The 57671-nt window shown below is 26.6% G+C and carries 67 protein-coding genes (2 of these 67 cut by a window edge); 45 read left to right on the top strand and 22 right to left on the bottom strand.

Features of this window, described 5'->3' with window-relative positions; genetic code table 11:
• The 3 genes in view from AELL_RS04095 to AELL_RS04085 are tightly spaced (at most 9 nt apart) and all read right to left on the bottom strand, a layout consistent with a single transcriptional unit that may run on beyond the window.
• A protein-coding gene (locus AELL_RS04095; RefSeq protein ID WP_118916728.1) for an LptF/LptG family permease crosses the window boundary here: on the bottom strand, window positions 1-361 show its 5' end (the start). Its footprint begins 707 nt before the window's first position; the window shows 361 of its 1068 coding nt (coding positions 1-361); its start codon is at window positions 359-361; the stop codon falls past the left edge of the window.
• A gap of 2 nt (window positions 362-363) precedes the next feature.
• Window positions 364-915 carry an aminoacyl-tRNA hydrolase gene (pth, locus tag AELL_RS04090; RefSeq protein WP_118916727.1) on the bottom strand — a complete coding sequence of 184 codons (552 nt, stop codon included), beginning with the start codon at window positions 913-915 and terminating at the stop codon, window positions 364-366.
• Window positions 916-924: 9 nt separating this feature from the next.
• Entirely contained in the window at window positions 925-1461 is a 537-nt protein-coding gene (locus AELL_RS04085; protein ID WP_118916726.1) for a 50S ribosomal protein L25/general stress protein Ctc, read from the bottom strand.
• A gap of 159 nt (window positions 1462-1620) precedes the next feature.
• Between AELL_RS04085 and folD the strand changes: the two genes are divergently transcribed.
• The 4 genes from folD to AELL_RS04065 all read left to right on the top strand — a co-directional run bounded on the left by folD (window position 1621) and on the right by AELL_RS04065 (window position 5068).
• Window positions 1621-2481, top strand: coding sequence for a bifunctional methylenetetrahydrofolate dehydrogenase/methenyltetrahydrofolate cyclohydrolase FolD (gene folD / locus AELL_RS04080; RefSeq protein WP_118916725.1), 861 nt, complete (start codon window positions 1621-1623; stop codon window positions 2479-2481).
• On the top strand, window positions 2482-3267 hold the full coding sequence (gene lepB / locus AELL_RS04075; RefSeq protein WP_118916724.1) for a signal peptidase I: 786 nt from the start codon (window positions 2482-2484) through the stop codon (window positions 3265-3267).
• Window position 3268: 1 nt separating this feature from the next.
• Entirely contained in the window at window positions 3269-3724 is a 456-nt protein-coding gene (gene rpiB, locus AELL_RS04070; protein ID WP_118916723.1) for a ribose 5-phosphate isomerase B, read from the top strand.
• Window positions 3725-3838: 114 nt separating this feature from the next.
• Window positions 3839-5068 (top strand): HD domain-containing protein, encoded by a 1230-nt coding sequence (locus AELL_RS04065; RefSeq protein WP_118916722.1) that lies wholly within the window; start codon window positions 3839-3841, stop codon window positions 5066-5068.
• A 21-nt stretch (window positions 5069-5089) separates the two neighbouring features.
• On the opposite strand, the gene AELL_RS04060 is transcribed toward AELL_RS04065, so the two are convergent.
• Both AELL_RS04060 and AELL_RS04055 read right to left on the bottom strand, forming a co-directional pair.
• Window positions 5090-7039 (bottom strand): TonB-dependent receptor plug domain-containing protein, encoded by a 1950-nt coding sequence (locus AELL_RS04060; RefSeq protein ID WP_118916721.1) that lies wholly within the window; start codon window positions 7037-7039, stop codon window positions 5090-5092.
• 66 nt (window positions 7040-7105) lie between these two features.
• Window positions 7106-8695: a glycerol-3-phosphate dehydrogenase/oxidase gene (locus AELL_RS04055; protein ID WP_118916720.1), complete on the bottom strand. Its 1590-nt coding sequence runs from the start codon at window positions 8693-8695 to the stop codon at window positions 7106-7108.
• Window positions 8696-8793: 98 nt separating this feature from the next.
• On the opposite strand from AELL_RS04055, the gene AELL_RS04050 reads away from it, so the two are divergent.
• A complete protein-coding gene (locus AELL_RS04050; RefSeq protein WP_118916719.1) occupies window positions 8794-9204 on the top strand; it encodes a hypothetical protein in 411 nt (136 codons plus the stop codon).
• Window positions 9205-9211: 7 nt separating this feature from the next.
• Here AELL_RS04050 and nth read toward each other — a convergent pair whose 3' ends face one another.
• Genes nth through greA form a run of 5 tightly spaced genes read right to left on the bottom strand, consistent with a single transcriptional unit; the run spans window position 9212 to window position 13613 of the window.
• Window positions 9212-9859 (bottom strand): endonuclease III, encoded by a 648-nt coding sequence (nth, locus tag AELL_RS04045; RefSeq protein WP_118916718.1) that lies wholly within the window; start codon window positions 9857-9859, stop codon window positions 9212-9214.
• A gap of 1 nt (window position 9860) precedes the next feature.
• Window positions 9861-11834, bottom strand: a complete 1974-nt coding sequence (gene uvrB, locus AELL_RS04040; protein WP_118916717.1) for an excinuclease ABC subunit UvrB — start codon at window positions 11832-11834, stop codon at window positions 9861-9863.
• Between the two features lie 10 nt (window positions 11835-11844).
• Window positions 11845-12381, bottom strand: coding sequence for a hypothetical protein (locus AELL_RS04035; protein WP_118916716.1), 537 nt, complete (start codon window positions 12379-12381; stop codon window positions 11845-11847).
• The gene (locus tag AELL_RS04030; protein ID WP_118916715.1) at window positions 12366-13076 is read right to left on the bottom strand and encodes a metallophosphoesterase; all 711 of its coding nucleotides are present in this window, start codon (window positions 13074-13076) and stop codon (window positions 12366-12368) included. The genes AELL_RS04035 and AELL_RS04030 overlap by 16 nt, the downstream gene beginning before the upstream one ends.
• A 48-nt stretch (window positions 13077-13124) precedes the next feature.
• Complete coding sequence (gene greA / locus AELL_RS04025; protein ID WP_118916714.1) at window positions 13125-13613, bottom strand: transcription elongation factor GreA; 489 nt, start codon at window positions 13611-13613, stop codon at window positions 13125-13127.
• Between the two features lie 61 nt (window positions 13614-13674).
• On the opposite strand from greA, the gene AELL_RS04020 reads away from it, so the two are divergent.
• Window positions 13675-14325: a tRNA threonylcarbamoyladenosine dehydratase gene (locus tag AELL_RS04020; protein ID WP_118916713.1), complete on the top strand. Its 651-nt coding sequence runs from the start codon at window positions 13675-13677 to the stop codon at window positions 14323-14325.
• A gap of 61 nt (window positions 14326-14386) precedes the next feature.
• Window positions 14387-15295 (top strand): chemotaxis protein CheV, encoded by a 909-nt coding sequence (locus AELL_RS04015; RefSeq protein ID WP_118916712.1) that lies wholly within the window; start codon window positions 14387-14389, stop codon window positions 15293-15295.
• Window positions 15296-15333: 38 nt separating this feature from the next.
• Here the strand turns inward: AELL_RS04015 and argH are convergent, their stop codons facing one another.
• From argH to AELL_RS03995, 4 genes are read right to left on the bottom strand one after another with little or no spacing between them, the layout of a single operon-like run.
• Entirely contained in the window at window positions 15334-16725 is a 1392-nt protein-coding gene (argH, locus tag AELL_RS04010) for an argininosuccinate lyase (RefSeq protein WP_118916711.1), read from the bottom strand.
• Window positions 16726-16783: 58 nt separating this feature from the next.
• Window positions 16784-18052, bottom strand: a complete 1269-nt coding sequence (locus AELL_RS04005) for a hypothetical protein (protein ID WP_118916710.1) — start codon at window positions 18050-18052, stop codon at window positions 16784-16786.
• A 2-nt stretch (window positions 18053-18054) separates the two neighbouring features.
• Window positions 18055-18489 (bottom strand): hemerythrin domain-containing protein, encoded by a 435-nt coding sequence (locus tag AELL_RS04000; protein WP_118916709.1) that lies wholly within the window; start codon window positions 18487-18489, stop codon window positions 18055-18057.
• A 60-nt stretch (window positions 18490-18549) separates the two neighbouring features.
• Window positions 18550-18741, bottom strand: a complete 192-nt coding sequence (locus AELL_RS03995; protein WP_118916708.1) for a hypothetical protein — start codon at window positions 18739-18741, stop codon at window positions 18550-18552.
• An 84-nt stretch (window positions 18742-18825) separates the two neighbouring features.
• Here AELL_RS03995 and AELL_RS03990 point away from each other — a divergent pair, with 84 nt between their 5' ends.
• Entirely contained in the window at window positions 18826-20073 is a 1248-nt protein-coding gene (locus tag AELL_RS03990; RefSeq protein WP_118916707.1) for a GGDEF domain-containing protein, read from the top strand.
• A gap of 11 nt (window positions 20074-20084) precedes the next feature.
• On the opposite strand, the gene AELL_RS03985 is transcribed toward AELL_RS03990, so the two are convergent.
• From AELL_RS03985 to AELL_RS03970, 4 genes are all read right to left on the bottom strand, one after another.
• Window positions 20085-20852 (bottom strand): sulfite exporter TauE/SafE family protein, encoded by a 768-nt coding sequence (locus AELL_RS03985; protein ID WP_118916706.1) that lies wholly within the window; start codon window positions 20850-20852, stop codon window positions 20085-20087.
• Between the two features lie 84 nt (window positions 20853-20936).
• Window positions 20937-21560, bottom strand: coding sequence for a CBS domain-containing protein (locus AELL_RS03980; RefSeq protein ID WP_118916705.1), 624 nt, complete (start codon window positions 21558-21560; stop codon window positions 20937-20939).
• A gap of 194 nt (window positions 21561-21754) precedes the next feature.
• A complete protein-coding gene (locus tag AELL_RS03975) occupies window positions 21755-22156 on the bottom strand; it encodes a TonB C-terminal domain-containing protein (protein ID WP_118916704.1) in 402 nt (133 codons plus the stop codon).
• Window positions 22153-22722, bottom strand: coding sequence for a helix-turn-helix domain-containing protein (locus AELL_RS03970; RefSeq protein WP_118916703.1), 570 nt, complete (start codon window positions 22720-22722; stop codon window positions 22153-22155). The genes AELL_RS03975 and AELL_RS03970 overlap by 4 nt, the downstream gene beginning before the upstream one ends.
• Window positions 22723-22800: 78 nt before the next feature.
• Between AELL_RS03970 and AELL_RS03965 the strand changes: the two genes are divergently transcribed.
• The 18 genes from AELL_RS03965 to AELL_RS03885 all read left to right on the top strand — a co-directional run bounded on the left by AELL_RS03965 (window position 22801) and on the right by AELL_RS03885 (window position 34963).
• Window positions 22801-23316 carry a phage regulatory CII family protein gene (locus AELL_RS03965; protein ID WP_118916702.1) on the top strand — a complete coding sequence of 172 codons (516 nt, stop codon included), beginning with the start codon at window positions 22801-22803 and terminating at the stop codon, window positions 23314-23316.
• Window positions 23317-23612: 296 nt separating this feature from the next.
• Window positions 23613-23864: a DNA gyrase inhibitor YacG gene (locus AELL_RS03960; protein WP_118916701.1), complete on the top strand. Its 252-nt coding sequence runs from the start codon at window positions 23613-23615 to the stop codon at window positions 23862-23864.
• A gap of 4 nt (window positions 23865-23868) precedes the next feature.
• Window positions 23869-24150 (top strand): hypothetical protein, encoded by a 282-nt coding sequence (locus AELL_RS03955; protein ID WP_118916700.1) that lies wholly within the window; start codon window positions 23869-23871, stop codon window positions 24148-24150.
• Window positions 24151-24712: 562 nt separating this feature from the next.
• Window positions 24713-25219: a hypothetical protein gene (locus AELL_RS03950; protein ID WP_118916699.1), complete on the top strand. Its 507-nt coding sequence runs from the start codon at window positions 24713-24715 to the stop codon at window positions 25217-25219.
• Window positions 25220-25373: 154 nt separating this feature from the next.
• A complete protein-coding gene (locus AELL_RS03945) occupies window positions 25374-26753 on the top strand; it encodes a hypothetical protein (RefSeq protein ID WP_118916698.1) in 1380 nt (459 codons plus the stop codon).
• Complete coding sequence (locus tag AELL_RS03940; RefSeq protein ID WP_118916697.1) at window positions 26754-26942, top strand: hypothetical protein; 189 nt, start codon at window positions 26754-26756, stop codon at window positions 26940-26942.
• A 3-nt stretch (window positions 26943-26945) separates the two neighbouring features.
• Complete coding sequence (locus AELL_RS03935) at window positions 26946-27404, top strand: glycoside hydrolase family protein (RefSeq protein ID WP_118916696.1); 459 nt, start codon at window positions 26946-26948, stop codon at window positions 27402-27404.
• 1 nt (window position 27405) lies between these two features.
• Window positions 27406-27642 carry a hypothetical protein gene (locus tag AELL_RS03930; protein WP_118916695.1) on the top strand — a complete coding sequence of 79 codons (237 nt, stop codon included), beginning with the start codon at window positions 27406-27408 and terminating at the stop codon, window positions 27640-27642.
• 8 nt (window positions 27643-27650) lie between these two features.
• Complete coding sequence (locus AELL_RS03925; protein WP_118916694.1) at window positions 27651-28592, top strand: hypothetical protein; 942 nt, start codon at window positions 27651-27653, stop codon at window positions 28590-28592.
• A gap of 106 nt (window positions 28593-28698) precedes the next feature.
• On the top strand, window positions 28699-29796 hold the full coding sequence (locus AELL_RS03920; RefSeq protein ID WP_118916693.1) for a hypothetical protein: 1098 nt from the start codon (window positions 28699-28701) through the stop codon (window positions 29794-29796).
• Window positions 29796-30596, top strand: coding sequence for a hypothetical protein (locus AELL_RS03915; RefSeq protein ID WP_118916692.1), 801 nt, complete (start codon window positions 29796-29798; stop codon window positions 30594-30596). Before AELL_RS03920 ends, AELL_RS03915 begins: the two co-directional genes overlap by 1 nt.
• Window positions 30596-30955, top strand: coding sequence for a hypothetical protein (locus tag AELL_RS03910; RefSeq protein ID WP_118916691.1), 360 nt, complete (start codon window positions 30596-30598; stop codon window positions 30953-30955). The genes AELL_RS03915 and AELL_RS03910 overlap by 1 nt, the downstream gene beginning before the upstream one ends.
• A gap of 27 nt (window positions 30956-30982) precedes the next feature.
• Complete coding sequence (locus AELL_RS03905; RefSeq protein WP_118916690.1) at window positions 30983-31339, top strand: hypothetical protein; 357 nt, start codon at window positions 30983-30985, stop codon at window positions 31337-31339.
• Window positions 31340-31501: 162 nt separating this feature from the next.
• Window positions 31502-31906 (top strand): hypothetical protein, encoded by a 405-nt coding sequence (locus tag AELL_RS03900; protein WP_118916689.1) that lies wholly within the window; start codon window positions 31502-31504, stop codon window positions 31904-31906.
• A gap of 90 nt (window positions 31907-31996) precedes the next feature.
• Window positions 31997-33415, top strand: coding sequence for a hypothetical protein (locus AELL_RS03895; RefSeq protein ID WP_118916688.1), 1419 nt, complete (start codon window positions 31997-31999; stop codon window positions 33413-33415).
• 11 nt (window positions 33416-33426) lie between these two features.
• Entirely contained in the window at window positions 33427-33567 is a 141-nt protein-coding gene (locus AELL_RS14225; RefSeq protein ID WP_164967224.1) for a hypothetical protein, read from the top strand.
• 92 nt (window positions 33568-33659) lie between these two features.
• A complete protein-coding gene (locus tag AELL_RS03890) occupies window positions 33660-33941 on the top strand; it encodes a MerR family transcriptional regulator (RefSeq protein ID WP_118916687.1) in 282 nt (93 codons plus the stop codon).
• Window positions 33938-34963: a tyrosine-type recombinase/integrase gene (locus AELL_RS03885; RefSeq protein WP_118916686.1), complete on the top strand. Its 1026-nt coding sequence runs from the start codon at window positions 33938-33940 to the stop codon at window positions 34961-34963. The genes AELL_RS03890 and AELL_RS03885 overlap by 4 nt, the downstream gene beginning before the upstream one ends.
• A gap of 79 nt (window positions 34964-35042) precedes the next feature.
• Here AELL_RS03885 and AELL_RS03880 read toward each other — a convergent pair whose 3' ends face one another.
• From AELL_RS03880 to AELL_RS03865, 4 genes are all read right to left on the bottom strand, one after another.
• Entirely contained in the window at window positions 35043-37421 is a 2379-nt protein-coding gene (locus tag AELL_RS03880; RefSeq protein ID WP_118916685.1) for an AAA domain-containing protein, read from the bottom strand.
• A 25-nt stretch (window positions 37422-37446) separates the two neighbouring features.
• On the bottom strand, window positions 37447-37881 hold the full coding sequence (locus AELL_RS03875; RefSeq protein WP_118916684.1) for an META domain-containing protein: 435 nt from the start codon (window positions 37879-37881) through the stop codon (window positions 37447-37449).
• A gap of 136 nt (window positions 37882-38017) precedes the next feature.
• Window positions 38018-38998, bottom strand: coding sequence for an iron-sulfur cluster assembly scaffold protein (locus AELL_RS03870; protein WP_118916683.1), 981 nt, complete (start codon window positions 38996-38998; stop codon window positions 38018-38020).
• Between the two features lie 33 nt (window positions 38999-39031).
• On the bottom strand, window positions 39032-40228 hold the full coding sequence (locus AELL_RS03865; RefSeq protein WP_118918609.1) for a NifS family cysteine desulfurase: 1197 nt from the start codon (window positions 40226-40228) through the stop codon (window positions 39032-39034).
• 414 nt (window positions 40229-40642) lie between these two features.
• Between AELL_RS03865 and sufB the strand changes: the two genes are divergently transcribed.
• The 19 genes from sufB to AELL_RS03770 form a co-directional block, all read left to right on the top strand.
• Window positions 40643-42079 (top strand): Fe-S cluster assembly protein SufB, encoded by a 1437-nt coding sequence (gene sufB, locus AELL_RS03860; protein ID WP_118916682.1) that lies wholly within the window; start codon window positions 40643-40645, stop codon window positions 42077-42079.
• Window positions 42080-42082: 3 nt separating this feature from the next.
• Entirely contained in the window at window positions 42083-42850 is a 768-nt protein-coding gene (gene sufC / locus AELL_RS03855; RefSeq protein ID WP_192941212.1) for a Fe-S cluster assembly ATPase SufC, read from the top strand.
• Window positions 42837-43868: a SufD family Fe-S cluster assembly protein gene (locus tag AELL_RS03850; RefSeq protein WP_118916680.1), complete on the top strand. Its 1032-nt coding sequence runs from the start codon at window positions 42837-42839 to the stop codon at window positions 43866-43868. The genes sufC and AELL_RS03850 overlap by 14 nt, the downstream gene beginning before the upstream one ends.
• Window positions 43861-45045 (top strand): aminotransferase class V-fold PLP-dependent enzyme, encoded by a 1185-nt coding sequence (locus AELL_RS03845; protein ID WP_118916679.1) that lies wholly within the window; start codon window positions 43861-43863, stop codon window positions 45043-45045. The genes AELL_RS03850 and AELL_RS03845 overlap by 8 nt, the downstream gene beginning before the upstream one ends.
• 1 nt (window position 45046) lies before the next feature.
• Window positions 45047-45457, top strand: coding sequence for a SufE family protein (locus tag AELL_RS03840; protein ID WP_118916678.1), 411 nt, complete (start codon window positions 45047-45049; stop codon window positions 45455-45457).
• Window positions 45458-45468: 11 nt separating this feature from the next.
• A complete protein-coding gene (locus AELL_RS03835) occupies window positions 45469-45822 on the top strand; it encodes a metal-sulfur cluster assembly factor (RefSeq protein ID WP_118916677.1) in 354 nt (117 codons plus the stop codon).
• A gap of 130 nt (window positions 45823-45952) precedes the next feature.
• Window positions 45953-46711, top strand: coding sequence for an SDR family NAD(P)-dependent oxidoreductase (locus AELL_RS03830; protein WP_118916676.1), 759 nt, complete (start codon window positions 45953-45955; stop codon window positions 46709-46711).
• 40 nt (window positions 46712-46751) lie between these two features.
• Window positions 46752-48014, top strand: a complete 1263-nt coding sequence (locus AELL_RS03825) for an MFS transporter (protein ID WP_118916675.1) — start codon at window positions 46752-46754, stop codon at window positions 48012-48014.
• Between the two features lie 58 nt (window positions 48015-48072).
• Window positions 48073-48561 (top strand): lipocalin family protein, encoded by a 489-nt coding sequence (locus AELL_RS03820; protein ID WP_118916674.1) that lies wholly within the window; start codon window positions 48073-48075, stop codon window positions 48559-48561.
• The gene (locus tag AELL_RS03815) at window positions 48558-49796 is read left to right on the top strand and encodes an NAD(P)/FAD-dependent oxidoreductase (RefSeq protein ID WP_118916673.1); all 1239 of its coding nucleotides are present in this window, start codon (window positions 48558-48560) and stop codon (window positions 49794-49796) included. The genes AELL_RS03820 and AELL_RS03815 overlap by 4 nt, the downstream gene beginning before the upstream one ends.
• A gap of 1 nt (window position 49797) precedes the next feature.
• Complete coding sequence (locus AELL_RS03810) at window positions 49798-50550, top strand: DUF1365 domain-containing protein (protein WP_118916672.1); 753 nt, start codon at window positions 49798-49800, stop codon at window positions 50548-50550.
• Between the two features lie 2 nt (window positions 50551-50552).
• Window positions 50553-51779: an SAM-dependent methyltransferase gene (locus tag AELL_RS03805; protein WP_118916671.1), complete on the top strand. Its 1227-nt coding sequence runs from the start codon at window positions 50553-50555 to the stop codon at window positions 51777-51779.
• Entirely contained in the window at window positions 51776-52303 is a 528-nt protein-coding gene (locus AELL_RS03800) for a DUF3833 domain-containing protein (protein WP_118916670.1), read from the top strand. The genes AELL_RS03805 and AELL_RS03800 overlap by 4 nt, the downstream gene beginning before the upstream one ends.
• A gap of 3 nt (window positions 52304-52306) precedes the next feature.
• Window positions 52307-53362 (top strand): EAL domain-containing protein, encoded by a 1056-nt coding sequence (locus tag AELL_RS03795; RefSeq protein WP_118916669.1) that lies wholly within the window; start codon window positions 52307-52309, stop codon window positions 53360-53362.
• A gap of 73 nt (window positions 53363-53435) precedes the next feature.
• The gene (locus AELL_RS03790) at window positions 53436-54830 is read left to right on the top strand and encodes a cryptochrome/photolyase family protein (RefSeq protein ID WP_118916668.1); all 1395 of its coding nucleotides are present in this window, start codon (window positions 53436-53438) and stop codon (window positions 54828-54830) included.
• Between the two features lie 43 nt (window positions 54831-54873).
• Window positions 54874-56109 carry a putative DNA modification/repair radical SAM protein gene (locus AELL_RS03785; RefSeq protein WP_118916667.1) on the top strand — a complete coding sequence of 412 codons (1236 nt, stop codon included), beginning with the start codon at window positions 54874-54876 and terminating at the stop codon, window positions 56107-56109.
• The gene (locus tag AELL_RS03780; RefSeq protein WP_118916666.1) at window positions 56106-56837 is read left to right on the top strand and encodes a TIGR03915 family putative DNA repair protein; all 732 of its coding nucleotides are present in this window, start codon (window positions 56106-56108) and stop codon (window positions 56835-56837) included. Before AELL_RS03785 ends, AELL_RS03780 begins: the two co-directional genes overlap by 4 nt.
• A gap of 63 nt (window positions 56838-56900) precedes the next feature.
• Complete coding sequence (locus tag AELL_RS03775; RefSeq protein WP_118916665.1) at window positions 56901-57422, top strand: lipocalin family protein; 522 nt, start codon at window positions 56901-56903, stop codon at window positions 57420-57422.
• A 3-nt stretch (window positions 57423-57425) separates the two neighbouring features.
• Window positions 57426-57671: the 5' portion of a TIGR03643 family protein gene (locus AELL_RS03770; RefSeq protein WP_118916664.1), read on the top strand. It continues 63 nt past the right edge of the window; the window shows 246 of its 309 coding nt (coding positions 1-246); its start codon is at window positions 57426-57428; its stop codon lies off the right edge, out of view.

Below are 57671 nucleotides of genomic sequence, written 5' to 3'. Positions count from 1 at the left end.
ATGCTAAAGGTGTCATTTGTAAAGCAATTAAAGAGATTAATAAAAATGTAGATATAAAAATTATTGGCATAAATATCTCATTTCGTGTAGCACCAAGTGCATTAAAGGCAACAAATTCATTGTTTTTAATAAAAATCACCAAAGTAATTACCCAACCAAAAACTATTGATAATGGTAAAGCAAGTGTTAAAGTAAAAAAACTATTATATAAAATATAAAGTAATTGTAAATTTGCAGATTCTGGTATATTTTTGAAATTTTGTAAATAATCTATTCCTACAAAAAATAGTTCTAATGATATTAAAACAATAAAAAAATTAAATATATATTTCTTTAGAATAAATTTTGTTAGTATGCTCATATCTACTTCAATGAAAATTTTGATTTTACTAAATCGATTTCTTCAGTTTTAAGTGCTTCAATCGCTTTTATAGTGTGAGGTATTATATCTTGCAATTTATTTAACTCTTCTTTTGAAAAGTTACTTAATACATAATTTGCAACATCACCTTTATCAGCTGGTTTCCCTATTCCAATTCTTACACGTATGTAATCTTTTCCAATATGAGAATCTAAAGATCTAAGACCATTATGTCCGCCATGACCACCACCTATTTTAAACTTTACTGTTCCAAATGGTAAATCTAAATCATCATGAATTACTATAATATTTTCTAAATCGATTTTATAATACTCTTTTATAGCATGAACGGCAACACCAGAATTATTCATATATGTTGTTGGTTTCGCAAAAAGATTGTAACCTGATTTTAAAAGTGTTGATTGAAAGTTTGTGTTATTCACATTTGAAGTTGATAGATTTTTAGTCATCTCATCGATAACTAAAAAACCTATATTATGTCTTGTTAATTGATATTTTTCACCAATGTTACCAAGACCTACTATTAAATACATAAATATTAATTATTTAGCTTTAATTACACCAACAACTGGTACTCTTGGATCTAAGAAACACTCTAAAGTTTCAGGTAAAGTTAAATCTCTAATTAAGATATTATCACCTGTATCTAAATTTGTTACATCTAAAGTAATGTTATTTGGTAAGTTTTCAAGTGTACATTTAACAGGTACTCTTTTAGTATGAATCATTAAAAGACCTTTATTTTTAAGACCTTTTGCAATTCCTGTAGTTTTAACTGGAATTTTATATGAAGTTTTAACACCTGGTTGTGCAACCATTAAATCAACATGTAATAACTCAGAAGTTAATGGACATTTTTGATATTCTTGAACTACAACTTTTACGATGTTTCCAGAAAGATTTACATCAAATGCTAATGTTTCTTTATTTCTTAAAAATTTGATAAATTCATTTTTTTTGAATGCCGCTGAAATGTTTTCTAAACCTTTACCATAGATATTTGCAATTAAATATCCTTCTCTTCTTAAAGTTTTAGTAGCTTGTTTTGTCATACTATCTCTAATGATACCCTCTAACATAACGATCCTTTGTGTTTAATTTTAATTTGAGTCGGGATTATATTCAAAGCTAACTAAATATTAGGTTAAGTTTTTATTAAAAATTTATTTAACTTTTATTAATAGAATTTTAGATAACATAATTGCCTCAATTAAAACAAATATATAAGGTTAAATCCAATGATATTATTAGATGGAAAAGCATTATCTGAAAAAATAAAAGAAGAAGTTAAAGTTGAAGTTGCTCAACTTGTAGAAGAGAAACAAATAACTCCAGGACTTGCAGTAATTTTAGTTGGAAATGATCCAGCAAGTGCAACATATGTAGCAAGTAAAGCAAAATCTTGTAAAAATGCTGGCATTTATTCTGTTGTCCATGAAATGCCTGAAACAATTACTCAAGATGAATTACTTGAAACTATCGCAAGAATGAATGAAAACCCAAAACTTGATGGTATTTTAGTTCAATTACCACTTCCTAAACATATAGATACAACAATTGTTCTTGAAGCAATTAATCCTTTAAAAGATGTTGATGGTTTCCATCCATACAACGTAGGAAGAATGGTTTCAAATCTTGATGCATTTTTACCAGCAACTCCTTTTGGTGTTATGAGAATGTTTGAAGAGTATGGTATTGAATTAAGTGGTAAAAATGTTGTAGTTATTGGAAGTAGTGATATTGTTGGAAAACCAATGGCTTCACTTTTAATCAATGCAAAAGCAACAGTTACAGTTTGTAATAGTAGAACTAAAGATTTAAAAGCTCATACACTTGCAGCTGATATTGTTGTTATTGCTGTTGGTGTTCCATATTTATTAAAAGAAGATATGGTAAAAGATGGTGCAATCGTAATTGATGTTGGTATAAATAGACTTGATACTGGAAAATTAGTTGGAGATGCTGATTTTGAAGGTTTAAAAAACAAATGTTCACACATAACTCCTGTTCCAGGTGGTGTTGGACCTATGACTATTGCAATGTTATTAAAAAATACAATTAAAGCTGCAAAGTTAAGAGAAAAAAGAGAAACTAAATAAATGATAAAAAAAATATATAATTGGTCTTCTTCTTGGACTGGAACAGTAGTAATTGTACTTACTATTATATTTTTTATTGCTCAAGCATTTGTAATTCCAAGTGGAAGTATGAAAAACACTCTATTAATTGGAGATATGTTATTTGTAAAAAAATTTGCATATGGAATTCCAACACCTAGAATTCCTTGGCTTGAAATAAAAGTTTTACCTGATTTTAATAACAATGGTCATTTAATCGAAGGTCCAAGACCAAAACGTGGAGATATCGTAGTTTTTAGATATCCAAAAAATGAAACTATCCATTATGTAAAAAGAGCTGTTGCAACTGGTGGAGATATGATTGCAATAAAAGATAAACATCTTTTATTACATCCAAAAGAGGGAAATGAATTTGTTAAAGCAAATTATCCAAAAGAAAATATTATCGAAGTAGAAGATAAACTTTGGGTAGTTGATCCATATAAAAAAGATCATCCTGGAATTCATAATGACCCAACAGTTGTAAATAATGGATTAAATCCAAGCGAATTATTTAATATGATGCCAATAATTGTTCCTGAAGATGAAACATTTATGATGGGTGATAATAGAGACCATTCAAATGATTCAAGATTTTGGGGAACTGTTCCTTATAAAGATATTGTAGGAACACCTTGGTTTGTATATTTTTCTTGGGATGAAAATTATGAAATCAGATGGGATAGAGTTTTAAAAAGCGTAAAATCTATTGAAGAAAATATGGATAAAGAAAAAATAGAAATTAATCATGAAAAAGGAATCTATTAAGATGAAATATTACATTGCAGCAGATCATGCAGGAATAGACATAAAATCTTATGTGAAAGAACTTTTTGAAGAGAGAGGTCACCAAGTTGAAGATTTGGGACCTTATAGTAAAGACAGGGTTGATTATCCTGATTATGCATCAAAAGTTTGTAAAAAAGTTCTTGAAAATGAAGGAACTATGGGAATATTAATTTGTGGTTCAGGACTTGGAATGAGCATGGCTGCAAATAAATTTGATGGAATAAGAGCAGCACTTTGTCACAACGAATATAGTGCTAGAATGGCTAGAAAACACAATGATGCAAATGTTATCTGTTTAGGTGAACGGGTTTCTGGTCATGGAATGATTGAAGCAATTGTTAAAGCGTGGGATAAAGCTGAATTTGAAGGTGGAAGACATGCAGGAAGAGTTGAAAAAATCAATGCATTAGGAAAAATGGGAAATTGTAGAGGTTAAAATTTTGAGTGATTGGCAAGTTTATTTAATGATGTTTATTGTTGTATCTTTGATGCTAATCGGTAAAAAAATGATGTTTTTTGATGATTCAAAAAAAGATAAATAAGGACTAATTTGATAAATCCAAGAATTATTGATTATATTTTTTCAAGTGCATCTATTCAAAGATGGAATGACTATCCAAGAATGGTTGAACTTGTAGAGCTTGATAAACAAGCTCATAAATTTATAATTGCTTATTTTATAGCAAAACTTGAAAAAGATATAAATTTTACACATCTAATTGAAGCTGGAATTTTTGAGTTTTTAAGACGTGTAGTTGTAACAGATATAAGACCTGATGTTTTTAGAAAAGCTTTACAAAAAAAATCAAAAGAGATTAATAGTTGGGTAATCTCAAAACTAGCTCCATCATTAGAATCAATAGACAATGGAACTTTTCTACAAAAATTTGAAGAGTTTTTAAATAATCCTGAAATGTATAAAAAAGAGAGATTTATTTTAAAAGCGGCTTCATATCTTGCAACAAAATGGGAATTTTCAATCGTTTACCAAACAAGTCAATTTTTAAATGATATTGAAGATGTAAAGAAAAGTGTTGATGAAGAACTTGAAGATTATTATGAGTTAATTGGCGTTCGAAAAATTGCTCTAAATAAAAAACTTGGAAAAATTGTAGATTTAAGTGGAAGATTAAGATTTCAAAAAAGATGGGCACAAACTCCAAGAATTCCTGAAACATCAGTTTTAGGACATATGTTAACGGTTGCAATTTTTGGATATTTTTTCTCACTAGAAGTAAACGCTTGTGATAAAAGATTACAAAACAACTTTTTTACAGCACTTTTCCATGATTTACCAGAAGCTCTTACAAGGGATATTATAACTCCTGTGAAATATTGTGTTGATGAGTTATCAGAAATAATTGCTGAATATGAAATTGAAAAAATTGAAGATGATATTTTGCCAAATATTCCTGAATCATTACACGAAGAATTCTCTTACATTTTAGGTCTTTATAATGGAATTAAAGAAGAGTTTACAAACAAAATCAAACATAATGGAAAAATTGAAGAAGTTGAAGATATTTCAAAATATAATATTGATAAATACGAAGCAATAGATGGTCTTGCTTTAAAACAATGTGATAAATTATCAGCATTTGTAGAAGCTAGTTTATCAATCTCTCATGGAATAAAATCAAAAGAGTTAATTGGTGGGAAAAAAGAGATTTTAAAAGGTTTAAAAGAGATTCAAGGAGTTGATTTTAAAGCAATTGCAACTCAAATTGACCATGAATTTGGAACAACAGGACAAACTCAAGCTAGAATGGATTTTGATTAAAATATAAAAAAATATAGCTTTTTAAAAGCTATATTTTAAATTTACATATCCATATCTTCCTGGGTCATTAAATAATATTGGAGAGCCACCCGTTTCAACATATCTAATATCTTGATAAGTATTTGTTGAAGCATATACTTTATCGAACACATTATCTAATCCAAGTGTTAAACCAATATTTTTATGTAGTTGGTTTGTATATTTTAAGTTAACGACAGCATAACCACCTAATTCTTGTTCTTTTGCACTACTATCAAAACTGTCCCATGAGTCAACAGCTAAGATTTCTGCAGTATATTTTGATTTATCCATTTCATAATTTAATGCTAAATTAGCTTTTAATGGTGGAATTTCTGCTAAATCTTTATCTGCAACATCTTCATCTTTTTTACCTCTTTGATAAGCCATTCCATAATCTAAAGAGAAATTATCAGTTATTACATATAATCCACTTATATCTAAACCATAAATTTTTGCATCAATATTTTCAAAAGTACCAGTATTATAAATATAATCTTTTAACACAGAATAAAATAGTTTCGGTCTAATATTAAAGTTATTAATAGTTTTATCAAATCCTAAATCAACTTCATAATTTTTTGTTTCTTTTAAATTTGAATTTCCAGCTGTTGTATCATAAAGTTCTCTTGCATCAGGAACTCTTGAAGATTTACCAACACCTGCAAAATATTTCATATCTTTATCAACATTATAAATACCAAATATATTTGCATTTAGTCCAGTGTATTTTTTGTCAGTTTTTGTACTATCAATTGAATCAACATCTGTATAATCATATCTAGCACCCATTTCTAAATCTAAGTTTCCAAATGATTTTTCAATTTTTGAAAAAATTGCTTTATTTGTTGTATCAGTAGAAGCTAAAGGAATAGAATTCATATCAACAGCACCTGTTGATACATTAGTTCTATACATTTCTCCTCTCCAATTTCTAACACTTGTATCTAAACCAACTGTTAATAAACTATCAGCAACTTCTACACTATTTTTGATTTTACTTCCCCAAATAGAAGTTTTATATTTTGCTGTCATATAATTTGATATACCACTGTTTCTAAGTTTTGTACTCATTGGATGATCAACATTTGAGTAATAATAGTCTAAATCTAATTGCTTAGAAAAATCTCCTAAATTTCTTGCAGTGTATCCAACTGTATAAATATTTGAATCATCATAATCTGCATCCATTGGCGTATTTGGATATAAAACATTATCACTTCTATTTGCTGTATATGAAAGTTTTATTTCTTGGTCATCATTTATGTTAAATTGACCTTTTGTTAAAAGTGTTTTTTTCTCAAAAGCATCTAAGTTATCTCTTGAATATCTGTTGATTGCTGGCATACCTTTATTTACTTGTTGTTCTAAGAAATTATCTCCATTTCCATCTTTATATTGGTCACCCTCTTCAGTTGAAGTTGAAACTAAAAGTTTAAATCTATCAGTTCCACCACTTACAGTAGCACTTGCTTTTCTATATCCGAAACTACCTGCATTTAAGTTAATTTCTCCATGAACATCTTTTGTAGGTTCTTTTGTTTCAACTTTTACTAAACCACTTAAAGTTCCAAAGTTCTCTACATCATAAGGCCCTTCAATAACTTTTACACTTTGAATGTTGTTTGATAAAACGTGAGAAGTTGCAGGGTCCATTCTATTTGGACAAGCTCCATATATTTTTGCATCATCAAGTAAAATATTTATATTGTCTTTTTTTTGCCCTCTTAAAATAATATCATTTGCAATTCCACTTCTTCTTACAATTGAAATTGATGGAACATTTTTCATTAGAGCTTCAGCTAAATCTGCACTTTTAATCTCTTCTGAACTTACATCTTTTACAATTGTTGAATTTGCAGTTTCAACTACACTGATAGTTTCTAATGTATTAGTTTCACTTGCAAATAAAACAGCAGTTGTTACAAGTGATAGAGAAATAATTCTATTCATAAATTTTACCTTGTATTAAAAAATTTACGAAAGTATTACAAAGAGCTGTTAATTTACTGTTAATTATCAAAAATAGTTTTGAATAAACTCTTTTGCTTCATTTTTTTCTATTTCTTTTTTTTCAATATCCCATTTTAAAATTTTTGCCATTTCTTCACAAACAATATCAACAAGTTCTAAAGAAGATTTTTTATCTATAAAACAAAGCCCTATTCTTCTTGCCAAATAATCTATTGGCTTTTGGATGAACTCATTTTTTATACAATACTCTATCTCTTTTTTTAAATAAGGAAATCTTTCATCTAATAAATCATAATCTTTATTTTCATCTGCAAGGGCTAAAATCTTTGTTGAATTATCTCCATAAAGTAAAATTAAAGACTTTTTTGTCTCTTTTGAAATTGGATAAAAAGAGAGTAATTTTTCTAAAATATTTTTCTTTTGCTTATTTCCTACAAGTTTATATTTTTTTGTTTTACACAGTTCTTTCTTTTCAATTTTATTTTGTTTTATCAAATAATCCATCATATCATTTGCCATTTTTCTATATGTAGTCCACTTCCCACCGCAAATTGAAACTAAACCACTTTTTGAACTAAAAATTGAATGTTCTCTATTTATTTGTTCTGTTTTTAATTTATCACTTTTCACAAGTGGTCGAATTCCACTCCATGAAGATAAAATATCCTCTTTTGTTAAAGTTTTTTCAAAATAATTATTTACCTCTTTTAATAAATAATCTATTTCTTCCTCTTTTACTTTTGAATTTTCCTCATAAAAAGTTTTATTATCTGTTGTTCCTATTAAACAATGTTCTAAAAATGGTAATACAAAAACAACTCTATTATCACTTGTATTTGGTATCAAAATTGCTTCATTTGAAGATAAAAAATCCTTTGAAACTACAATGTGAATTCCACTACTTAAAGTCAAAACTTTTTCAATTTCATTATCTAAAAATCTCATATTATCAACATTTGCACCTGTTGCATTTATTACAACTTTTGATTTAATTTCAAACTCTTTATTTTTTACTTTATCAAAATACTTCACACCTGAAATATTATGATTTTCATCATATAAAAAATTTCTAACTTCACAATAATTTTTAACAATTGCACCATTTTCAAAAGCTGATTGTAAAAGTGAGATTATCATTCTAAAATCTAAAAAAGTTCCATCATAAAATGAAATACATGCTTTTAAACTCTTTTTTCTCAAATTTGAAAAATAGTAACTACTAATAACTTTATTCAAAAAAGTGTTATTACCTAAACTATTTTTAGATGAAATCAATTTATAAATAAACAAACCAATATAATTTTTAATTAAACTAAAATAAGAGTAACATGGAATATTTATTTTTAATTTTTTTGATATATTTGAACTATTTTTTAGAAAAATAGCCCTTTCTTTTAAAGCTTCTTTTACTAAATTGTATTGAGATTTATCAAACTCTTTGATTGCCTTTTCAAGATACCTAACTCCACCATGAACTAATTTTGAACTTTTAGAACTAGCTCCACTTCCAAAATCATTTTTTTCTAAAAGTAAAACTTTATAACCTCTAAGTGTTGCATCAAGACATATTCCACTTCCAACAGCTCCGCCACCAATCACAACAATATCATAGTTTTCATCTCTTGAATTTAACATATTTTTCTCAATTAAAGGTATTTAAAAAAAGCTTTTTGCTAAGCTAGGATATAATAAAAATAAATAAAAATAAATAAAAATAAATAAAAAGGAATAAAATGCAAATAATTATAGCCATAGCAATTTTAATTATACTTATTACACTGATACTCTATAAAGTAAACGATAGATTTGAAAAAAAAGAGTTTATAATCCTTTTATTAATAATTATTATTTCAACAATAGCTTATATTTGGTATGAAAAATCTCAAGAAAACTTTTTCCCAAAAATGTTTAAAGAGAAATATGAAAAAGAAAAAAATGTTTTAATTGAAGGATTAGAATCTGAACTTTTAAATAACAAAGTTGTTAGTTCAAAAGATAAGTTTATTTATAAATTTACATATCTTGTAAAAAAAGATAATAAAGAGTTTTTATGTACAGCAAATGAAGTTGAAATCAATAAAATACAAAATAACTTTGTATTTAAAAATTTCTTGGATTTAAAAGAAGAGTGTATAGAAAAATAGACTCTTCTTATGCTGGTTTAAAACTACTTTTACTTTTACAAACCTGAGGAAATAAACAATTTTCACACTCAGGTTTTACAGCTTTACAAATATATCTTCCAAATAAAACCATTGCTTGATGAAAAATATGTAAATCATGCCCTTTTAGTTTTTTTACTAAATCAGCCTCTGTTATATCAACTGTTTTTCCATCACTAAGTCCCAGTCTATGAGAAACTCTAAAAACATGAGTATCAACAGCCATAAGATTTGCACCTTCAAACTCAATCATAAATACATTTGCAGTTTTATTTCCAACACCTGCAAGTTTCATAAGCTTTTTCTGGTCATGTGGAATTTCACCATCATAATTCATCAAAACACTTTGAGCCATTTTTATAATATTTTTTGCCTTATTATTAAAAAATGAACAAGATTTTAATAACTCTTTTACATCTTTAAGCTCAGCAACTGCTAATTCCCTTACACTTGGATATTTTTCAAAAAGAGCTGGAGTTATAATATTTACCCTTTTATCTGTACATTGAGCAGATAAAATAATAGCTATTAATAATTCATAATCATTTCTATAATTTAGCTCTGTAACTGCATCACTATATTTTTCAATAAATGCTTGTTTTATTATTTCAATATCTTGTTTTGTTGCTTTTTTCATCTTATATCTCTTTTATTTTAGCTATCTCATCTCTTAATCTAATAGCCTCTTCAAAGTTTAAATCTTGTGCTGCTTTTTTCATTTTATTATTTAGCTCAATTAAGATTTTTTTTCGCTCAGCTGCTGGCATTTTTTCTAGTTTTTGTTTTTTCCATGCTACATCATCATACTCTTCAAGTTTTAGATTTTCATCTAATTTTCTTTTTGTAGATTTTGGAGTTATATTGTTTTTGATATTGTGTTCTTCTTGGATTTTTCTTCTTCTATTTGTTTCATCTATGGCAAATTGCATTGAAGCTGTGATTTTTTTGGCAAATAAAATAACTCTTCCATTTTCATTTCTAGCAGCTCTTCCGATTGTTTGAATAAGTGAAGTTTTACTTCTTAAAAATCCTTCTTTATCTGCATCAAGAATTGCTACAAGTGAAGTTTCAGGAATATCCAAACCTTCTCTTAAAAGGTTAATTCCAATTAAAACATCAAAAGTTCCAAGTCTAAGTTCTCTTATTATTTGATTTCTTTCGATTGCATCAATTTCACTATGCATATATTTTACTTTTATTCCTAAATCTGCGTAATAACTTGCAAGTTCTTCTGCCATTTTTTTAGTTAAAACTGTAACTAAAACTCTTTCATCTTTTGCAATCGTTTTTTTGATTTCATCGTGTAATCTTTCAACTTGATATTCACTATCTATTATTTCAATAACAGGGTCAAGAAGTCCCGTTGGTCGAATTATTTGTTCTGCTACAACTGAACTCATTTCAAGTTCAAGTTCATTTGGAGTTGCACTTACAAATACATAATGTGGTGCTTTTCTTATAAATTCATCAAATTTTAGAGGTCTGTTATCAAGTGCAGAAGGAAGTCTAAATCCATACTCAACTAAAACTTCTTTTCTACTTCTATCAGCTGCATGCATTCCTCTAAATTGAGAAAGTGAAACATGAGATTCATCAACTACAAGTAAAAAATCTTTTCCCATTTGTTCAAAATAATCAAGTAAAGAATAAGGAGTTTCCCCTGGCTTTTGACCTGTTAAATGTCGTGCATAGTTTTCAATCCCTTTGCACATTCCAGTTCCTTCAATCATCTCCAAATCAAACTCAACTCTTTGTTTTAGTCTTTGATATTCAACTAACTTATTTTCATTTTGAAAATATTCAAGTCTTTCATCTAACTCTTCTTCAATCTCTTTTACAGCATTTGCAAGTTTATCATTTGAAACAACGAAAGGATTAACAGAATAGATAATTACTTCTTGTAAATCTTTTACTCTATTATTTGTAATATACTCATGTTTTGAAATTGATTCAACCTCATCACCAAAAAACTCAACCCGAATAAACTCATCTTCAAAGTAAGCAGGAAAAATATCTATAACATCACCATTTACTCTAAAATCTGCCCTATCAAAAAATTTATCGTTTCTTTTATATCCCATTTCTACAAGTTTTAATAAAAACTCTTTTTGTGAATATTCAAACCCAACTTCAACTCTTTGAACCATAGCTTTATATTCAGCAGGATTTCCTAAACCATAATTAGCTGAAACAGAAGCTATTACAATAACATCATCAAAAGATAAAAGTGAAGCTGTTGCACTAAGTCTTAATCTTTCTAACTCTTCATTGATTGATGAGTCTTTTTCAATAAATAAATCACTTCTAGGAATATAAGCTTCAGGTTGATAATAATCATAATAAGAGATAAAATATTCAACATGATTATTTGGAAAGAACTGTCGAAACTCTGAGTATAACTGAGCTGCTAAAGTTTTATTGTGAGTCATAATAAGAGTTGGTTTTTGAACTTTTTCAATAACTTTAGCTATTGTATAAGTTTTACCACTTCCAGTTACTCCTAAAAGCGTGTTGTATTGATTTCCAGCTTCTATACTTTCACTTAAAGCCTTTATTGCTTTTGGTTGGTCTCCACTTGGTTCATAATCACTTACTACTTTAAACTTTGCGATGATAAACTCCTTATTTCTCTTTCAAAATTTCATATAAAATAATAGATACATCTCTTGCTGTCCAAATAACATCTCTACTTAAAGTATCTCTATCTTTTTCTATATTTGCATTATTCCAATATTTATTTAAAATTCTTTGTATATCACGGTTTCTATGTTCTTCATTTAATTCTAAAATAGTTATATGGAAAAATCTATCACTATTATAAATTGATAATCTATTTTTTGTTTTCAAAAAATATAAAAGCAAAGAGACTTGCCAAGTATGCCACTCTATTTTATCCATTGCACTTGGAAGTTTATTTGCATAATCTAAAGCTCTATACGAATCTAATATCACTCTACAAGCTTGTGATAAAGCATTTATATTCATACTTTCTATATTTTTTGGAAATCTCATTTCATTTAATTTTATAATTTTTAAAGAAGGAGTGTTTACTTTTATATTTGGTTTTTCTATATTTTTTTTGTCATCCATTAATAGATATATCAAAACTATCAATAATAAAATTGCAACAATTATTATACCAATTATGGCAAAATGCATAAATCTACCTCTTCAAAATTAGAATTTTTAACTCTTGTATATTTCTTTTGACAACATAAAGATGGAATATTTATATATTTTTTATTATCAAAAGTATAATTTCCACCTTGATGATAATGCCCTTCAATCACAATATTTGTGTGATAATTTTTTAATCTTTTAAAAACTATTTCTTCAAAATTTATCATTTTGTGACAAATATTTTTTCCTAATAGTGCATTATTTATTTTTTTTGAAATGTAAAAATTTATATCAATAAAATTCATAAATTTCAAAAAGAATCTATTTCTAACAACTTTACAAAAAAGGTCATATTTCCAATTTATAAAATTATCTCCATGTGCTAAACTTATGGTTTTATCTTCAAATTTTCCAATAAGTGGTTGATTTTCTCTTTTTACAATTTTTATATTAGAAAAAAGTTCTTGTAGATTATAATCGTGGTTTCCTTCTAAATAAACTATCTGCATATTTTTTGATAACTTGTTCAAAAGAGTTATTACTTCACTATTTTGTTTTATAAAAAATTTACATTCACTTGAAATGAAATCTATAATATCACCCATTAAAAAGAGTTGGGAAGTTTGTATCTCTTGATTTTCTATTTTTTTTAGAAATTGTAAGAATTCTCTATTTTTTTCATTAAAATGAGAGTCAGCTACAAAAATAGCTCCCTCTTTAATATTAAGATTCATAAGCTATTTTTGTTTTTGTAGTAATTTTTTTCGCTATTTCAGCTACATTCATTGTAACTCTATTTCCTTGTAACACACATTTAAAACTTCAAAAGTTTTAACACCACCAGGAAGTGTTGCAGTTACTTCATCACCCTCTTCTTTTCCCATAAGTTGTTTTGCAAGTGGCGAATTAAAAGAAATTAATCCTTTATCTGCATTTGATTCAACTCCACCAACTATTGTATAAGTAAATTCTTCATCTGTATTTGTATCAACTAAACTTACTGTTGAACCAAAACTTACTTTATTATGTGGAAGAGTTGAAGGATCGATAATCACTGCTTTAGAAATAACTGCGTTTAATTCTGCAATTTGTGAGTCGATTAATGCTAATTTATCTTTTGCAGAGTGATATTCAGCATTCTCTTTTAAATCTCCTAATTGTCTAGCTTCATCCAATGCAATTACAGTTTCAGGTCTTTCTGTTTTTTTCAAAAACTCTAAATCTCCTGTAACTTTGTTGTAACCAGCTAGTGTCATTGGTTCTTTATCCATCAACATCTCCAATAAATTTATTTATGATATAATACCTAAAAATAGTAAAAGAGAAGTTTAGATGAAATATGATAGAACAAAAAAGTTATTTGGTGATGATGCATTTGAAAATTTCAAAAATGCTAAACTAATACTTTTAGGAGTTGGTGGTGTTGGAAGTTTTGCACTAGATGCACTTTATAACACTGGAATTACAAATATAACTATTGTAGATTTTGATACTTATGAAGAATCAAATATGAATAGACAAATGGGAAGTCATGGAAATATTGGACGAGTTAAAGTTGAAGCTTTAAAAGAAAAATATCCAGAAGTTACACCTATTCATATTAAAATCACACCTGAATGGATAGATAATTTTGATTTTTCATCTTATGATTATATTTTAGACGCGATTGATGATATAAAACCAAAAGTTCATCTTATTAAAAAATATTTTACAAAAGTAATTAGTACAAGTGGTGGAGCAAAAAGAATTGATCCAAGTAAAATAGAATATATTTCTATTTGGGACACTTACAATGACCCTTTTATAAAAAAAGTTAGAGAAGAGCTTAAAAAACAAGGATTTAAGAAAAAATTTAAAGTAATTTTTTCATCAGAAAATCCAAACTGTATAGAAAAAGGTAGCTTTGAAGGAGTTACTGGTTCATTTGGCCTAATGATGGCGTCTGTAACGATACAAAAACTGTTAAAAAAGATGCAAAAATAACTTAAAGTTACTCAAAGTTTAAAAGATATATAATAATTAACTTACATGAAAAAGGATTCACATGAGCGGTATTAGCGGTAGTGTAGAGCAAATGACGCAAGGGCATTTAAGAAATGTTCAACAATTAGCAGTATTTTACACTGGTCATAATAATATTTACGCAATTAATATAGCAAAAGTTAAAGCTTTTATAATTACTGAAGAAGTTGCAATTAATGATACACCAAAAGATACTAATATTATTGCAGGTATTGCAACAATTAGGGGGGAACCTGTAACTTTAATAAATCTTGATGCTTGGCTTGGTTTACCTGCTTTAGAAGTTAAAGATTATAAACTTATTATTTTTTGTGAATTTAATCACAAAAAAATTGGTTTTTTAGTTAAAGACATGCTTGATATAGTTGAAAAAACAACTCAAGAATTAAGACATACAGAAGAGACTAACTCAAAAATCACATACACAACTTATGTAAAAGTTAATAATAAAGATGAATTATGTACAGTATTTAATGCTGAACAACTTTTAAGAGATATTAAATGGACTGATGATGGTTCAGATGAAATAAGAAAATATGTAGATGAGAAATTACATTCTGATAAACTTATTTTAGCTGCTGAAGATTCAGGAGTTGCAAGAGAAGTTTTAAGCTCATTCTTTGAAGAAACAGGTCTTGATTATGAGATTTATGCAAATGGAACTTTACTAGTAAAAAGATTAGAAGAATTAAATCCAGAAAAAATCGGATTAGTAATTACAGATATTGAAATGCCTGGAACTGATGGATATCAAGTTGCTGCATTTATAAAAAATAATAAAAACTTAGCACATGTTCCAATTATTGTAAACTCTTCAATGACAACAGATGCGGTAAGAGGAAAAATGAACCAAGTTGGTGTTGATGGATTTGTTGGAAAAACTGATATTTCAAGTCTATTTAAACTAACAAAAAAACTTTTATTAAGATAATCTCTTTTTTAATAAGATGAGTTAAACTCATCTTATTTTTATCTATTTTCCAACCACTCTTCAAAATATTTTATTTGATTTTCTGTTTGTATTGATGATGTTCCACCAAATGAATTTCTTGCATTCATTGAATTTCTTAAATCTAAATACATAACTATCTCTTTACTAACATTTTTTAGTTCATCATTTGCACTTCTAATTTCATCTATATTTAATTCACTAATATCTTTATTTAAACTATTTGCTAAAGCAACTACATCTTTTGTAATATAATAAGCTGTTCTAAATGGCATATTTTGTTTTTGAACTAAATAATCAGCTAAATCTGTTGCAGTTAAATGCCCTATTTTACAAGCATTTTGCATTTTATCTACATTTACAATCATAGTTTTAATCACTTCATTTAAAATAGAGATTGAGATTTCAACTGTTTTAACTGAATCAAAAACTCCCTCTTTATCCTCTTGTGTATCTTTGTTATAAGCTAGTGGTAAACCTTTCATTACTGTTAAAAGTGAAATAAGATTCCCATAAACTCGACCTGTTTTTCCTCTTAAAAGTTCAGGAACATCAGGATTTTTCTTTTGAGGCATAATAGAACTTGTAGTTGCATACTCATCACTCATTCTTACAAATTGGAACTCATAAGAAGACCATAAGATTAACTCTTCTGAAATTCTACTAATATGCATCATAGTTGTTGAGATATTAAATAAAATTTCTAATGCAAAATCTCTATCAGAAACTGTATCCATAGCATGAGAAGTTGGAGCTATAAATCCTAATTTTTGTGAACTTGATTCTCTATTAATATTATGTGGTGTTCCAGCTAATGCAGCACTTCCTAAAGGACAATAATTATTTCTCTCATACGAACTTTCAAATCTTTCGTAATCTCTTTTAAACATATTTGCATAGGCTAATAAATGGTAACCAAAATTAAGTGGCTGTGCATGTTGTAAGTGAGTCATTCCAGGAATTAAAGTAGTTGTGTATTTTCCTGCAACATTTACAAAAGTCTCAACTAACTCTTTTAATTGAGCTTTTATACTTAATGATTTATCTTGTACATAAAGTCTAAAATCTGTTGCAACTTGGTCATTTCTACTACGTGCCGTGTGAAGTCTTTTCCCTGGTTCTCCAATAATTTCAGTAAGTCTTGTTTCTACTGCCATATGAATATCTTCATAAGCAAGTGAGAATTTAAACTCTCCATTTTCAATCTCTTTTTTAACTTGTAAAAGTCCTGTTTCGATTGCTTCTTGTTCTTGCTTAGTTAGAATTCCTTGTTCTGCTAACATTTGAGAGTGAGCAATTGAACCTTTTATATCTTGTGCATAAAGTTCTTTGTCAAACATTATTGAAGCATTAAACTCATCTAATATTTGTGCATTTGTATTTTTTAAAATTTGATTGTTTTGATTTGCCATTTCATTCCCTAAATTATAATGTGCCTTAAAATAAGGCAACATTATAACACAAGTGATATTATTTAAAAGAAGAGAAATCCATTGGGTCAGTTTTTGATATATTTGTATATTTTTTTATTGCAACTATTGCGTTTATTAAAAACAAAATATTTGAAAACAGAAACAAAATTCCTGCTATATAAACGAATTTATTTTCATAATAAGAGATAAGGAAAAATAGTATAGAAAAAAAATGAAGAAAAAAATGCACTTTTATATATTTTTCTTCTATAAACTCTCTAATTGTTGGTATTTTGAAATACCCTTTTGAGTTCAAATGAAACCAAGATAAAAAAGGAATTATTTTATAAACCATTCCTTGTAAAAGTGAATATAAAAATCCAAAAGCAAAAATAATTGCTAATATATAATTTGATTCAAAAATATCAAACATCCAAATAATCATAGAAATAATCAAACAAATTAAAGAAAATTTCCAATACCATAAAGTTACATCAAAAACTGGACGTTTTCTATTGTTTAAAGATTTTAAAGCAAAATAGGCAAAACTTAAAATCATAACTACAAATATTAATTTCAAAAATAAAAAATTTATTTCAAAATAAAAAAAGAAAAATGAAATAAAAAGAGTGATAAATAAAATAATTGGAAGTTTATGTTGTATAAATTTTGGAAAATCAAGTGCAACATAAAACATAGGTATAACTTGAAATGAAACTCCCATAATAAGTAAAAATGCAAAACCCAATAAACCAAATAAAATATGTGTATTTACAAAAACCAAATATTTTTCATTTAAGTTTGATGTTATATGTGAAGTTGCTAAAAATAATCCTAAAATAAAAGTGATTAAACCAGCTAAAGCAAATAATCTCATAGCTTTTACTGTAGAAGTGAGATATTTTACATTAAATAAAAGTTTGATTGAAACAATAAAAAAAGTAAAAAAAGCAATAGCTAAAAACAAAACTCCAATATGTAACAACCATTTAAGCTCAAAAATAAATGAAAAACTCAAACCCAAAGTTCCCAAAACTAAAGAACTATGAACAATATTTGCAAATAACTTTGATTTTTTTATAACTGCACCTGCAAGAACAGGCATCATTTGTTGCATTGCACCAAAAATTATCATTGATAAAATTCCCAAAGTAAAAAGGTGAACAATACCAATTGATACATAATGAAATTGATTAGAAGTTTGTGAAAAAGGGGAAAATAAAAAAATCAAAGAGATAAGTACTCCAAAAATTGGAGCACTTAAAAAAAACCTAAAAGGAACACTAATAGGAGGTGCTTGGTCTAGGCTTAATCCTTGATTGAACATTTTTATATTGCCTTCATATTATCAAGAACTTGAGAAACTAAACCACCTAAATGAGCATCTGCCATTCTATAAAGCATTTGTTCCTCTTTCATATTATGTTGTTGCATTAACATCATTAAACTCTCACTAACACCAAAAAAATGATTTTTATCTTTTTTTTCTAAATCCTCTTTCAAAGAGTTTAATAACTGTCTCATTTGATTATGTTCCATAGTCATAATCATAGTTGGACCTTCCCTCATTCCTGTTACCTCTTCAAAAGTAGGAAACATAACTTTTTCTTCCATTTCAAAATGATGTAACAAATCAGAAGCAAATTTTTCCATTTTTACTTTTGCTTCTTCCCAATTTGAAGAAGCAACTGCATTTTCTAAATTTGCAAACTCCTCATCACAAGCTCTGTGGTCTGCTGTTAAAAAAGATGAAATTGTACTCATAATATCCGCCTTATAATTTTTCTCTAATTATAAGAAAGATAAATATTTTTTTAATTGATACTAATCAATACTACTTTCTTCAATCTCTTCAATTGCATCTTTAATAATATATAAAATCTTACTTTTTGCAGATTCTTCATTATTTTCAGGAACATCCCATCCAACTATAGACATATATTTATCAACTAATGACTTAACATCTTCAACGATATTATCGTGCAGTTGAGCTAATTCTTTATCTTGTGCTGTCATAATTTTTCCTTTTTTATATTAGTTATTATTAAATACTTGATATAATACCCAACATTAACAATAAAAAAAATAAGGTATTATCCTTTGATAAATATTAAAGAGTTAACAAAAAATACACTTTTTCAACTAAAAGATGAAAATATTTCAACTACACCTGAACACTATTTTGTAGAATTCAAAAAACAAGCAGAAAAAGCCAATATTGAATTAGATGAATTCAAAGAATTTAACAGAATAAAAAACTCTTTAACTCAAGAAGAAAAAAACTCTTTAAAAATAGAATCTTTTAATGAATTAGCAAATATTTTATCTCAAAGAATTACAACTGATGAATTAAAAAATTTAGTAGCAACACTAAGTGATATTTTAACACCATCAATTGATTATAGTTTTATAGAGGATATTGAAGAATTTATTTTAAAAAATATAAAAAATCCAAAAACTATAATCTCAAATGATTCACTAGAAAAACTAAAAGAGTTGTCTAAAAAAAGAGTTGATGCTGATAGAAAAGTTTTAAAAGATAAAACAGATGATGTTGTAAAATTGACCTCTCTTATGAGTAGATATTTTGATAAAACACTTAATGATGGAAAAAATTCAACTGAAGAAATAATCAAAATAAAAGATGAACTATTATCTTTAAATATTTCTAGTTCTTCTTTTAGAGAATTAAAAATTGTTGAAAAAAAACTTATTGATACTATTTATAATATCGAACATTCTATGAAAGAAAATCATAAAATGATTGAAGACAATAAAGAAAAATTCCAACAATTAAATAGACAAATAGAAGAGTTACAAAAAGAACTTGTATTAGTAAAAGAAGAGTATCAAGTTGATTATTTGACAAATATTCTAAATAGAAGAGCTTATCATAAAGAAGTAGAAAAGATGGAGAAAAAATTCTCTATTTTTAATGCTAACTATGCAATTGTTTTTTATGATATAGACCATTTCAAAGAAATTAATGACCAATTTGGGCACTCTTGTGGAGATAGCGTACTAAAAAATTTTGCTGCGATTTTAAAAGATTTAACTAGAAAAGAAGATATTATTGCAAGATATGGTGGAGAAGAGTTTGTTGCACTTGTAAATTATCAAGAAGAGATTGAAGTGCAAAGATATATAAAAAGAGTTAAAAAAACTCTTGAAAATGCAAACTTTTTATATAAAGATTCACAAATAAAAATAAAATTTTCTGCTGGAATTACTTATAGAAATAAATATGAAACTTTTACAGATGCTAAAAAAAGAGCTGATGAATTACTTTATGAAGCAAAACATAAAGGAAGAAATAAAATCATCATAGATAATGGGATTGAATTATAAAAATTACTCTATTATGATAAAGTAATTTTTATAATATTTGCAACTAACATAAAAATCAATACAAAAATCAAAACTTTTTTTATAAAACTCTCTCCACCTTTTATTGCATAATGACTTCCAATATAAGAACCTAACATATTTGAAATAGCCATTGGAATTGCAATCATCCATAATACTTTTCCTGCCATTACAAAGGCAATTGCCGAACCTACATTTGTAGCTAAATTTAAAGGTTTTGTTGAAGCTGTTGAAATAATATAATCCAAATGTAAAAACTTTTTCATAGATATTGTCATATAAGTTCCTGTACCTGGCCCTAAAATACCATCATAAAAACCAATTGGTGCAGTTGCTAATATAATATTTTTATTAGTCAATTTTGTTTTTTCTTCACTTATATCTTTACTCTTTTTTAGTAAAAAAATTAAAGCAATTGGAATTGCAATTAAAATTGCCCATTTTATAACATAATCAGGAATGTACATCACAAGTTTACTTCCAACATATGATGCTAACAAACAAGGAATAATAGCAACTCCAACAACTTTTAAAGATATCTTTTTACTTAAAAAATATTTGATTGTTGCCATTAAAGTACCAAATAAAGAAGCCATCTTATTTGTAGCTAAAACAAAAACAGGAGGAATACCACTATAAAGTAAAACAGGAACTTGAATCATTCCACCACCACCTGCAATAGAATCAATATAACCTGCTATAAAACCGGTAATCATAAAAATAATAATCCACAAAGTGGTTATTTCTTGTAAAAAATCCATATAAACTCTTCTATTTTTTTGGGAAGTATATCCAAAAGTTATATATAAGTTATATTAAAATTTTACAAAAATTTCATTTTTATTCTATGACCACAATTGTAATTTTGGTAAATGAGAAACAGCTCTTAAAATATCAGTTTTTGAGATAATTCCTAATAATATATCATTTTCATCAACAATTGGAATAGCATCAAGTTTAAAATCAAGCATAACTTTTACAACACTTCGTACATCAGCCATTGGTGCAGCTGTAATAATTTCAGGTAAATAAATATCTTCTATTTTTCTATTTAAAATATTTTTTACATTTTCAATATCTTCCATTATAAGATTTAAAATGATTTTTTTATTTATTATTCCAATGATTTTTTTACCAAAACCAGTAATTGGTATTTGTGTGATTTGATTTTCTTTTAAAAAAGTATAAGCTTCTTCGATAGATACATTATTGTCCATAGAAAAAACATTTTTAGTCATTATATCTTTTGCATAATAAACTGGTTCAGAAGTATCTAAATTTGCAATCTTTTTATATGTATTTAAAAACTCTTGTTTTTGATGTTCTTTCTCTTCATTTGAAAAGTTTTGAATAAATCCTTCATCTGGTTTTAATCTAGTTTCTTGTAATTCTTCTACATTTTTTAAGTTATATAAGTTATCAGCTGTGCTTCTAAAACCTACACTTCCGTTGTTATATACAGCAAACATTTTAACTCCTTATTTATAATCATCATAATACATATTATTTAATAAATTATTAGTTACGCATTAATATGTTTTTGTTTGTTTTTATCACAAACACTCAATTTTAGGCACTTTCTACAAAATGAATTTTTATATCTTTTATCAAAAATACACAAAAAATATAAAAGTTTATACACAAAAACTGCACACTTTTTTAATTAACCTTCGCTTTTAAAATCAACATTTATTTTTATATTTCTATTGTTATAGACTGGATATTTAATATCTTTTTGTTTTTCTAAAAAAGCTTTCAAACTGTCATTAAATTCTTTTGATGTTGATTCTTTTAAAATTTCATAATCAAATTTTCCATCACTATATATATAAATGTTTATTACTGCTTTCAGTCCTGAACCAACTGGAATCCATGCTGATAATCTTTCAGAAATTGCTCCATAATATTCATTTGCAAAAGGTTCTGAAAATTTTGGATTATTAAATTTTATTTCTTTCTGTTCTTCAAAATATTTTTTAAATCTTTGGGGGTCTGTTTCTTTTGTTTCTGCTGCTAAACTACTTACTATTAAAATTCCAATTAATACTTTAAAATATTTTTTCATTTATTCTCTTTTATATTTTCTAATAACATTTTTAGAAGTTCAACAAAGCTTTTATTATTATCTTCTATATATGTTTCGTTTTTTAAATCTAAGTTCCAATCATCATCTATATAAACTGCTTTAAGAGTTTCTTCATCTCTTTCAAATTCTTTTAAAATGATTCTATGAGTAGAATTAATATTGTCAAAACATTTTAAAATACTGTTTTTTAAAATTTCTATCTCTTTTTCTTCATTTTTAATTATTTCTTCATCAATTTTATTTAATATAATTTTTTGTTGTATAGGGTCTAAATTGTTTAGTTTTGTACAAATTTCTTTTTGTGTTTTTGATAACTCTTTATCAATTTTTACTGAATTTTTATTTTTTTTACCAGTTAAAATATAAATCAAATTGATTTCTTTCTCTAAACATAATGAAATTATCAAATCGTATGGAATAGAATTTCTTGTTTTCCAATTTGTTATATTTTGTTGTTCAACTCCCAATAAATCGGCTATTTCTCTATCATGTTTAAGACTTGATTCTTCTTTTAATCTTTGTAATATTTCTTTAAAATCAAACATTTTGATTGCTCTCCTCTTGACATATCAATCATTTAGTGTTATTATTTCACTATATTAAACAAATTGAAAGGTTTTTAAATGCAAGTTCAAACCCCTCTATCTAATCAATTATACTCAAAAAGATATTCTCAATCAACATTATTGAATGTTATTAGTCATTCAATTAATTCATTTTGTAATTCTATGGGATTCCAAAAAGGTTATTTTTCTAAGTTTCTTCCATATTCTGAAAGTCAATCACTTAAATTTTTAAATCCTAACAATACTGATAAAAATTTAAAAATTACAGATTTAGAACTTATTTTATCTCACCTTGATTGTTTTCATAAAAAAATGATTCTTGATTCTTTATGTCATCAATTTGGTTTTGTTTGTGTTGATTCTGCTGAAATGATGGAAAAAGGTATTTATCAAAATATGGAAACATTACTTTTAACTATATCTGCAACGAATGGGGAATTAGCTAATTGTTTTTTAAAAGCTGTTCAAGATGGAAACATTAATGACCTTGAAAAAGATTCATTACAAAAGATAGCTTATGATTTAAGGGCTTTTCTAATTCTTTTTGAAAGCCGAATAAAAGAAACTAATTAAAAAAAGTTTCTATGAGTCCACACTTTTTTTATTTTGTTTTGTGTGGATTCTTAGAAGTTTTTAACTTCTTGTTCTTTTAAAACTTAGCCCGTAGCCACGCAAACGAAGACGGGTTTATAATTCTGACCTTTGAAAAGTAGGACTGTGGTATATCAAAGGGAGTAAGTGAAATTTTAGTAAAGCACTATAGAGAATACAATTTACATTTTATTTAATTTAATTTCTTTTTTTTTATGGTTGATTATTCTTTTTATAGTGCTTCATTAAGATTTTTATTCTTTATAAGGGTTTTTATTATGGAATCAAATATAAATAGTTTTGGTACTGATTTAATTTGTCCTATTTGTGGGGCTTCGTATCAAAATCAAAAAAAAGGTAGAACTAAAGATTATTGTTCTGACAATTGTCGTGATGTTAATAAGTTTTTATCTGCATTTGAAACAAGACTTTTAAAAGTTGGTTTTAAAGGTTCTTATTCTAACTCTATGAAAAGCAGATTATTTCTTCTTGCTAATAATTTACATTGTGTATCTAAAAAGAAAGGTTAATAAAATGGATTTATCTACATTGAATAAAATTAAGACTAGATATGATGCTTCAAAAGTTTTTGCAAAAGGTAAAAAAATTTTCTTTTATTTTTCTGCAGCTAATAAAGAGGATAATACTTACAAATATTACCTATTTAATCCAGTTTTTTCATTTAATAAAAACTTTGAATTAATCCAAGAAAAATTTAAAGATATAAAAGGTTATTGGTATTTATATACTAATAACGAAAGCTATCCTATACCTATAACAAAACAGCAAAAAGCTGTGCAATTAGAACTTTTTTGAAAATTAGCATTTTAGAGAAAAAATGATTTATTTTTCTTATTTGCCCCCGAGTTCTTCACGCCTTTCACAATCATAAAAAAGACAATAAATCTTAATGTTTCTTATTTGGAGGGCTTTGCCCGACACATCAGAAAAAGAATTAAGATTTTGTTGGCTTATGATTGTGATTAGAAAGGTGGGAGTCGGGATAAAGCAAAAAAAGAAAGAAAGATTTGTCCCCAGATTCTGAATGTTAAGAACAAAAAAAATTCGATTATGAAAGATAACAGCTGAACTTATTACGCAAGGGCTAGAAATGTATTTTTTAGCTAAACAGTGGCTAGGCTATTAAATGTCTTAGAAAAGTCTTTTAAAGCTATCGGACGGAGTTTATTTACACCTTTACACTTAACGGGTGAATGTTAATTTTTTTTAATTGGAAATTCATTCCCTCCACTTAAACAGTAAAAAAGAGATTTGATTTTTCTAACTGAAACTTAATTACTGCATTTGCATATTTACTAAATGTAGTAATTAGGTTTTAAACCTAAATATATCAATCAAACAAAAAAGGAAAAAAAATATGTCAATCGACAAAAACAAATTAAATGCAACTTCAAGTAATGTTGAAGAAATTACAACAGAAACACCAAAAGAAACAGCAAAAAAAGTTGAACCAAATACAGTTGTAACACAAGAGTTCTTTTCTGAATCAAAAATGTTAGATATTGCACTTTTAAACAATGAATTAAACTCAATGAATAGAGGTGAATTAAGATTTACTGTAATTGTAAAAGGTGAATATAGATTTAACAAGACTGATAAAAATGGAATTGATGTTGTAAATAGTGAAACTGGTGAAATTGAACAAATTGTTTCACCTTATGTTGAAGTAACTGGTGAGGGATTAAAAGGAAAAATCTCTACAAAAAGATTAAAAAAAGAAGAAATCGAACTTCTTGAACAAGGTCAATCTTATTTTGGAACTTATATGCTTTCAACTGATTCAGCTATGAATTTCCAAGTTGAGTTCACGTCTGTTGTACCATATAGACAAGAATTAGAATCAAGAGTTAGAAATATGAAATGATGGGCTTTAGAGGATTAAATCCTCTTTTCCCCGTTCCCGTTTATCAAGGGTTACCAACGGGACACCTCTTTAACTCTTGATTAACTGGAAAACTCCATTTACACCTACATAAAAACAAAAAAATATTTTCAATCTACTACAAGGAATTAATATAATGAATTTTTATCCCTCTAAAGATAATCCAATTGACGTAAAAGTAATTTCACAAGGAATTGATACTCTTGTTACTTCGCATATTGCACTTGATGAAATTGCCTATAACAAAAAGTTTTTACCACTTTTAAGAAAGTTAGAAGATTTAAAAGAAAAGGCACAATGTATTGATTCATCAAATCAAAAAATAAGATATGTAAAAGATAATATCTTAGGTATGGGACAATTTAAAATATATGCTCAAGGTATGGGAATGTATAAATATTATCTTGAAAATGAGGATTTATCAATTTTTGTTGCTAATACTAAATTTGGTGGAAATGATTTTTCTACTCCACAAATTAAAATTGAAATGAGGGCACATTATTTATTTGCATTGAGTCATAAAAAGGCTTATGAACTCGTTTTAAGGCTTGTTAATAAAATGATAGGTCAAACTAGAAACTTATGCAATAGAATGGATTTATACACTGATATTCAAGGTATAAGATATACACATTTTGACAATTTAAGATTTCAAACTAATTATAAAGAAACAGATTTTAAAGAAACAATACATTCTAAATTCAAAAAAGTAACTGGATTCGCTTGGGGAAATGGTGATTTTATGTTTAGGATTTATGATAAAACAAAAGAGATACAGCTTCGTAAAAATAAATCTTATATTATGACTAAATGGCAATTTAATGATTATGATATGGAAAAGAAACTTCCAGTTTTTAGACATGAAGCACAATATAGACGGGCATTGCTTTCTAAATTTATGCCTAAAGATTTAGAGGATGAAGTTTTATACTTTTTTCAAAATACTCCAAAACTTTGGAATAATGCAATAAATAAGATTCGTTGGACTGATTTAACAAATGATGAAGTTATAAGAATTTCTGAAAATAATTTAAAATCAGATTCTATAAAAAAGATTTTTCAACGTGCAAGAGATAATCCAAATAGGTTAGATTTTTGGAATATATTAACAAATTGGGATAATAAATATGCAACTCAAATTTTTAAATATAACCATATCAAAGAACCACAATCACAAACAGCAAAAAAATTCTTAAAAGCTTATATTGGTGCAACTTATAAAGCACGTGGTAATAATCCAAATGAGTTAATAAGTATTATTGATGAAGTTACACAAGAGTTGAGGGATATTTTAGGAATTTCATTACATGATTATGGCGAATTGAAAGTCGTTTCAAATTTTATTGAAAATTCTAAAATGCTTTTAAAAGATGGGCTTCAACCTGATTTTGATAACACAAAAACAGCTTTTTCTCTTTATTCAAAACTTACACAAAAACTAAAAAATATTGATACTCCAATTCAAAAAGAATTAAATCGTGCATCTAATTTTTTTGAACAATTAAAGGTGGTGTAAATGACTATTGAAGTTACTGAAACACAAAGGGACATTATAAAAGAGATATTAACAATCCTAGATGAAAGAAAAAAAGAAAAAAACGGATTAAAAAAAACTAATGTGAGTCCTTATCAAATTTCAAAAAGAATAAATAAAAGCTATTTTGGGGTTATCAAATCATTAAATAATTTAAAAGAAAGGCTATAAAACATGAATATTGATTTATTAGAAGATTCAATTAAAAAAAGTGAGGACATAAGTTTAAAACCTTATAAGTGTCCTAATGGGTTTATAACTATTGGTTGGGGTAGAAATATACAACTAAATGGAATTAGTAAAAGTGAAGCAGATTTATTATTAAGAAATGACATTTTGAATATTAAATTAGAGTTAGAGGACAAATTACCAGTTTTCAAAAAGCTTGATGATATTAGACAAAATGTTCTTTTAGAAATGGCTTACAATATGGGAGTTCCAAACTTATTGGAATTTAAAAATACTATTAAACATTTACAAAATAACAACTTTCAAAGTGCTTCAGAAGAAATGCTAAATTCAAAATGGCATAAAGATTTTATTAACTACGATATGCAAGATAATAAAAGAGGTAATTCTGGACTATTAAGAAGTGAATATTTATCAAAAGTAATGAGAGAAGGAAAATATTAAAATGGAAATCATAACAGAAAATTTAGGAAATATATTATTAGTTCTTGGGGCTGTATATCCCCCTTTAATGTATCTTTTACCAGTTAAATATGCTAGTAAAATTGATTTAGGTATTAAAATTTTAAAAGCTGTTTCTAACACTTTGGAAAATGCAAAAAATTCAAAAGGTGGCTTATCTCCTGAAATTGATGAAGCATTAACAGAAAATAAAACTTTTGTTCAAAAAAGTAAAAATTAGGTTTATAAATGGGTTATTTAAACAATGAAATTTTAACATCAATAAATCAGGCTTTAGATTACAATATCAAAGCCCCTTTTTTGATTAGTTATACTTTATATTTTTATGATTATGATAAAACTTTAGAATTAAATTATATGCCCTTTGATATGTTTCCTAATGCTGAATTATTACCAAAAGATTTTATTTTTCATTATTATAATGTTTCTTTTAGTCAATATGACTCAGATAATGGAAAAAGAATAAGAGTTGAAACTATGAATTTAACACATAGTTATGCACATTCAAAAGGATATGACACTTATTATATTAAAGATTTTGAGGGTAGATATTACACTCCAGTTTATACAACAAAAAATCATCATATCGAGCCTATTATTTTAAAAACAAAATTAATTGATTTTTTTCCTAATAAGGTCACATTACACGATATTTTTAACATTCCTCAACCTATTGATAACAATGATTACACAAAACCCCATTGGGAATGGACTCCTTTAGTATATTCTTTTGATACTGGCTCTAAAGTTGAGTTTTCCGACTCAATTACACCTCCTTTAAATGTTAAAACTTTTAAAGATGAGGGCGGAACGCTTAACGGAATTACTGGTGTTAATCCTTTAGAGGGGTTTGAAGATTATAATCAATTTTCTACTTTTTGGGGTGGTGGTGTTGTTCCTGCTTGGGGTGGTAGATATAGTGAAAATTTACATTATTCTAGTTTAGGTTATGGAAGAGGTTATTTTAATACAAATTATAATGATAGATGGACTCCCGAAACTTCTCGTTATGTTGGATATATATTTTATAAAGGTTTTGAAATTGATGAAATAACCGACGAATTTGTGCAAATTAGAAAAAAATATTTATTAGTTTATCGTGATAGAAGTAATGAAGTAATTAATCCGAAATTGTGTTGTCTTGCCCAATGTTTTGGCATAACTGAATAAAAAAAATAAATAGAAAGGAAAATAAAAAAATGGATGAATGTAAAGAAATATTAAACAATATATTAAAAGAATTACAAAAAATAAATAAACTGTTAGGGGGTCAATAATGCCTTATACTCAATACGCTGACGGCTTAGAAAATGATTCAAATTTTTATTCATTGCCCGTTGGAGTTACTAAAATTATTTCTAATGCTGGTACATTAGCAGATACAACGGTTGTTATGAAATTTGGAATTGATGATGAAACTGTTGCCGTTAAGGAAGAATTAGGAGTTAAGGTTAGTTCGGAAACTAAAAAGCCTTTAGAAGAAAAATTGGGCATTATTGGTCTTTTGGAGGCTGAAAAAATAAGATTTAAAGAGCATTTGATGAATAAAATGCTATCTGATTTTGACTCCGATTTGTCTGTCCCCCAAGTTCAAACAACTTCGCCTTTAATCTCTCAAATGAAAGCTGGAAATGATTTAAAGCAAAAGCAACACGAAAGAGAGATTATGTTGGCGAAAGCTGATATTGAATATAAAAAAATGCAAGTTCAATTAAGAATGAAAGAACTGGAATTAAGAGAACACGCTAACTCTATTGCAGAATCTCAACTATATATGCAGGGGCAATTATACGACCAAAATGAAAGAATAATACTTCAAAATTCAACAATGATTAAAAATATGGCAAATATAAAATCTGTTATTGCTCAAAAGACTTCAACAATTGACGCAAGTGGTGGAACTTTCAATCTTGATACAGCTGATTTAACAAATGCAATTAATTCAATGAAAGAAAATCAGGTTCAAACTAATACAAAGATAGTTGAAGGTATTGAAAATCAAAAAGAAACAAATGCAAAAATTGTTGAAAATATAACAAAGAAAAATGAACAATTAGACTTTGAAAAAGACGGAGTTTCAACATTAAAAGACAGTTCAGGAAATGTTATCAAACCAAGAGAGGTAAAAGCAAAAAATCATGCTGAACATAATATTTATAAAACTGCTGAAAATACTTATAACTGGAAAGATAGTACAGAAGAAACATTAACACATTTAGATGGTGCTTTAAATAGTGGTCTAGGAACTGGTGAGGGTGGAATTGGTTTTGATGAAGCTAGTCTTTTTAAACTTCTTGAGAAATTTTCGTCACATGATAAAACTGTTTATACAACTGAAAACACTTCAAAGGTTTTTAGTGGGGAGGGGAAATAATGATTACTCTTCAAAATGTATTGGCAAATGCTGGTGAAGATTTTATAGATGAATATACATCCTTGTTAGTTTATGAAGAGGGTTCAGAAATATTTAAAAAAGTTAAAGATTATTTGAATTTTAATCCTAATGCTAAATTTGATGAAGCTTTAGAAGGTGCTTTAGATACTTTAAAAATGGGTATTATGAACGCAACTATTGTTTTGGTTACTGAATATGCAATTACAAAAACGGGTGCTATTTTAACGGGTATATATGTTTATATTAAGGGAAGAAGATTTATACAATCTTTAAAAGAGGGAATATTAAATAATCCAATTTTGAAACGTACCCCAGTTGGTTTTATTGGTTCTACTGTTGTTGGAACTGCGACAAGTGCCGTTATAGGAAATCAAAAAGAAACTTTAGCCCTTGCAGGAATGGTTAATAATTCTGCTAATAATTTGATTGGTGCAATAGGTCAAGAAAGACATAACCAAATTGTTTTACAAGGTCAAAAAGTTAATAGAGTTGAAAAAGCTAAATCTAATATGTATAAAGTTAGAAATACTGCAAGAGAAAAAAACATGGAATTATATATGCTTAAATTTGATAAAGGTATGTGGAAAAATACACAAAGAGATAAAAAGCTTTATTTTGATTGTACAGGTCAAAATGCTGATACAGTATCATTTAATCAAGATTATGTAAATCAATTAAATTCTTATGCAAATATTGTTACAACTGCAAGTGGTCAAATTTTTTCACATGCTAAATTGACTTTGGATTTATTAACACAAATGGGAACTAAGGTTGCTTGATGTTTTGGTTTCATGTAACTTTGTCTTTGGGTCGTTCTGATTCATTAATTATAGAGGCTGATTCAAAAACTGATATTTTAACTTTTTTTAACTCTGTTTCAGTTGCTGTGGTGTCTTCAATTAAGAAGATTGTTTATTCAAAAGAATTAAATGTAAATTATGTTCAAAAAGTTATTACAAAAGAACTTTATTATAAAAAAATTATTGTTTGTGCAAAAAGTAAAACTAAAGCAAAAATGTTTGAATTGTACAATATCAAAAAAACTATTACAAAAGATATTATATTAACTCAATTTAAAAAATTAAATATTGATAATGAACAAATAGAAGATATATACAACGTATTATTTATAGATTAATTGAGGGCTTTGCCCGAAAGGTTGCAGATGGGGAAATACCAAATCACTTATAATACTAATGGTAAAACACTTTATTCAGAATTACATGCAGATAACTATCAAAATATAGTTGATGTTTTTTATGAACTTTTTTCAGGTGAACTATTAGAGATAAGAGAAATACTACATGAAGATAAAGCTATAAAGGAAGATGATAATAACTATATTCATTCTGCAAATATAAAGGTTATTTCATCATCTAAAAATTATGGTTATAGTTTTAAAATACCAAAACTTAAAAAGACAATTAGTGAAGAAGATTTAAAGAATATGATTTTTAGTTATGTAAAAATTGATTCTTTAAAACCTGATTCTTTAAAAATTACTACAAATTATAAATTATAAAAAGTTAATATCAACTCTTAGATTAATAGAACTCCTATTTTATAGCCTTTTTTATTTTTAAAAGTTGATATTGAAATGGTTTTTTATATTTGTAATAATTCTTTACTTTCTTAAATTTGCCGATTTAAAAAGTTTAAAAAAATATAATATAAGGATATAAAAATGGCAAAAAAATATAAAATCGTTCAAAAATTAAACTTAAATGGTAAACCTTTATCAATTGCATTTAGTGTTTTTATGGATAAAGCAGATTTAGACAATCTTTTAGCTTTATTAGAGGGTGGTTATGAGGTTTCAGAAGTTATTGAATCAAATTTAGCTACAGCTGATACTTTAGTGGCTAACACAAATCCACATACTCAAATCGGTCTTGTTGGTTCAGTAAATGGGAAACCAATTTTTGAAACTATTAAACCTTATTCAGGTGCAATTCATTTTAAAAATACTGCTTCAAATGATGATATTACAAATGCGTTAGCAACTGCTACACCATTTGAATTATTCCCAGTTGAAAAACCAAAAAAAGTTACATTTAAAGGTTATGAAACTGTTGTGGTTGCACCATAATAGTTTTTTAAACTAAATAGTTATTAAAAGGTTAGGTTTAAATACCTAGCCTTTTTTTTTGTCCAAAAAAAAATATGAAAGGAAAAAAATATGGCTCAAAATATATTAGAAGTTATTGAAGATAATCTTTTAAAACTTGCTGTTAAATATCAAACATTTTTAGAAAAAGATTTAAAATATGAAGATATAAAAGATTATGATTCTGAATTAAATGACATAATGGAAAGATATAAAACTCTTAAAAGTATTCAATCAACAATATCAAGTCAAGATTTATCAATTCTTTATAATGAATATAACACAATTTTTCAAGATTTTAAATCAAAATATGAATCAGGTTATTTTACTCCTAAAGATGGAACTTTTGAAGATTTAACACAAGAACAAAAAGACTCTTTAAAAGGTCAAAATGGTTTAAATTCTTATGAAATAGCAAAAAATAATGGTTTTGAAGGTTCAGAGTCTGAATGGTTATTGTCTTTAAAAGGTGCAAATGGAACTTTTGAAGATTTAACACAAGAACAAAAAAACTCTTTAAAAGGTCAAAATGGTTTAAGTTCTTATGAAATAGCAAAAAATAATGGTTTTGAAGGTTCAGAGCCTGAATGGTTATTGTCTTTAAAAGGTCAAAATGGTTTATCTGCATATGATATAGCTGTTAATAATGGTTTTGATGGTTCAGAGTCTGAATGGTTAGAAAGTTTAAAAGGTATAGACGGTCAAGACGCAGAAAGTGCAATTTTTGATTTTGATAGTTTAGATTCTATTCAAAAAAATAAAATATTTGCTTTTATTTTTCAATCTTCAACTTTTACAGATTTATTACAAAGAATTGATAATCTTGAAAATAATTCAGGTTCTACACCAACAACACCTGAAACACCAACAACAGATTTTATAAATCCTTTTGAGATTGAAAATTCAATTTATTCATTTAATAAATTAAGTGATAATGAACTTTTAATTAGAGTTCTTAGAACTAGCCAAATTAATGATTATAATATGTTAGTTACTAATTTATCACTTAATGTTGCAGATATCGAAAAAATAGATTATAAAGTTGTAAAATCTTACAATACTTTAGAGGTATCAATTGATTTAGATATTTTAAACTCTCCTGATGAATATGACTTATTTACATATACTTTAAATTCTGAAACAACTTATCCAACTTCTTTAAATAGTGTTAATATTTCAGCATTTGAAAACTTAGGAGATTCTTTCAGTAATTATAATAATTATCCTTTATCACTTAATGATTCTTTAAAAGCTTATATCGCTGTTATTAATGGTCAATTATTAATTATTGCAGATAGAAATATAAATGCCTCTTGTTATATTGAAAACATTTTAATTACTTTAAAAAATGGTCATTCTGCTGATATCTCAAACGTTTCAATTTTAGAAAGTGGTTTACTAACTGGTGCTACTAGATTTGTTGATTTCAATATAACTGAATATGATACATTTGTTAATGATGTTTCAGATTTAATTCCTCCAGCAAATTAAAGAGGTGTTATATGACATTAGATAAAGATACAATCGAATTATTAACACAATTGTTTATTTTGATTAATAGTGTGGCTATTGTTCCACTTTTTAAATATATATTTTATAGTTTAAAAGAGATTAGCTATATAAAAGGTCATTTAGGTATTTAGAATTGAAAAAAAACAAACAATAAAATAATTAAAAGGTTGGGATTAATTTCTCAACCTTTTTTTTTATATAAATTTTTTGAAAAGGAAAAAATATGATTATAGATTTAAAAAATTTAGATTTAATTCCTTTGCTCTTGAAAGAAATTAAAGAATTAAAACAAGATATTTTAAACATTCAAAATAAAAATAAACCAAATCTTACTAAATTGCAAAATGTTGCAAAATATCTTCAAGTATCAAAAACAACAGTTTCTAATTATATAAAAGATGGAAGATTTAAAGAAAATGTACATTATAAAAAAACAATTGTAAATAAAATGGTAAAATATAACTTTGTAGAAAGTGCGATTATACAATTTAAGGAAAATTTATGACCTTTTATAATCGTAATGGAATTTTATATGTTTCAATTTCAGGTAAGAGGATTTCAACTAAGTTAAAATATTCAAAAGAGAATATAAAGCTTTATCAATCTTATTCTAAAAATGATGAGTTCTTTAATAAATTTGCTGTTATAAATAAAAATAAGACTTTTTTAGATTTTTGTGAACAGGTTTTAAAAGATAAGGAAAAGACTTTAAAACCTATTTCACATTATTGTTATTGTTCGTTGTTCAATAAGTGGATTATACCATATTTTAAAGATACTTTAGTTCAAGATATAAAGCCTTTGAATATTAAAAATTTTTATGATTCATTTCAAGATAAATCAACTTTAAACACTTGTGTAAGTGCTATTTTAAAACCTGCTTTTGAAAAGGCAATAATTGAGGAATATATTTTTTCTTCACCTTTAACTATCACAAAACCACGTTTTAGGTCGGTTTATGAAATTAATCCTTTTTCATTAAGTGATATAGATTTTATTTTGTCGAATATCAAAAATGAACAATTTAAAAATTTTATCGGTATTTCTTTTTTTACGGGTATGCGTACGGGTGAATTAATGGCTTTGACTTGGGATAATGTAGATTTTATTAATTATAAAATTTCAATAAAATTAACACATACTAATAATTTTATTAGTACACCAAAAACAAAAAGCAGTATAAGAACTATTGATATGCTTTCACAAGCTGAAAAGTATTTTTATTCTCAAAGAAAGATTACTAAAGGTAAATATGTCTTTTTAAGAAGTGATGGAAAGCCCTATAGAACTTCGGGAAGTTTGCAACAATATTGGAAAGAAACTTTAAAAGAGTTAAATCTAGAGCATAGAAGTATTTATCAAACTAGACATTCTTTCGCTAGTAATATGTTAAGTAATGGTGAGTCTTTAATGTGGGTTTCTAAAACTTTAGGTCATAGTAATTCAAGTATAACTTTACAAAAATACTCGAGATATTTACCTACTGACACAAAAGAAAGAAAAAGAACATTTTTAGATGATATGTAAAACACAAAAATTGCACACTTATTAAATTAAGTCCTATTTCTTCGTATTTATTTATTAATAAATTATTAATGATTTATAATTAAACAGTAACTTTTTTTGAAATAAAGATTAAATTTCCTATTAGTTGAGCATCTTTTTGTTTTATCCAAAACTCTTCATTTGCAACAATTATTAATCTTCTTTTTGTTCGGCTTACAACTGTGTTTATTAGGTTTAAACCTTTGAAGTTTTCATTTAAAGTATCTGTAAAAAACATTTTTCTTTTTCCACCGTTTGAGTCATCAACAACAGAAAAAATCACATTATCCCATTCACTTCCTTGAGATTTATGAATTGTCATTATATTTTCAAAATATTTTCTATCTAAATGTTCTTTTAGAAGTTTTACTTGCTTTTTATATGGAGTTAATATCACAAAAGATTTTCCCTCAAATTTTTTTACTAACTCTTTGATTATTAAAACTTCTTCCAAAGATGAACGCTCACTTGCTTCATTTACATTTGAAGCACTATCTATAAAAAATAGATTTGTATCACTTTTTAAAGCTGATTCAAAACCAAATTTATAAACAAATTTATTTAAAACTTGAGCTAAGTTTTTCCCAAATCTATGGGTTGAGATTAGATTTACTTGGGAAGTTTTTTCAAACTTTGGAGTAGTATTATTTGTAAATTCAAAAAATATCTCCTCAACACTATTTTTCAAAAAAAGTGTTTCAAAAAATAGTGCTGATTGACTCCATAAAAAACTCTTTTTATGTGAAATTACATCATATGTTTTTATTTCACTAACAGGTGGAAGTTGCATATGGTCACCTAAAAATGTTATTGGACTATTAGACTTAAATAGACTCAAAGCTTTAATTGTTGACATATATCCAGCTTCATCACAAAAGATGTGGTCTACTTCGATATTTTCATTTATAGAGTATTGAATATAGGCATCAATAGTCATGGCAAGAACTAAACTATTTTTTACTCTTTGTTTTGTACTTTGTTCAATTAATAAATCTTTTTCATCTATTAAAAAAGCTAATTTCTTTTTTAATTTTTCATCATCAAAATCTTTATGGTGGATATCTAAGGCTTGATTTATCAGCTCATCATTTGAGTTTTCTACTAAAGTTTTGATTGATTCTAAACTTGTTTTACACCAAAGATTTAGTTGAGATATTTTTTCATTTATTTGAACTTGTTTTTCATCTAAATTTGTTTGATTCAAATCTTTAAATATCTCATTATAAATCTTTTCACTTTTTATAAGATTTTTACAAAGAGTTAATATCTCAAAATTTTCTTGATTTATTTTATTTATCTTTTCATCAATTTTTTCTAACTCTTTTCGAACACAATTTATATTTACAACCTCTTTTAATCTACCCTCTTCTATCAATTTTTCATCAAAATTTACGCAAGGATTTTTTTCATGTTTTTTGATTGCATCTTTTATCATTCTTGAATTATTTGAAAAATGATAGGCTTTTAAAGGTAAAATTAAAAGATTTATCAAAGGTTGTAAGTGTTCTTCTTCATATTCAAGTTTTATGATTTTTTCTTTGTTTTCTTGTAGTTTTAAAAAGTGTTCTAGGATTTTTTCTAAATCATCACTGATTATTTTTCCCTCACGATATTTAATCACCCTATTTAATATATTTATCTCATTTTCAAGGGATTCCAAAACCCTTTCTATTCCTTTTGTTTCACAAACTTCAGAATACTTATCAAAAAAATCTTTTGATGGAATTCCTAATCGTAAAACTTTTTCCCTTGAAATTTGAAGTTTTTCTGTATTTTCTAAAACTCCAAAAAGTATCTGTTCTAAGGCAACATTTGTAGGAGCAACTATCAACACTTTTTTATTTTGAAAAATATAATTTATCAAAGCAGTTGATAAAACAGCTTTTGTTTTACCAGTTCCAGGAGCTCCCCAAATATATGAATATCTATTTTCAAATATAGAATCTACTGCATCTTTTTGATTTTGGTTTAGTTTTGTATCTTTTAGTATTTCTAAATTTGCTTTTAAATCTAAATCAAATTTGTCATCAAAAGTAAGTTTATGGGAGTTTTTATCATACCATTCAATTATATTTTTAATCAAAAAAAGTAAATCAGTAACTACCAAAAAGTCATCACTTTTTATCTTTTCAAACTCAATATCAGAATTTAAAACTTGAACATATAAAAGCCTATTTTTTTCATCATACTCTTTTATTAAAATATCTTTTTTATTAAAATAGTATTCATTTATTTCATTATTTTTATAATAAGTTTTTTCAAAATCATAAATAGGTTTTTCAAGTTTTATTTCATAAAGTTTTGGAAAACTATCTTTTTGATAATTTATTGATACTACTTTATCTATACTTTTTCCATTATTTTCACTAAATTTTTTTACATACTCATAATAAAAATTTGCCTGTTCTAGGCATAACTCTTTTAACTTTGAAATTTGCATTAAATCTTAATTTGATGAACTATTTTTAAAAATATACAACATTAAATTTTGCAATCTCTTTTTTATCTTTATCAAACAGTATTAAACTCTCTTCTTTAATTTCATAAGTTTTTGTATTTTGAAGAACTTTTGAGAATTCATCTTCAGTTTTAATTGCATGACACATCATTTTTGTACTAGCAATATTTTGAAAAACAATTTCATTTTTATCTTTTTTATATGTTCCAAAAAAATTATTACAACCTAAAGCTCCAAAAACTTTTCCATCATCTTGAAATCTAATATGTGGTTCTCTATCAAAAACTTCTACCTTTTCTCCATTTAAAACTATTGCTTTAAAATAACTGTTTGTTAAAGTTGCCTTTGGTTTAGTTGAAGAGTTATTTTCAACTGAAACTACACTACAAGCTGTTAAAAATAAACAAATTAAGCCTGCTAAAAAAATGTTTCTATTTTTCATATATATTCCTTTAAATTAATTTGAAAAATAAATTGTAACATAAGGTAAGTTTCTTCATGATTTAATCTTTATAAAATATAAAAAAAGGGACTTATCAAAAGATAAGTCCCTTTTTGAAATCTAAAATTATGAAAAATTAGATTGGTAAAACTCTGATATTTTCATCAACTTTTTGTTGTAAAACTGCTTCAATAGCAAATAAAGTTCCAGTACTTCCAGACGAACATCCTGAACAAGAACCTAAATATCTAATATAAATATCATAATGTGGTAAATTTTCTTTGATATCAATTATCTCCATATCTCCACCGTCCATTACAAGCATTGGTCTAATATCTGAATCAATTACTGCATCAACTGCTTTAATTCTTTGAACTAAAGTCATTTTATCAAAACTTGCATGACCAGAAGCACTTGCATCTGCTGCTGTTTTTAATCTTGATTGTTCCATTTCTGCTCTAACATCTTTTAAAATATCAACTAAATAGATATCTTTAGCTTCATGACCACCTGGTTTGATACATGATTTACAGAAAGCTCCTGCTTTTGTATAATCTGTAATTTCTTCAACCGTTTTTAAATCATTGATTCTAATTACTTCTTTTAAAGTTGCTAATGAAACCCTTGCACACTCACAAACGATTTGCTCTTCTTCAAAAGATTCCATATCAACACCTTTATACTCTGCTGCAGCTTTTTTGATAACATCATAAGCCATAACAGAACAGTGCATTTTTTGAGGTGGAACAGCTGGAGTTTCTGGATTATCTCTTAATGCAAACTCAACATCAATATTTGTAATTTTTACAGCTTCATCAACTGTTTTTCCAATACATAATTCAGCCATAACATCAGAAGATGCGATTGCTGTACCACATCCAAAAGATTTGAATTTTGACTCTAAAATTTTATCTGTATTTTCATCAACTGCCCAATAAAGTCTTACAGCATCACCACATGATTCAGCTCCAAAATCTGCAACAATTAATTTTGCTCCAAGTTCAGCTGCTCTTTCTTCAGTGATTTCCCCTTGGTGTTTTGGGTTATTCATTCTATTTACTACTTGATTTGAGTATTCATCCCAAATCGAACCGCTTATTAAACTATTTTTTGCCATCTTATTTTCCTTTAAATATTGTTCAATTTTTTATTATAAACCTGACTTATGACACGATGGTGCATAAGCATAAGAACTTGAAATTCCTCTTAATCTTGTAACAGCTTTTTTAATAACATCTATTGCATAATCTATTTGCTCTTCTGTGTTAAATCTACTTAAACTAAATCTAACTCCTGTGTGAGCTAATTCACTATCACTTCCAAATGCGTTCATAACTGGATTTGCTTCTAAGTCTTCAGATGCACATGCAGAACCTGTACTTGCACCTACTCCATTTTGGTTTAAGTCCCAAAGCATTGATTCACCTTCAACACCTCTAATAGAGATTAAAGTTGTATTTGGTGTTCTATTCTCTTTTCCACCAATAACAATTGTTTCTGGTAATTCTAAAATTGCTGCTTCTAATTTATCTCTTAATTTACTTACATGATTTTTTTCATAAGCTAAAGCCATAGTTGAAGTAGCTAATTTCATAGCCCATCCCATTCCAACCATTGAAGCAACATCAACAGTTCCAGCTCTAAAACCACCCATTTGTTCACCACCGTGAAGTAAAGGAGTTAATGAATAACCTTTTCTTACATATAATCCACCAACACCTTTTGGTCCGTGAAATTTATGAGCTGAAAAAGATAAATAATCTACATTGTACTCTTGAACGTCAACTGGAATTTTTCCAATTGCTTGAGTTCCATCTGTATGGAATGGAACTCCAAACTCTTTACAGATTGCTCCAATTTCTTTGATTGGGAAAATTTTTCCTGTTTCGTTATTTGCCCACATAATTGAAACTAAAGCTGTTTCTTCTTTTATATATTCTCTAACTAAACTTGCTTCTAAAACACCCTCTTCATTTACAGGTAAATAAGTTACTGAAACACCTTGTGTTTCTAAAAATTTACAAACTGCTGTAATAGATGGATGTTCTACTTCACTTGTTATTATATGTTTTTTGTCACCATTTAAAATTTTATCTATCCAAATACCTTTTAAAACTGTATTATTACTCTCTGTGGCATTTGCTGTAACAATTACATCATCTTCATCAGCTGCATTTATACCTTCATATAAAAAGTTTAAAGCTTCAACCATTTTAGGATGAGTTCCAGCGCCAAATTTATGTAGTGAATTTGGATTTCCGTATATATCACAAAAAAATGGTTTCATCTCTTCATAAACTTTTGGATCTACTATTGTTGTTGCATTATTATCTAAATAAACTTCCATTTTTATCATTCCTATATTTTTTAATTCCATTTGCAATAACTATTCCGAAATTAATAGTTACAAATAAAACTTTTTCGTATTCTAATGCAAATAGGATAAAAATTGTCTTAATTGTTTTTATCTATTTGTTTTTTTTCATACAGTAAATTTATTATACTAATCAATGATTTAAAAACCGCTATTAAATGTGGCTAAATAGTTTACAATTACTATATTTTCATCTTTTAATATAAAATTTCTCCGATTTCTTTATTTTTTAATTATTTTCAATAAAGAGAATTAAGTTTTTTATTAAAATAATTAGTTCAATTTGAAAATAATTTATTCTTTACATTGTATACTACATTATGATAGAATTTTAAATAGGATAAATATAGTCCTATTTAAAAAATTTAATATTATATTGGAGAAGTCATGAATGAGAATCAACAAATACATGACGTAATTAACAAAGAGTATAAACTAGGTTTTGAAACTTTAGTTCAAAGTGATACTTTTGAAAAAGGTTTAAATGAAGATGTAATAAGAGCAATTAGTGCTAAAAAAAATGAACCAGAATGGTTATTGGATTTTAGACTAAAAGCTTATAAAAAATGGCTAAAAATGGAAGAGCCATCTTGGGCAAATTTAAAATATCCAAAAATTGATTACCAAGATATTGCATATTATAGTGCACCTAAAAAAGCTTTAAACTCTTTAGATGAAGTTGACCCAGAAATTTTAAAGACTTATGAAAAATTAGGAATTCCACTTGAAGAACAAAAACAACTTGCAGGTGTTGCGGTTGATGCTGTTTTTGATTCAGTATCAGTTAAAACTACTTATCAAGATGAACTTGAAAAACTTGGAATTATATTTTGCTCAATCAGTGAAGCAGCTCATAAATATCCACAACTTGTACAAGAGTATTTAGCAAGTGTTGTTCCCCCAACTGATAACTATTTTGCAGCTTTAAACTGTGCAGTTTTTACAGATGGAAGTTTTGTATATATTCCACCAAATACGAGATGTCCTATGGAACTTTCAACTTATTTTAGAATAAATGCCTTAAATACAGGACAATTTGAAAGAACATTAATTATTTGTGATGAAGGAAGTTATGTTTCTTATAATGAAGGCTGTTCTGCTCCAACAAGAGATGAAAGACAACTTCATGCTGCAGTTGTTGAATTAGTTGCTCTAAAAAATTCACAAATAAAATATTCAACTATTCAAAACTGGTTTCCAGGAGATGACAAAGGAAAAGGTGGAATTTTAAACTTTGTAACAAAAAGAGGAATCTGTAAAGGTGATAATTCAAAAATCTCTTGGACACAAGTTGAAACGGGAAGTGCCATAACTTGGAAATATCCATCATGTATTTTACAAGGTGATAATAGTGTTGGAGAGTTTTATTCAGTTGCCATTGCTTCAAAATCGCAACAAGCAGATACCGGAACAAAAATGGTTCATTTAGGAAAAAATACTAAATCAACAATTATTTCAAAAGGTATTTCTGCAATGCATGGAGTAAATGCTTATAGAGGACTTGTAAGAGTTGGGAAAAATGCTTCAAATGCTAGAAATATTTCAGAGTGTGATTCACTTTTAATTGGAAACAAGTGTCATGCACACACTTATCCATACCATGAAATAAGAAATAGTAGTGCAAATATAGAACATGAAGCAACAACTTCAAAAATCTCAGAAGAACAACTATTTTATTTAAACCAAAGAGGAATTTCTGAAGAAGATGCAATCGCTATGATTGTAAATGGTTTTTGTAAAGAAGTTCTAAAAGAGTTACCAATGGAATTTGCAGCAGAAGCAAAAGAGTTATTAAATATATCACTTGAAGGAAGCGTGGGATAAATTATGAAAAAACAATTATTAAAAATAGAAAACTTACATGTTAAAATAAATGAGAATGAAATATTAAAAGGTTTAAATTTAGAGATAAATGAGGGTGAAATTCATGTTCTAATGGGAACAAATGGAGCTGGGAAATCAACTTTAGTAAAAACTTTAAGTGCTCACTATGACTGTATTGTAACAGAGGGAAAAATAACTTATAAAAATAAAGATTTACTTGAAATGGATGTAGCAACTAGAGCAAATGAAGGAATTTTTATGAGTTTTCAAACTCCAGTTGAAGTTCCAGGAGTTAATAATAGTTACTTTTTAAAAACAGCTATAAATGAAAAAAGAGCATATCAAGGACTTGAAGAACTTGATGCAATGGAATTTTTAAAACTAACAAAAGAAGAAACAGGAAAATTCAATATTGATAGAAAACTTCTACAAAGAGACTTAAATGATGGCTTTAGTGGTGGTGAGAAAAAAAGAAATGAACTTATTCAACTACTTATGTTAAAACCTGATTTAATTATGCTTGATGAGATAGATTCAGGTCTTGATGTAGATGCTATAAAAACTGTTGCAAATGTTATAAACTCAATGCTTGATGGGAAAAAATCAATTTTAATGATTACCCATTATGATAGACTTTTAGAACTTATAAAACCTGATTTTGTTCATATTTTAAATGATGGGAAAATTGCTAAAACAGGAGATTATAACTTAGCTTTAGAACTAGATGAAAAAGGTTATGAAGCAATAGGAATAAAAGATGAAAATAAATGAATTAAACACTAATCTTCCAAATAAAAAAGATGAAGAGTTTTTAAAAATAAATTTTGATTCTCTGTTTTCTACTGAATTTAAAGAATCTAAAATTTATGAATTTGATATTATGGGTTTAAAAACTATAAAAGATGAAAACTCTTATGAATCTGTTTTATTTAATATTACAAAAAGTTTAGATGAAAATCAAAAAGTTTTAACTATAGATAAAAATATTGCTGAACCAATTTTTTTAATATATAAAATAAAAGAAGATGAAACACTTTTTTCTAACTCTTTAAAAATAGAAGTAAAAGAAAATATCAAAGCTCAAGTTGTAGAAGTTTTTGTAAACAGTTCTAAAAACTCTGCTTTTACAGTAAATAGAAATATTATTTTAGAAGAAAATGCCTCTTTAGAATATGTAAAAATTCAAGATATAAATGCTTCAAATTCTATGATTTTTGCAAATAGTATAAAACAAGAAAAAAGTTCAAATCTTGAAATAACAAATCTTGAGTTTGGTGATGGATTTATAGTAAATAGTTTTGAAAATATCATAAATAAAGAGTTTGTAAACTATGAATTAAATGGATTAATTAAATTATCAAATGATTCAACAACTGCAACTTTAGTAAAAACAATTCATAACGAAAAAAACTCTACAAGTTCAATAAACTATAAAAACTCTTTAAAAGATAGTTCAAAAGCTGTTGTAAAAATAAAATCAATTGTAAATGAAACTGCACAATTTACAAAAGCATTTCAAAATTGTAACACTATATTACTAAGTGATGATGCAACAATTTTTGCACAACCTCATCTTGAAATTTTAATAGATGAACTTGAAGCAAGTCATGGAACAACAACAGGAACTTTAAATCAAGACCAACTTTTATATCTTTGTTCACGAGGTATAAAAAAAGAAAAAGCTTATGAAATGTTATTAAATGCTTTTGAAAGTACGATAATATCTAATATAAAAAATGAGATAATAAAAGAGTTTGTAGAAAATTATAAAAGGGAAAAATATGTTTAAAAATGATTTTCCATATTTCCAAAACTCAAAAACAATTTATTTGGATAATGGTGCAACAACTCAAAAACCAAAATCTGTTATAGATTCGCAAGTTGAATATTATGAACAATATTGTTCAAACACACACCGAAGTAATTTTGGTCACGCAAATAAAGCAACCCAAGAGTTTGAGAAAGTAAGAACTCTTTTAAAAGAGTTTATAAATGCTTCAGCAAAAGAAGAGATTATTTTTACAAAAGGTGTAACAGAATCTTTAAATTTTATTGCCTCATCTTTTGCAAAAGATTTTAAAACTGTAATTATTTCTAGTTTAGAACACCACTCAAATATTGTTCCATGGCACATGCAAGGAAGAACTTTGGGAAATGGACTTGAAGTTGTAAATTGTAATGAAAATTTAGATTTTGATATGACTCATTTTGAAGAACTATTAAAAGCAAATGCAAATGCTTTTGTTAGTATTACGCATATTTCAAATGCCTTTGGAAAAATCCATGATATGGAAGCTATTACAAAACTAGCTCACTCTTATGGTGCTGTTGTTATGTGTGATGGAGCTCAAAGTTTAGCTCATCTAAAAGTGGATATACAAAAACTAGATGTTGATTTTTTTGCAATTTCTGGACATAAAACATTTGGACCAACTGGTGTTGGAGCAATTTATATAAAAGAAAAATATCTAAAAGATATAAAACCTTATCAAACTGGTGGAGCAACTATACATGAAGTTGATTTTAATGGTTCAACTTTACTTGATTCTCCATATAAATTTGAAGCAGGAACACAAAATATTGCTGGTGTTATAGGTTTTGGAAAAGCATTAGAGTATATAAATCATGTTAGATATGAAAATATTGAAAATTTAGAACATAAAGTTTTTAAATACTTAGATGAAGAGTTAGCAAAACTTCCTGATATTGTATTTTACAATGACATTTCAAATACAATTGGAAGTAGAAGTTTCAACTTCAAAGGCATAGTTCACGATGATATAGGAATACTTCTTGATAAAATGGGAGTTGCTCTAAGAGTTGGTCATCACTGTGCACAACCAATTATGAAAAAATTAGGAATAAAAGGAACTATAAGAGTTAGCACAGCTTTTTATAATGATTATGTTGATGTAGATAAATTAATCGAGGCATTAAAAAGAGCCTTAATTATGTTAAAGGGATAAAATGAGCACTATTGAAGAAAGAGTAAATGAGATAAAAGAAGATTTAGATTTTTTTGATGATGAACTTGCAAAATATGAATATATTATTGATTTAGGGAAAAAACTTGAAGAGTTTAATGAGAGTGATAAAATACCAGCAAATATAGTCCATGGTTGTACTTCTCAAGTTTGGTTAACACATGAGATAAAAGATGGAAAAATCTATTTTAGAGGAACAAGTGACGCCATAATTGTAAAAGGTTTAGTTTATATGATATTAAAAATTTTTTCTGGCTCAACTATACAAGAATTAAAAGATATTGATATGGATATTGTTCATGAATTAAAACTAAGTGAAGTGATAACTCCAAATAGACAAAGTGGAGTTATTGGAATGATGAAAAAAATAAAAGAGTATGCCCAAAACGCATAAAGGATTAAAAAATGAGTAAAATATTTGATTTAGAAAAAATAAAAGAAAAAGTAATAGAAAATTTAAAAAAAGTTTATGACCCTGAAATTCCAGCAGACATTTATAATCTTGGATTAATATATGAAATAAAATTTGAAGAAAAAGAGAACTATTTATATTGTGAAATTGATATGACATTAACAAGCCCAGCTTGTCCTGTTGCAGATTCTTTACTTGAACAAGTAAAATATGTGACACTTGCAGTTGATGAGATTGATGAAGTAAGAGTAAATTTAGTATTTAACCCTGTTTGGGATCCCTCAATGATGAGTGAAGATGCAAGAGAAATCATGGGAGCAAGTGGAGCAGCTATACCTTTTTATTAGGTATTAGCTCTTTTGCTTCATGGTTTTTCTTTTATCAATCTACAAATAAAACATACAAAAAATACTTTATTTCTCATATAATCATTTTAAGTTAGTATTTGCTAGCTTAAATAAACAAAGGTTGTTTATCATGGAAAAAAGAGTTTGGATTATTGGCGCTAGTAGCGGAATTGGTTTAGAGTTAGTAAAATTGTGGTTACAAAATAATTATTTAGTAATTGCAAGTTCAAGAAATATAGAAAATTCAAATGAGTTATTAAATCTAAAATCAACGTACATGGATAATCTACAACTTTTAAATATTGATGTTTTAGATAACGAAAATGTTATCAAAAGTGTGGATAGAGTATTTAATATTTTTAATGGTTTAGATATCTGTTTTTACAATGCAGGAGTCTATGAATCAATGACTTACGAGCAATGGAATATTTCAAACTTTGAATCCATGATTGACATTAATTATTTAGGTGTTTTAAGAGTTTTAAAACCACTTATTTCTTATTTGGAAAAACAAAATAACAAATCAACAATTGTTCTAAATGCAAGTTTAGCAAGTTGTTTTGGGTTACCTTATGGTGGAGCTTATAGTGCTTCAAAAGCTGCATTAGTTAATCTTGCCCAATCTTTACAGCCAGAGTTACAAAGAAAAAATATTTATGTGCAGATTATAAATCATGGTTTTGTAAAAACAAGACTAACAGCTAAAAATGATTTTGAAATGCCACAATTAATGCAAGTTGATTATGCAGCTAAAAAGATATTTGAAGGATTAAACAAGCCTTATAGATTTGAGATATCGTTTCCTTTTTTACTCTCAAGTTTTTTAAAATTGCTTAGCTTTTTACCATATAGTTGGAGTTTTTCAATAACAAAAAGATTTTTAAAATGATTAAAACTAAAATTCTTGTGAAATATATAGATTTGATTTTATGAATAATAATAACCTAAAAAGCAAAGAAATTCTTTTATATGGAATATTGGGAATTCCTATTGCTTTTTTGGGTTTTCCTTTATATATTTATTTACCAACTTTTTATGTTGAAAATATTGGTTTAGGTGTTGGAATTGTTGGAGCTATTTTATTAGTTGCAAGATTACTTGATATGATTGTTGACCCGTTTATTGGGAGATTTTGTGATATTTATAGCAAAAAATTTAATATTATTTTCATCTCTTCTATCTTTTTAGTTTTTGGACTATTTTTTTTAATAAAACCTATTTTTTACAGTTCTCTTTGGTTATTTTTATTTTCTATTCTTACATATATCTCTTATAGTTTTGTTTTAATTCCTTATCTTAGTTTAAACTCAATTTTAAGTAATAATGAACAAGAGAATACAAAACTTGCTTTTTCAAGGGAGATTTTTATAATAGTTGGAGTTCTAATCTCTTTATTAATTCCTTATATTTTTTTAGTTTCAAATGATTCAAAAAAGAGTTTAGAACTTTTACTTTATACAATTTTGATTATTTTTCCTATTTTTTTACTTCTATTTTTTACAAAACTAAAACACTTGGAAAAAAAAGAGGAGCTTTTAAGAAATGAAAACTTCTTCAAATCCTTAAAAACATTTTTTATAAATTTCCCACATCACAAAAAACTATTTTTTGCTTTTTTATTAAACAATCTAGCAAATGCACTTCCTGCAACTCTATTTCTGTTTTTTGTAAAATATGTGTTAGTTTTAGAAGAAAAAACTGGACTTTTTTTAATAATCTATTTTTTAAGTGCAATTATTACTTTTCCTATTTGGATAAAACTCTCAACTAAAATCTCAAAAAAATCTACTTGGATTTTGTCAATAATTATTGCAATTAGTGCTTTTAGTTTTGTGCCTTTTTTAAGTGAAGGTGATTTTTTCTATTTTGTTATTATTTGTGTTATAACTGGAATGTGTTTGGGAGCTGATATGGCATTACCCTCTTCTATTCAAACTGATGTAACTCAAGAAACAAAAAAACAAAATCAAGATTTAACAGGAGTTTTATTTGGTTTTTGGGCAATGATTACAAAACTCTCTTTATCTTTGGCAGTTGCAATTTCTTTTATAAGTTTAGAATTTACAAATTTTGAAACTTCAAATATAAATCAAACTTCAATTTATGCAATCATTTTTTTATATTCAATAATGCCCATAATCTTCAAAATATTTTCTATTATTTTATTACTAAAATATAAAGTGACAAAATAAGTATACAAAACTCTCTTTTTTTATAATAAATTACATTGTTTAAGTAAAAGGGGTATTTGTGAAATTTTTATTCTTAACAATATTTTTTTCTTCATCAATCTTTGCAAATACTCTTGTTGATATTAAAAAATTTTCTGGACTTTGGTATGAAATTGCAAGAATTGAAAATAGTTTTCAAACCTCTTGTGTGGCTTCAAGTGTAGAATACAAACTTCAAAGTGATAATACTTATGATGTTTATAACAGATGTTTTGAAAATGAATTAGATGGAAAACTAATAGAATACAATGGTTTTGCAAAACTAGAAAATAACCAACTTTTTATGAGATATTTTTTCGTTTTTAGAACTTCATATAAAATCGAATATCTAAATGATTATAAAACTGCAGTTGTTTCAAATGATGATTATTCAAATCTTTGGATTATGAGTAGAACACCCAACATAGATAAAAATGAGTTAGAAAAAATTCTAAATGATTTAAAAAACAAAATGGATATTTCAAAATTAGTTTTTACAAAACTTGACCCAAAAGGAAGATACAAATGAAAATAGCAGTTTTAGGAGCTGGAATTAGTGGACTTGGAAGTGCCTATATTTTAAGCAAAAAACATGAAGTTGATTTATACGAAAAAGAGGATAGATTAGGAGGTCATGCTAGAACTTCAATGGTTCAAGATGAGGATAAAGTCTTTGGCGTTGATACTGGTTTTTTAGTTTTTAATCATCCTACTTATCCACTTTTAACAAAACTATTTAAAGAGTTAGATGTAAAAATAGAAAACTCAGATATGAGTTTTGCTTTTTGGGACAAAGATATAAACAGAGCTTACAATGGCTCATCACTAAAAGGAATGTTTGCTCAAAAAAGAAATCTTTTTTCACTTACTCACTATAAAATGATAAAAGATATTTTAGATTTTAATAAAAAAGCAAATCAAGATTTAAAAGAGTGTAATTCAAATTTAGACAAAACTTTGGGCGAATACATAAAAGATTATTCAAATGCTTTCAAACAAAGATATTTACTTCCAATGGGTGCTGCTATTTGGTCAACTCCAAGTGATGAGATGAATAATTTTCCAGCAAGAACATTTTTGACATTTTTTAAAAACCATGGACTTTTAGGAGTTTCAACTCATCATCAATGGCTAACTGTTAGTAATGGAAGCATAAATTATGTAAATAAAATAAAAAATGAAATCTCTGGAAAAATATTTGTAAACTCTGATGTGATAAAAGTTCAAAGGGAAGAAAATGGCATTTTTCTAATCCATAGAAATGGAACTAAATCATTTTATGACAAAGTTATATTAGCTATGCACGCACCACAAGCTTTAGAGATTTTAGAAAATCCAACACCAAAAGAAATTGAGATTTTAAGTGCGTTTAAATACAAAGAAAATAGCGCTGTTTTACATAATGACAATAATATTTTATATCCAAATAGAAAAATGTATGCAGCTTGGAACTATACAAGTTCAAACAAACAAAATAAGCTTGTAACACTTAGTTATTGGATAAATACTCTACAAAATCTAAAAACAAAAAAAGATTATTTTGTATCATTAAATGAAACACAAAATATAAATAATGTGATTGAAAAAATCTCTTATGAACACCCTCAATTTGACTCAACAGCAATAAAAATGCAAAGTAGAAAAGATGAAATTTGTGGACATAATAACACTTATTTTGCAGGAGCTTATTGGAGATATGGTTTCCATGAAGATGGACTTTTAAGTGCTACAAAAGTGGCTTCAAAACTTGGATGCGAGTTCTAAAATGCAAAGTTTATCAAATCACAATATTTTTGAAGGAACTATTTATCATAAAAGATTTCTTCCTAAAAAGCATGATTTTAAATATAACTTTTATCTGCTTGATATTGATGTATTTGATTTAAAAAGTTTAGAAAACAGAATTTTTTCTATAAATAAATTAAATTTTATGAGTCTACAAAGTTTTGACCACTTTGGAAAAACTACTGATTTTATGAAAAATATAGAGGAGCTTTTAAAAAAATTTGATTTAAAAACTACTACAAAAATGAGATTTTTAACACTTCCAAGAGTTTTAAACTTTGTTTTTAATCCTATTAGTGTTTTGGTTTTATTTGATGAAGAAAACCTTCCAACTCATATTTTAGCTGAAGTTCATAACTACAACAATGGTCGTGTTGTTTATCCTGTAAAACTTGAAAAAAGAGACAATTCATATTTTGGAGTTGTAAAAAAAGATATGTATGTTTCGCCTTTTTTTCAATGTGAGGGAGTTTATGAATTTGAGCTAAAGTATGATGAAAACAAATTATTTATAAAAATAGATTTATACGAAGATAAACAACATAAATTAACAGCGATTTTTAACTCAAAAGCAAAGCCCTACACTTTTAAAAATATACTAAAAATATTTTTTAGATATATGTTCAGCACTTTTTTAGTGGTTTCTCGAACATATTATCACGCTCTTAGGCTTTATTTAAAAGGGTTAAAAATCTATTTTCCAAGAGAAAGTGACAAAATAAGGAGGTATTAAAAATGCAAAAATTATGGAATAAATTTGGAGATAACTTCTTTTCAAAAATAAAAAAAGGAACACTTGAAGTAGTTTATAAAGATGGAACTATCAAACTTTATGGAGAAAAAAATGTTGCAGAAAAAATCACTTTAGAAATATATAATAATAGATTTTTTAGTAGAACCCTACTTTATGGTGATATTGGTTTTTGTGAAAGTTTTATAGATAAAGATTTTGAAACTTCAAATCTTACAAAACTATTAGAATTAGCACTTTTAAATGCACAATATCTTGGAACTACAAGTGAAAATGAAAAAAATAAACTAATAAATCTAATGCCAATTTTTAATAAAATAAAACATAGTTTACGAAAAAACTCAAAAACAAATGCAAGAAAAAATATCTCAGCACATTACGATTTATCAAATGATTTTTATAAACTAATGCTTGATGAAACGATGATGTATTCAAGTGCTGTATTTTCACACAAAAACCAAAATTTATATGATGCACAAAAAAACAAGTTAGAAAAACTCTCATCAAAACTAAACCTAAAAGAGGGTTCAAAAGTTTTAGAAATTGGTTCAGGTTGGGGAGCTATGGCACTTCATTTGGCAAATGATAAAGGTTGTGAGGTTACAACTGTAACTTTAAGTGTTGAGCAAAAAAAGCTTTGCGAGAATAGATTTAAAGAGCATAATGTAGAAGATAAAATCGATATTTTATTAAAAGATTATAGAGATTTAAACGGAAAATTTGATGCAATAATTGCTGTTGAGATGTTTGAAGCTGTTGGAAAAGAGTATTTTCATATCTTCTTTAAAAAGTGCCAAGAGTTACTAAAACCAAATGGAGTTTTAGTTCTACAAGTAATCACAATGCCAGACCAAAGATATAAAGCTTACTCAAAAGGGACTGATTTTATACAAAAATATATTTTCCCAGGAGGTCATCTTCCAAGTATCTCTAAAATACTTGAAGTGACATCAAAACACACACGACTAAATCTAAATCATCTTGAAGAGTTTACAGAAGATTATGCAAAGACTTTGAATATTTGGCATGAAAATTTTGAAAAAAAATTAGAAGAAGTTAAAAAGTTAGGTTTTGATGAATATTTTATACGAATGTGGAAAATGTATCTAAACTATTGTGAAGCTGCATTTTTAACAAGAAATATAAATCTTCATCAATTGGTTTTTACAAGAGATCAAAATATAGATTTAAACAAAGGATTAATCGCATGAAAAATTTAATATTTATTTTTTTAACAACAATTTTATTTACAGGATGTACGGGTATGAAAATAGAAGATTTTAACAACACAAAACCAGAGTTTATTCCACAAGATTATTTTAATGGAAAACTAAGAGCCTATGGTATCGTAAAAGATAGAAGTGGAAAAATAACAAGAACATTCAAAGGAACAATGATAGGTTCTTGGGATAAAAACGGTATTGGAACACTTGATGAGTATTTTGTTTATAACGATGGTGAAGAGATGAAAAGAGTTTGGACTCTAAAACCAACAGGAGATAAAAAGTTTATAGCAACTGCAAATGATATTATTGGTGAAAGTCCAATGATTGCAAATGGAAATACTGTTATGCTTGATTATGTTATGAGAACTCCTTATAAAGATTCTACTATTGATTTGAGTGTTCAAGATTGGTTACATTTACAAGATGATGGTGTTATTATAAATCACTCTAAACTAAAAAAATTTGGTTTTATTGTGGGCGAAATTGTAATTACGATAATCAAGGATTAAAAAATGGCTTGTAAATGCAAAGATATATTTTCTATAAGTGAGAAAAAAAGCAAAATTCACTTCATAACTCAAATAACAGAGTTAGTGATAAAATCTTCAAATCTTTTAAAAACTTTAGGTTTTGAAAGCTCAAAAATAGATGGAATAATAACTATTGAAGAAGAGAATCCAAAACTTTTTTTTGAAGAGAATTTTGACTTTTTTAATATAAATTTTAATGATTTGGAAAAAGATGAAATCAAAATTTTTATAGAAAATGAAGATAATCAACTCTCACTTGGAACTATATTTTTTGCAAAACCATTAAATAGATATTTACATTTTATAGAGGATAAAAACTTCTTTGATATTATCGAAAATAGCAGTTTAACTGCTCACTTTCAACCAATAATAAATATGCAAACAAATGAAATTTTTGCCTATGAAGCTTTGACAAGGGGAGTTTTGCCAAATGGTGAACTTATGTATCCTGATGTTTTATTTTCAAAATCAACACGAAATGATATGAACTTTACCCTTGATAGAATGTGTAGGGAAACAGCTTTAAAAACAACCGCCGTTAAAAAAATAGATGCAAAAGTTTTTATAAACTTTATTCCAACTTCTATTTATGACCCAGAATTTTGTCTGGCTTCCACTGTAAAATGGGCAAAACAGCTGGACTTTGACCCAAAAAATATAGTTTTTGAAGTCGTTGAAACACAAAATGTAAAAGATAAAGAACACTTAAAAACTATTTTAAATTTTTATAGAGATAAAGGTTTTTTAATTGCACTTGATGATGTAGGCGAGGGATACTCTTCACTTAATATGATTATTGATATAAAACCAGACATCATAAAAGTTGATAGAAATATAATAGAAAATATCGACACAGATACGATGAAACAATCTATTTATAAGGCTTTAAGAACAATCTGTGTTGATAATAATATCAAAATCTTAGCTGAAGGTGTTGAAACTCCTTATGAACTAGAAAAAGTAAAAGAGATAGGTGTAGATTATGCGCAAGGTTATTATTTTGCGAAACCTAGTGCTGAGATTATTAGGGTTATTTAAAAGCAAGTTTTAACTTGCTTTAATTTACAAAAAATCTCTACAAAGTACAACTAAAATCCAATAAACTAACCTTATGAAAACATTTATCCTTTATCCAAATCAATTATTTAAAAACCTATCAAACTTTGTAAATAAAAAAGTGCTTTTAATAGAAGAACCACTATTTTTTACTCAATATGATTTTCATATTCAAAAGCTTATTCTTCATAGAGCTAGTATGAAGTTTTATGAGAGTTATTTGAAACAAAACAGTATTTTAGTTGAGTATTTTGAAGATGAAAGTTATCTTGAGATTTATAAAAATGAAGAAGTTTTTGTGTATGAACTTTTTGATAATTATTTAGAAAAAAAAGTTTATAAAAACTTTTCAAACATCACAACAATCAAAAATCCAAACTTCATAAACCCAAAAGATAAAAATAAGTTTTTGCATAAGTTTTATATAAATAGAAGAAAAGAGTTAGATATTTTTATGCAAAATGGAAAACCTCTTTTTGATAAATACAGCTTTGATGAAGATAACAGAAAAAAACTTCCAAAAGAGATAAAAATTCCCCCTACTTTAGCTTTTGAAAATGAGTTTGTAAAAGAAGCTTTGATTTACTGCAAAAAGTTTAAAAGTGTAGGTAGTTGTGAAAATTTTTATTATCCTACAACTTTTGATGAAGCTTCTTTACAACTGGATTATTTTCTAAAAGAGAAATTTGAGAATTTTGGCTCTTTTCAAGATGCAATTACAAAAGATTTAAAACAAAACTTTTTATTTCACTCAAATATTTCAAGTAGTTTAAATATTGGTTTGATTGACTTAAATGAATTAATAGAAAAAATAGTAAATTTTGATGCTCCATACAATGCAAAAGAAGGTTTCATACGGCAAATCATAGGTTGGAGGGAATTTATGCTTCGAGTTTATGAAGATGATGGAATACTCTTGCGAAACTCAAATTTTTTTGAGTTTAAAAACTCTATTCCAAATAAAATTTTAGAAGCTCAAACTGGCATAAAAATCCTAGATGATGTCATAAAAAAACTAGAATTTACAGCTTATAATCACCATATAGAAAGGCTTATGATTTTAGGAAATATCTTTTTATTACTTGAAATAAAACCAAATGATGTTTATGAGTTTTTTATGAAAAACTATATTGATGCTTACGATTGGGTGATGGTTGGAAATGTTTATGGAATGAGTGGTTTTAGTGATGGTGGAAGTATCACTACAAAACCTTATATAGCTAGTTCAAACTATCTTTTAAAGATGAGTGATTATGATAAAAAAGAAGAGTGGTGCAAGATTATAGATGCACTTTATTGGAGATTTTTATATAAATATTCTTTCAAGTTTGACAAAAATCCAAGAATGAAAATGCAAATAGCACTTTTAAACAAAATACCAAAAAAGAAACTAGAAACTCATCTAAAAATTGCAAATGAATTTTTAGAAAAACTTTTTATTACAGATTGAAATATTTTTAAAGGAATTTTTTTAGTTTTACTAAAATACAAAAATGAAAACAGATATTTATGAAAAAATGGAAATCTTAGCAAATAGTGCAAAATATGATGTTTCTTGTTCTTCTAGTGGAGTTGACACAAGCTTCAAAAAAGGAGAACTAGGAGCAACACACACAAGTGGAATTTGCCACACTTTCACGCCTGATGGAAGATGTGTTTCACTTCTAAAAGTTCTACTTACAAATATTTGTATTTATGATTGTGCTTATTGTATAAATCGTATTTCAAATGATATTCCAAGAGCTGTTTTTTCTCCAAGAGAACTTGCAGACATCACAATAAATTTTTATAAAAGAAACTATATTGAAGGTCTTTTTTTAAGTTCTGGAATTGTAAAAAATGAAGACCATACTATGACTTTGATTTTAAAAGCTTTGAAGATTTTACGATATGAGTATAGATTTAATGGATATATTCATGTAAAATTAATCCCTGGAAGTAGTATGGAATTAGTTGAAGAAATCGTAAAACTAGCAAATAGAGTAAGTTCAAATATCGAACTTCCAAGTGATAAATCCCTAAAACTTTTAGCTCCAAATAAAACAAAAGAGAAAGTTTTACAACCACTAAAATTTGCAAGGGATTTAAGCCTAGAAAAGAATCAAAAACCAATAGGAATGAGTACTCAACTAATCGTTGGAGCAACACCTGAAAGTGATAGAGATATACTTAAACTTAGCTCTGCTTTATACGATAAAGCTTTGTTAAAAAGGGTTTATTACAGTGCTTATATTCCAGTAAACAATGACAAAAATCTTCCTTCAATTATCACAAAACCCCCACTTTTAAGAGAACATAGACTTTATCAAGCCGATTGGTTGCTTAGATTTTATGACTTTTCTTGGGATGAAATAGTTACTGATGAGTTCCCAAATCTAGATGAAGAACTTGACCCAAAAACATTTTGGGCGTTAAACAATCTAAAATATTTTCCTATGGAAATAAACACAGCTTCAAAAGAGGAACTTTTAAGAATTCCAGGAATTGGAGCAAGAGGTGTGATGAAGATTTTAAGTGCTAGAAGATTTAAAAGATTGACTTTTGATGATTTGAAAAAGCTAAAAATAACAATCAAAAAAGCAAAATACTTTATCACTTGTAACAAAGAGTTTCAAAGGCAAATTCCATTTTATCGAGAAAGTCTAAAACTTGCACTTACAAAACCAGAACCAAAAAAACTAATACAACCCTCTCTTTTTGATATTAGTTCACTAACAGGTGAATTATGATTTTAGTTTATGATGGAACTTTTGAGGGATTTTTATCTTTGGTTTATGAGGTTTATTATAAAAAACTAAAACCTATAAAAATCTATAAAACTCTTCCAAATGAGATGATTTTTGAAGAGATTATAGAAATAGAAACATCAAAAGAAAAATATGAAAAAGTTTTTAATGCACTAAAAATAAAGTTTCCAAAAGATTGTTTTGAAAAGATATTAAACATTTTTATGTGCGATTCAAAAGAGTTTGAAATGGCTCTTTTAGAGTATATTATCATTGGATTTAAAGATTTAAAACAACTATACAATATAAATAATTCTTGCGTTTTTTATCTAAATTCACTTGAAAAAGAGTTATTTAGGCTAGTTCATAAAATGTACGCTTTTATTAGATTTGAAGAGCTTGAAGATGGAACTTTATATGGAAAAATTGAATCAAAATTTAATGTGGTATATTTTTTAGGAAAACACTTTTTAAAACGCTTTAATAACCAAAATTTCATAATCCACGACCTAAATAGAAAGTTAGCTTTTGTAAAAATAGATGAAGAGTTTTCTATACAAGAAATTGCTTATTTTGATGAGCCAATCTATTCTTCAAATGAAGAAAAATTCCAAAAGCTTTGGAAGAGTTTTTTTAAAGGTGTTACTATAAAAGAGAGAATAAATCTAAAACTACAACAAAATTTAGTTCCACTTGTCTATAGAACATATATGAGTGAATTTTTCGATTAAAAAACATAAAAACCATATCAAAAAAATCTATTTTTCTATATACTAAATAAAAAAGGATTTTTTATGTTAAAGATTTTCAAACTCCTAATCATCGCCTCTTTTATAGTTTTATTTACAGCTTGTTCTTCAAAAAATCCACCACTACAAACTGTAGAAAAAGTAGAATTAAATAAGTATTTAGGCTCTTGGTATGAAATAGCAAGATATGAACATTTTTTTGAAAAAGATTGTAAAAATGTAACTGCAAACTACTCTATGATGGATAAAGAGACAATCAAAGTAATTAACAGATGTACAAAAATCCAAACAAATGAGAAAAAAGAGGCAATTGGTAGAGCCTATGCCATAGATGAGTCAAATAGCAAATTAAAAGTTAGTTTTTTTAGACCATTTTATGGGGATTATTGGGTTTTAATGCTTGATGAAAACTACAAATACGCTGTTGTTGGAACACCTAGTCGTGAGTACCTTTGGATTTTAGCAAGAACTTCTAAACTAGATGAAAAAATCAAAAATGAGATTTTACAAAAACTCCCAACTTTAGGTTTTGAGACTTCAAAATTAATCTGGACTATTCAGGAATAAGTTATGTACCATGAAAAAAAAGAGAGTTTAAAACTAGACTTTACAAAAAAGCCAAAAAAACAAAAACAAGATTTAACACCATTTCAAGAAGAGGACTTAAATCGTTTGATTGAAATGGCATGGCAAGATAGAACTACCTTTGATACTATTTTTGAGCTTTATGGTTTAACTGAAAATCAAGTAAAAAAGATTATGCGAACTTTGATGAAAAAAAGCAGTTTTAAAATGTGGAGAAAAAGAGTTCAAGGA

Source organism: Arcobacter ellisii (genome assembly GCF_003544915.1).
Taxonomy (GTDB): domain Bacteria; phylum Campylobacterota; class Campylobacteria; order Campylobacterales; family Arcobacteraceae; genus Aliarcobacter; species Aliarcobacter ellisii.
Note: the sequence above shows the minus strand (reverse complement) of the source record. Positions and strands in the feature narration are given on the sequence as shown.

Bases quoted from the DNA above. Each gene is read 5' to 3' on its own strand.
- pth (WP_118916727.1), bottom strand. From the start codon at position 915: ATGTATTTAATAGTAGGTCTTGGTAACATTGGTGAAAAATATCAATTA.
- AELL_RS04085 (WP_118916726.1), bottom strand. From the start codon at position 1,461: ATGTTAGAGGGTATCATTAGAGATAGTATGACAAAACAAGCTACTAAA.
- folD (WP_118916725.1), top strand. From the start codon at position 1,621: ATGATATTATTAGATGGAAAAGCATTATCTGAAAAAATAAAAGAAGAA.
- lepB (WP_118916724.1), top strand. From the start codon at position 2,482: ATGATAAAAAAAATATATAATTGGTCTTCTTCTTGGACTGGAACAGTA.
- rpiB (WP_118916723.1), top strand. From the start codon at position 3,269: ATGAAATATTACATTGCAGCAGATCATGCAGGAATAGACATAAAATCT.
- AELL_RS04060 (WP_118916721.1), bottom strand. From the start codon at position 7,039: ATGAATAGAATTATTTCTCTATCACTTGTAACAACTGCTGTTTTATTT.
- AELL_RS04055 (WP_118916720.1), bottom strand. From the start codon at position 8,695: ATGTTAAATTCAAGAGATGAAAACTATGATATTGTTGTGATTGGTGGC.
- AELL_RS04050 (WP_118916719.1), top strand. From the start codon at position 8,794: ATGCAAATAATTATAGCCATAGCAATTTTAATTATACTTATTACACTG.
- nth (WP_118916718.1), bottom strand. From the start codon at position 9,859: ATGAAAAAAGCAACAAAACAAGATATTGAAATAATAAAACAAGCATTT.
- AELL_RS04035 (WP_118916716.1), bottom strand. From the start codon at position 12,381: ATGCATTTTGCCATAATTGGTATAATAATTGTTGCAATTTTATTATTG.
- AELL_RS04030 (WP_118916715.1), bottom strand. From the start codon at position 13,076: ATGAATCTTAATATTAAAGAGGGAGCTATTTTTGTAGCTGACTCTCAT.
- greA (WP_118916714.1), bottom strand. From the start codon at position 13,613: ATGGATAAAGAACCAATGACACTAGCTGGTTACAACAAAGTTACAGGA.
- AELL_RS04020 (WP_118916713.1), top strand. From the start codon at position 13,675: ATGAAATATGATAGAACAAAAAAGTTATTTGGTGATGATGCATTTGAA.
- AELL_RS04015 (WP_118916712.1), top strand. From the start codon at position 14,387: ATGAGCGGTATTAGCGGTAGTGTAGAGCAAATGACGCAAGGGCATTTA.
- argH (WP_118916711.1), bottom strand. From the start codon at position 16,725: ATGGCAAATCAAAACAATCAAATTTTAAAAAATACAAATGCACAAATA.
- AELL_RS04005 (WP_118916710.1), bottom strand. From the start codon at position 18,052: ATGTTCAATCAAGGATTAAGCCTAGACCAAGCACCTCCTATTAGTGTT.
- AELL_RS04000 (WP_118916709.1), bottom strand. From the start codon at position 18,489: ATGAGTACAATTTCATCTTTTTTAACAGCAGACCACAGAGCTTGTGAT.
- AELL_RS03995 (WP_118916708.1), bottom strand. From the start codon at position 18,741: ATGACAGCACAAGATAAAGAATTAGCTCAACTGCACGATAATATCGTT.
- AELL_RS03985 (WP_118916706.1), bottom strand. From the start codon at position 20,852: ATGGATTTTTTACAAGAAATAACCACTTTGTGGATTATTATTTTTATG.
- AELL_RS03980 (WP_118916705.1), bottom strand. From the start codon at position 21,560: ATGTTTGCTGTATATAACAACGGAAGTGTAGGTTTTAGAAGCACAGCT.
- AELL_RS03975 (WP_118916704.1), bottom strand. From the start codon at position 22,156: ATGAAAAAATATTTTAAAGTATTAATTGGAATTTTAATAGTAAGTAGT.
- AELL_RS03970 (WP_118916703.1), bottom strand. From the start codon at position 22,722: ATGTTTGATTTTAAAGAAATATTACAAAGATTAAAAGAAGAATCAAGT.
- AELL_RS03965 (WP_118916702.1), top strand. From the start codon at position 22,801: ATGCAAGTTCAAACCCCTCTATCTAATCAATTATACTCAAAAAGATAT.
- AELL_RS03960 (WP_118916701.1), top strand. From the start codon at position 23,613: ATGGAATCAAATATAAATAGTTTTGGTACTGATTTAATTTGTCCTATT.
- AELL_RS03955 (WP_118916700.1), top strand. From the start codon at position 23,869: ATGGATTTATCTACATTGAATAAAATTAAGACTAGATATGATGCTTCA.
- AELL_RS03950 (WP_118916699.1), top strand. From the start codon at position 24,713: ATGTCAATCGACAAAAACAAATTAAATGCAACTTCAAGTAATGTTGAA.
- AELL_RS03945 (WP_118916698.1), top strand. From the start codon at position 25,374: ATGAATTTTTATCCCTCTAAAGATAATCCAATTGACGTAAAAGTAATT.
- AELL_RS03940 (WP_118916697.1), top strand. From the start codon at position 26,754: ATGACTATTGAAGTTACTGAAACACAAAGGGACATTATAAAAGAGATA.
- AELL_RS03935 (WP_118916696.1), top strand. From the start codon at position 26,946: ATGAATATTGATTTATTAGAAGATTCAATTAAAAAAAGTGAGGACATA.
- AELL_RS03930 (WP_118916695.1), top strand. From the start codon at position 27,406: ATGGAAATCATAACAGAAAATTTAGGAAATATATTATTAGTTCTTGGG.
- AELL_RS03925 (WP_118916694.1), top strand. From the start codon at position 27,651: ATGGGTTATTTAAACAATGAAATTTTAACATCAATAAATCAGGCTTTA.
- AELL_RS03920 (WP_118916693.1), top strand. From the start codon at position 28,699: ATGCCTTATACTCAATACGCTGACGGCTTAGAAAATGATTCAAATTTT.
- AELL_RS03915 (WP_118916692.1), top strand. From the start codon at position 29,796: ATGATTACTCTTCAAAATGTATTGGCAAATGCTGGTGAAGATTTTATA.
- AELL_RS03910 (WP_118916691.1), top strand. From the start codon at position 30,596: ATGTTTTGGTTTCATGTAACTTTGTCTTTGGGTCGTTCTGATTCATTA.
- AELL_RS03905 (WP_118916690.1), top strand. From the start codon at position 30,983: ATGGGGAAATACCAAATCACTTATAATACTAATGGTAAAACACTTTAT.
- AELL_RS03900 (WP_118916689.1), top strand. From the start codon at position 31,502: ATGGCAAAAAAATATAAAATCGTTCAAAAATTAAACTTAAATGGTAAA.
- AELL_RS03895 (WP_118916688.1), top strand. From the start codon at position 31,997: ATGGCTCAAAATATATTAGAAGTTATTGAAGATAATCTTTTAAAACTT.
- AELL_RS14225 (WP_164967224.1), top strand. From the start codon at position 33,427: ATGACATTAGATAAAGATACAATCGAATTATTAACACAATTGTTTATT.
- AELL_RS03890 (WP_118916687.1), top strand. From the start codon at position 33,660: ATGATTATAGATTTAAAAAATTTAGATTTAATTCCTTTGCTCTTGAAA.
- AELL_RS03885 (WP_118916686.1), top strand. From the start codon at position 33,938: ATGACCTTTTATAATCGTAATGGAATTTTATATGTTTCAATTTCAGGT.
- AELL_RS03880 (WP_118916685.1), bottom strand. From the start codon at position 37,421: ATGCAAATTTCAAAGTTAAAAGAGTTATGCCTAGAACAGGCAAATTTT.
- AELL_RS03875 (WP_118916684.1), bottom strand. From the start codon at position 37,881: ATGAAAAATAGAAACATTTTTTTAGCAGGCTTAATTTGTTTATTTTTA.
- AELL_RS03870 (WP_118916683.1), bottom strand. From the start codon at position 38,998: ATGGCAAAAAATAGTTTAATAAGCGGTTCGATTTGGGATGAATACTCA.
- AELL_RS03865 (WP_118918609.1), bottom strand. From the start codon at position 40,228: ATGGAAGTTTATTTAGATAATAATGCAACAACAATAGTAGATCCAAAA.
- sufB (WP_118916682.1), top strand. From the start codon at position 40,643: ATGAATGAGAATCAACAAATACATGACGTAATTAACAAAGAGTATAAA.
- sufC (WP_192941212.1), top strand. From the start codon at position 42,083: ATGAAAAAACAATTATTAAAAATAGAAAACTTACATGTTAAAATAAAT.
- AELL_RS03850 (WP_118916680.1), top strand. From the start codon at position 42,837: ATGAAAATAAATGAATTAAACACTAATCTTCCAAATAAAAAAGATGAA.
- AELL_RS03845 (WP_118916679.1), top strand. From the start codon at position 43,861: ATGTTTAAAAATGATTTTCCATATTTCCAAAACTCAAAAACAATTTAT.
- AELL_RS03840 (WP_118916678.1), top strand. From the start codon at position 45,047: ATGAGCACTATTGAAGAAAGAGTAAATGAGATAAAAGAAGATTTAGAT.
- AELL_RS03835 (WP_118916677.1), top strand. From the start codon at position 45,469: ATGAGTAAAATATTTGATTTAGAAAAAATAAAAGAAAAAGTAATAGAA.
- AELL_RS03830 (WP_118916676.1), top strand. From the start codon at position 45,953: ATGGAAAAAAGAGTTTGGATTATTGGCGCTAGTAGCGGAATTGGTTTA.
- AELL_RS03825 (WP_118916675.1), top strand. From the start codon at position 46,752: ATGAATAATAATAACCTAAAAAGCAAAGAAATTCTTTTATATGGAATA.
- AELL_RS03815 (WP_118916673.1), top strand. From the start codon at position 48,558: ATGAAAATAGCAGTTTTAGGAGCTGGAATTAGTGGACTTGGAAGTGCC.
- AELL_RS03810 (WP_118916672.1), top strand. From the start codon at position 49,798: ATGCAAAGTTTATCAAATCACAATATTTTTGAAGGAACTATTTATCAT.
- AELL_RS03805 (WP_118916671.1), top strand. From the start codon at position 50,553: ATGCAAAAATTATGGAATAAATTTGGAGATAACTTCTTTTCAAAAATA.
- AELL_RS03800 (WP_118916670.1), top strand. From the start codon at position 51,776: ATGAAAAATTTAATATTTATTTTTTTAACAACAATTTTATTTACAGGA.
- AELL_RS03795 (WP_118916669.1), top strand. From the start codon at position 52,307: ATGGCTTGTAAATGCAAAGATATATTTTCTATAAGTGAGAAAAAAAGC.
- AELL_RS03790 (WP_118916668.1), top strand. From the start codon at position 53,436: ATGAAAACATTTATCCTTTATCCAAATCAATTATTTAAAAACCTATCA.
- AELL_RS03785 (WP_118916667.1), top strand. From the start codon at position 54,874: ATGAAAACAGATATTTATGAAAAAATGGAAATCTTAGCAAATAGTGCA.
- AELL_RS03780 (WP_118916666.1), top strand. From the start codon at position 56,106: ATGATTTTAGTTTATGATGGAACTTTTGAGGGATTTTTATCTTTGGTT.
- AELL_RS03775 (WP_118916665.1), top strand. From the start codon at position 56,901: ATGTTAAAGATTTTCAAACTCCTAATCATCGCCTCTTTTATAGTTTTA.